General features: G+C 71.2%; 35 protein-coding genes and 2 pseudogenes. 19 read left to right on the forward strand and 18 right to left on the reverse strand.

Annotated features, from left to right (window positions below; genetic code table 11):
* The first annotated feature begins 348 nt into the window (after positions 1 to 348).
* The 4 genes from ABT245_RS08755 (at position 349) to era (ending at position 4,455) form a co-directional block, all read left to right on the forward strand.
* The gene (locus ABT245_RS08755) at positions 349 to 825 is read left to right on the forward strand and encodes a hypothetical protein (protein ID WP_351730527.1); all 477 of its coding nucleotides are present in this window, start codon (positions 349 to 351) and stop codon (positions 823 to 825) included.
* A 155-nt stretch (positions 826 to 980) separates the two neighbouring features.
* Complete coding sequence (locus tag ABT245_RS08760) at positions 981 to 2,309, forward strand: WxL domain-containing protein (protein ID WP_351730529.1); 1,329 nt, start codon at positions 981 to 983, stop codon at positions 2,307 to 2,309.
* A 91-nt stretch (positions 2,310 to 2,400) separates the two neighbouring features.
* Positions 2,401 to 3,411, forward strand: a complete 1,011-nt coding sequence (locus ABT245_RS08765; protein ID WP_351730532.1) for a COG1470 family protein — start codon at positions 2,401 to 2,403, stop codon at positions 3,409 to 3,411.
* A 90-nt stretch (positions 3,412 to 3,501) separates the two neighbouring features.
* Positions 3,502 to 4,455, forward strand: a complete 954-nt coding sequence (gene era, locus ABT245_RS08770) for a GTPase Era (protein WP_351730535.1) — start codon at positions 3,502 to 3,504, stop codon at positions 4,453 to 4,455.
* Positions 4,456 to 4,482: 27 nt separating this feature from the next.
* Here the strand turns inward: era and ABT245_RS08775 are convergent, their stop codons facing one another.
* Together ABT245_RS08775 and ABT245_RS08780 are read right to left on the reverse strand one after the other, a co-directional pair.
* Positions 4,483 to 4,815 (reverse strand): hypothetical protein, encoded by a 333-nt coding sequence (locus tag ABT245_RS08775; RefSeq protein ID WP_351730538.1) that lies wholly within the window; start codon positions 4,813 to 4,815, stop codon positions 4,483 to 4,485.
* Positions 4,816 to 4,853: 38 nt separating this feature from the next.
* The gene (locus ABT245_RS08780) at positions 4,854 to 5,225 is read right to left on the reverse strand and encodes a hypothetical protein (RefSeq protein WP_351730723.1); all 372 of its coding nucleotides are present in this window, start codon (positions 5,223 to 5,225) and stop codon (positions 4,854 to 4,856) included.
* An 18-nt stretch (positions 5,226 to 5,243) separates the two neighbouring features.
* Between ABT245_RS08780 and ABT245_RS08785 the strand changes: the two genes are divergently transcribed.
* Entirely contained in the window at positions 5,244 to 5,378 is a 135-nt protein-coding gene (locus ABT245_RS08785) for a hypothetical protein (RefSeq protein WP_351730726.1), read from the forward strand.
* A gap of 35 nt (positions 5,379 to 5,413) precedes the next feature.
* Here ABT245_RS08785 and ABT245_RS08790 read toward each other — a convergent pair.
* Positions 5,414 to 5,809, reverse strand: a pseudogene (locus tag ABT245_RS08790) (GDSL-type esterase/lipase family protein); the annotation flags it as partial.
* A gap of 57 nt (positions 5,810 to 5,866) precedes the next feature.
* On the opposite strand from ABT245_RS08790, the gene ABT245_RS08795 reads away from it, so the two are divergent.
* A complete protein-coding gene (locus ABT245_RS08795) occupies positions 5,867 to 6,541 on the forward strand; it encodes a TetR/AcrR family transcriptional regulator (RefSeq protein ID WP_351730541.1) in 675 nt (224 codons plus the stop codon).
* A gap of 19 nt (positions 6,542 to 6,560) precedes the next feature.
* On the opposite strand, the gene ABT245_RS08800 is transcribed toward ABT245_RS08795, so the two are convergent.
* The 3 genes from ABT245_RS08800 to ABT245_RS08810 all read right to left on the reverse strand — a co-directional run bounded on the left by ABT245_RS08800 (position 6,561) and on the right by ABT245_RS08810 (position 9,793).
* The gene (locus tag ABT245_RS08800; RefSeq protein WP_351730543.1) at positions 6,561 to 7,874 is read right to left on the reverse strand and encodes a GH1 family beta-glucosidase; all 1,314 of its coding nucleotides are present in this window, start codon (positions 7,872 to 7,874) and stop codon (positions 6,561 to 6,563) included.
* A gap of 561 nt (positions 7,875 to 8,435) precedes the next feature.
* On the reverse strand, positions 8,436 to 8,702 hold the full coding sequence (locus ABT245_RS08805) for a protealysin inhibitor emfourin (RefSeq protein ID WP_351730545.1): 267 nt from the start codon (positions 8,700 to 8,702) through the stop codon (positions 8,436 to 8,438).
* Between the two features lie 20 nt (positions 8,703 to 8,722).
* Positions 8,723 to 9,793 carry a M4 family metallopeptidase gene (locus tag ABT245_RS08810; protein ID WP_351730548.1) on the reverse strand — a complete coding sequence of 357 codons (1,071 nt, stop codon included), beginning with the start codon at positions 9,791 to 9,793 and terminating at the stop codon, positions 8,723 to 8,725.
* A 337-nt stretch (positions 9,794 to 10,130) separates the two neighbouring features.
* On the opposite strand from ABT245_RS08810, the gene leuA reads away from it, so the two are divergent.
* The 3 genes from leuA (at position 10,131) to ABT245_RS08825 (ending at position 14,325) form a co-directional block, all read left to right on the forward strand.
* Entirely contained in the window at positions 10,131 to 11,852 is a 1,722-nt protein-coding gene (gene leuA / locus ABT245_RS08815) for a 2-isopropylmalate synthase (protein WP_351730551.1), read from the forward strand.
* Positions 11,853 to 12,070: 218 nt separating this feature from the next.
* Positions 12,071 to 12,766, forward strand: coding sequence for a tellurite resistance TerB family protein (locus ABT245_RS08820; RefSeq protein WP_351730553.1), 696 nt, complete (start codon positions 12,071 to 12,073; stop codon positions 12,764 to 12,766).
* Positions 12,767 to 13,152: 386 nt separating this feature from the next.
* The gene (locus ABT245_RS08825; RefSeq protein ID WP_351730556.1) at positions 13,153 to 14,325 is read left to right on the forward strand and encodes a sialidase family protein; all 1,173 of its coding nucleotides are present in this window, start codon (positions 13,153 to 13,155) and stop codon (positions 14,323 to 14,325) included.
* A 107-nt stretch (positions 14,326 to 14,432) separates the two neighbouring features.
* On the opposite strand, the gene ABT245_RS08830 is transcribed toward ABT245_RS08825, so the two are convergent.
* The 5 genes from ABT245_RS08830 to ABT245_RS08850 all read right to left on the reverse strand — a co-directional run bounded on the left by ABT245_RS08830 (position 14,433) and on the right by ABT245_RS08850 (position 21,186).
* Positions 14,433 to 15,383 (reverse strand): dihydrodipicolinate synthase family protein, encoded by a 951-nt coding sequence (locus ABT245_RS08830; protein WP_351730559.1) that lies wholly within the window; start codon positions 15,381 to 15,383, stop codon positions 14,433 to 14,435.
* Positions 15,380 to 16,399: an ABC transporter ATP-binding protein gene (locus ABT245_RS08835; RefSeq protein ID WP_351730561.1), complete on the reverse strand. Its 1,020-nt coding sequence runs from the start codon at positions 16,397 to 16,399 to the stop codon at positions 15,380 to 15,382. The genes ABT245_RS08830 and ABT245_RS08835 overlap by 4 nt, the downstream gene beginning before the upstream one ends.
* A 227-nt stretch (positions 16,400 to 16,626) precedes the next feature.
* Entirely contained in the window at positions 16,627 to 18,603 is a 1,977-nt protein-coding gene (locus ABT245_RS08840) for a dipeptide/oligopeptide/nickel ABC transporter permease/ATP-binding protein (RefSeq protein WP_351730564.1), read from the reverse strand.
* Complete coding sequence (locus ABT245_RS08845; RefSeq protein ID WP_351730567.1) at positions 18,603 to 19,562, reverse strand: ABC transporter permease; 960 nt, start codon at positions 19,560 to 19,562, stop codon at positions 18,603 to 18,605. Before ABT245_RS08845 ends, ABT245_RS08840 begins: the two co-directional genes overlap by 1 nt.
* A 4-nt stretch (positions 19,563 to 19,566) precedes the next feature.
* Entirely contained in the window at positions 19,567 to 21,186 is a 1,620-nt protein-coding gene (locus ABT245_RS08850) for an ABC transporter substrate-binding protein (RefSeq protein ID WP_351730718.1), read from the reverse strand.
* 303 nt (positions 21,187 to 21,489) lie between these two features.
* Between ABT245_RS08850 and ABT245_RS08855 the strand changes: the two are divergent.
* The 6 genes and pseudogenes from ABT245_RS08855 to ABT245_RS08890 all read left to right on the forward strand — a co-directional run.
* Positions 21,490 to 21,833 (forward strand): annotated as a pseudogene (locus ABT245_RS08855) (FadR/GntR family transcriptional regulator); the annotation flags it as partial.
* Between the two features lie 67 nt (positions 21,834 to 21,900).
* Positions 21,901 to 23,667 carry an SH3 domain-containing protein gene (locus tag ABT245_RS46010; RefSeq protein ID WP_502982084.1) on the forward strand — a complete coding sequence of 589 codons (1,767 nt, stop codon included), beginning with the start codon at positions 21,901 to 21,903 and terminating at the stop codon, positions 23,665 to 23,667.
* A gap of 752 nt (positions 23,668 to 24,419) precedes the next feature.
* Positions 24,420 to 25,211: an IPT/TIG domain-containing protein gene (locus ABT245_RS08875; protein WP_351730569.1), complete on the forward strand. Its 792-nt coding sequence runs from the start codon at positions 24,420 to 24,422 to the stop codon at positions 25,209 to 25,211.
* Positions 25,212 to 25,361: 150 nt separating this feature from the next.
* Entirely contained in the window at positions 25,362 to 26,354 is a 993-nt protein-coding gene (locus ABT245_RS08880; RefSeq protein WP_351730573.1) for an IPT/TIG domain-containing protein, read from the forward strand.
* A gap of 57 nt (positions 26,355 to 26,411) precedes the next feature.
* Positions 26,412 to 27,161: a DNA repair protein RecO gene (gene recO / locus ABT245_RS08885; protein WP_351730575.1), complete on the forward strand. Its 750-nt coding sequence runs from the start codon at positions 26,412 to 26,414 to the stop codon at positions 27,159 to 27,161.
* 53 nt (positions 27,162 to 27,214) lie between these two features.
* On the forward strand, positions 27,215 to 28,051 hold the full coding sequence (locus ABT245_RS08890; RefSeq protein ID WP_351730577.1) for an isoprenyl transferase: 837 nt from the start codon (positions 27,215 to 27,217) through the stop codon (positions 28,049 to 28,051).
* A gap of 316 nt (positions 28,052 to 28,367) precedes the next feature.
* Here the strand turns inward: ABT245_RS08890 and ABT245_RS08895 are convergent, their stop codons facing one another.
* From ABT245_RS08895 to ABT245_RS08910, 4 genes are read right to left on the reverse strand one after another with little or no spacing between them, the layout of a single operon-like run.
* Entirely contained in the window at positions 28,368 to 28,778 is a 411-nt protein-coding gene (locus ABT245_RS08895; protein ID WP_351730580.1) for a Fur family transcriptional regulator, read from the reverse strand.
* Positions 28,779 to 28,838: 60 nt separating this feature from the next.
* On the reverse strand, positions 28,839 to 29,741 hold the full coding sequence (locus ABT245_RS08900) for a metal ABC transporter permease (RefSeq protein ID WP_351730583.1): 903 nt from the start codon (positions 29,739 to 29,741) through the stop codon (positions 28,839 to 28,841).
* Positions 29,741 to 30,526 (reverse strand): metal ABC transporter ATP-binding protein, encoded by a 786-nt coding sequence (locus tag ABT245_RS08905; protein ID WP_351730585.1) that lies wholly within the window; start codon positions 30,524 to 30,526, stop codon positions 29,741 to 29,743. Before ABT245_RS08905 ends, ABT245_RS08900 begins: the two co-directional genes overlap by 1 nt.
* 26 nt (positions 30,527 to 30,552) lie before the next feature.
* A complete protein-coding gene (locus ABT245_RS08910) occupies positions 30,553 to 31,512 on the reverse strand; it encodes a metal ABC transporter substrate-binding protein (protein WP_351730588.1) in 960 nt (319 codons plus the stop codon).
* Positions 31,513 to 31,672: 160 nt separating this feature from the next.
* Between ABT245_RS08910 and ABT245_RS08915 the strand changes: the two genes are divergently transcribed.
* The gene (locus ABT245_RS08915; RefSeq protein ID WP_351730590.1) at positions 31,673 to 33,055 is read left to right on the forward strand and encodes a glycine--tRNA ligase; all 1,383 of its coding nucleotides are present in this window, start codon (positions 31,673 to 31,675) and stop codon (positions 33,053 to 33,055) included.
* A 590-nt stretch (positions 33,056 to 33,645) separates the two neighbouring features.
* Here ABT245_RS08915 and ABT245_RS08920 read toward each other — a convergent pair.
* Complete coding sequence (locus tag ABT245_RS08920) at positions 33,646 to 35,145, reverse strand: MFS transporter (protein ID WP_351730592.1); 1,500 nt, start codon at positions 35,143 to 35,145, stop codon at positions 33,646 to 33,648.
* Between the two features lie 118 nt (positions 35,146 to 35,263).
* Between ABT245_RS08920 and dusB the strand changes: the two genes are divergently transcribed.
* Entirely contained in the window at positions 35,264 to 36,445 is a 1,182-nt protein-coding gene (gene dusB / locus ABT245_RS08925) for a tRNA dihydrouridine synthase DusB (protein WP_351730594.1), read from the forward strand.
* A gap of 44 nt (positions 36,446 to 36,489) precedes the next feature.
* Positions 36,490 to 37,017 carry a hypothetical protein gene (locus ABT245_RS08930; protein WP_351730596.1) on the forward strand — a complete coding sequence of 176 codons (528 nt, stop codon included), beginning with the start codon at positions 36,490 to 36,492 and terminating at the stop codon, positions 37,015 to 37,017.
* A 57-nt stretch (positions 37,018 to 37,074) separates the two neighbouring features.
* Here the strand turns inward: ABT245_RS08930 and ABT245_RS08935 are convergent, their stop codons facing one another.
* Together ABT245_RS08935 and ABT245_RS08940 are read right to left on the reverse strand one after the other, a co-directional pair.
* Positions 37,075 to 38,733 carry an alkaline phosphatase family protein gene (locus ABT245_RS08935; RefSeq protein ID WP_502982087.1) on the reverse strand — a complete coding sequence of 553 codons (1,659 nt, stop codon included), beginning with the start codon at positions 38,731 to 38,733 and terminating at the stop codon, positions 37,075 to 37,077.
* 1,037 nt (positions 38,734 to 39,770) lie between these two features.
* Positions 39,771 to 40,247 carry a glucosidase family protein gene (locus tag ABT245_RS08940; protein WP_502982085.1) on the reverse strand — a complete coding sequence of 159 codons (477 nt, stop codon included), beginning with the start codon at positions 40,245 to 40,247 and terminating at the stop codon, positions 39,771 to 39,773.
* A gap of 761 nt (positions 40,248 to 41,008) precedes the next feature.
* On the opposite strand from ABT245_RS08940, the gene ppdK reads away from it, so the two are divergent.
* Positions 41,009 to 43,756 carry a pyruvate, phosphate dikinase gene (ppdK, locus tag ABT245_RS08945; protein ID WP_351730601.1) on the forward strand — a complete coding sequence of 916 codons (2,748 nt, stop codon included), beginning with the start codon at positions 41,009 to 41,011 and terminating at the stop codon, positions 43,754 to 43,756.
* Positions 43,757 to 44,065: the final 309 nt, after the last annotated feature.

Consider the following 44,065-nt stretch of genomic DNA (forward strand, 5'->3'; position numbering starts at 1 on the left):
GTCCCCGCGCCCCTTGCGGGCCCAGCCCGACCGGAGCGGAATGCGCACGGCTGGGCCGCCGCTGCCCCGGTTCGTCGTGCGCCCGGCATCCGGTCGTGGGCCCCTGCTGGGGACGTCGTCGTGCAGCCGTCCGGGCGGTGGGCGGCCGTGGTCGGGGGAATAGGCCGGAAATCCACCTTGCCGCTGTCTGTGCCCCGCGTGTCAATGGGAACGCGAGTTCCGACGGACCGTCAGTTCCAGCCCCCGGCAGGGTGTCCGCACCCACCTGGCCCGGGGTGTCCGTCGGGGCGTACCTCCTCTCCATCCCCACATGGCATTCCCAGACAACGGGAAGGGAGCCGGATCCCCATGAGAGGCAAGCGAACAGCAACCGGTGCGGCACTGGCGGTCGGGGCCCTCGCGGTCACCGGGCTGGCCTTCGCGCCCGCCGCCCTGGCCGTCACCCCGCAGTCGGCGACGATCAACGCCGACTGCGGGGCCTTCGGCGGTGGCGCGGCCACGCTCACCGCCACCCAGAACGGCACCTCGGCCACCTTGACCCTCAAGTCCACCGCGGTCACCGCACCGCTGGCGCTGTCGGCGGACTCGATCACGTCCAAGCTCACGATGGTCAAGGCGGGCGGTGGCAGCACCGTTTTCAGCGGCACGAAGAATCCCGCCATGGCCGCCGGTGACCCGGTCACCGTCGGCCCGCTCAGCGGCACCGTGGCCTCCGGCGACAGCCTGGAGGCACACGGCGGCTCGCTGCAGATGAAGATCTTCGGCATCACCGTCACCTGTAAGGCGACCGGCAACCAGTCACCGGGCCCGTTCGTGTTCGACTGACACAGAGAGGGTCCGACGCACGGCCGCGGCAGGGAAGCTGATGCTCCGTCAGTTTTCCTGCCGCGTCTCCATTGACTTCTCACGCGGCCTCCACATCAATGGCCCCCTGTCGGCGCAGCCGAGCCGCTGCGCCCGCGACCCTCAGGAGGGGGCCCATGGGTTCGACACTCCGAAGATCCGCCCGGTGGCGCTGGGCGTCCCTGCTCGGCGCGACCGCGCTCGCGGTCACCGCGGGCGGCGCCCTGGCCTGCCCGGCCGGCGCCACGGGCGGCAACGTGGACTTCGCCACCCACTGCATCCCGCCCGCGATCGCGGGCCTGCCGCCCATCGACGGCACCACCACCGCGAACATCTCGGTGGACAACGCCGGCCCCACGGTCGGCGACACCGTCACCGTGACCTACACCGTGGTCACGGCCGCCGCGGGCAACCCCACCGACCTCGCGCTGCCGGCCGACATCATGACCCCGACCGGGAAGGTCACCCTCGGCGGCGCGCAGAGCGGCAGCATCACGGTGGCGGGGCCGAAGAAGAACCCCCCGGTGCCGGGGAAGGGCGCATTCCCGTCGTTCTCCATGACCGGGACGTTCACCGTCACCACACCCGGTGCGATCACCCTCTCGCCCGGCGACTACAACATCCACACCAGCTACATCCTCGAACTGGACACCCCCTGCACGGTCACCGACCCGCCCGCCCCGGTGTCCCAGACCATCACGGCGACCTCCGGCACTCCCACCAACTCCCGCGCCATCTCGCTTAGTTCGGCATCGGGGGATCCGGGTGACCGGGTCACCGTGAGCGGCAGCGACTTCACGCCGGGCGCGCGTGTCACCCTGGCCGGGCGGTCCGGGGCCGCACAGACCGCGGACACGGCGACCGCGACCGCCGACGCCCGGGGTTCCTTCAGCGGTTCCCTCGTCGTCAACGACCCGGCCACCACCGGGATCGTGGCCTACGAGGGCGACGCGTGGAGCGCCGACCTGGGCGCCGGACCCGCGGCCTACGGCGTCAACGACACCACGCCCGTCCCCGACGGCAGCCAGAAGCTGACCACCACCGTCAAGGCGGGCACCCTGTCCATGTCCCAGGCCGGGGACTCCGTCGCGCTGTCGGCGGTCGACTTCGGCCAGGGCGGCGCCGCCACGGGCGAGCTGCGGACGGTGACCGTCAAGGACTTCCGTGGCGGCCCCGCCGGCTGGTCCCTGACCGGCAAGGTCACCGACTTCACCGGCCCCGGCGGCCGTATCGACGCCGGAAAGCTGAGCTGGCGCCCCACCTGCGCGACGAAGGCGGGCAGCCCGAGCACCTGCGAGGCCGGTTCGGCCGGCCCGGTCGGCGCTTCGGGGGCCACGCTGGCCCAGGCCCCGGACGGGACGCTGACCGGCGGTGAGTTCACCGTCGATGCCGGACTGTCCCTGGACGTACCGGCGTTCACGCCTCCGGGCGGCTACTCCGGCGTCCTCACGCTCACCCTCACCTGACCGTGCCCGACTCCGGCGGCCGGGCGCCCGCCCGCACGGGGGGCCGCACCCGCCCGACCGCCACGACCTACGCCCGTGGGGGTACGCACCCATGCGCAAGCCGTACGTCCTCCTGCTGAGCCTGTGCTGGCTGTTTTCCGGCCTCGCGGTCACGCCCGCGCGGGCCGCCGACAACGGCAGCTGGTCCGTCCACCCCGTCTCCTCACGCGTCGCCGTACGGCCGTACTTCTCTCTCTTCGCCGACCCCGGCCGGCGCATCGCGGACAAGATGGTCATCGCCAACAAGACCGCCGAGCCCCGCACCTTCCGGCTGTACGCGGCCGACGCCTACAACACCGCCCGGGACGGCGGCTTCGCCGTGCGGTCGCCCGGCGAGCGGATGCGGGGGGTCGGCGCGTGGGCGCGGCCCGCGAGGTCCCGGATCACCGTCCCCGGTCACGGCACCGTCACGGTGCCCTTCACGCTGCGGGTGCCCGCCGACGCCGAACCCGGCGACCACCCGGGCGCGCTCGTGGCGATCGACGAGCGGATCGAGTCCGGCGCCGGTTCGGCCGCGCTCGGCGTGCGCCGGGCCGTCGGCGCCCGGGTCTATCTACGGGTGAGCGGGCCCGCGCTGCCCGCGCTGGCCGTCGAACACGTCCGCATCAGCCACCAGCAGCCGCTCGTTCCCGGCCTCGGCGACAGCACCGCGGTCATCTCCTACACCCTGCACAACACCGGCAACGTCACCCTCGATCCGCAGGTGGAACTCGGGGTGCGGGGGATGTTCGGCCGTACACTGCTGGCCCGCGACCTGACCGGGCTCCCCGCGGAGCTGCTGCCCGGACAGCGCGTCCGGCTCACCGCGCCATGGCGTAACCCGCCCCAACTCGACTGGGGGAAGGTCACGTTGACGGCACACGCCACCGGTACGCGGCAGTCGGCGAGCGCCTCGTTCCTGGCGCTTCCATGGCTGGTGGCGGCGGTGGCCGCCGCCGTGGCCGCCACCGGCGTGACCCTGCTGGCCCGGGCACGCCGAAGCCGCACACGCCGCCCGTCCGTGCCCGCAGGCCCGTCACGGCCGTCACGCCCGGCCCCGACCACGCCGGACCGCACAGGGTGACGCTCTGGTGTCCCACCGTTAGGCGGAGCGGCTTCGGGGCCCGTCCTGGGCGGTACGGCGCTGGCTCCGGGATCAGGGACAATGGGCGGCATGAGCGTTCGTACCCAGTCATCCGAGCAGTCGGCCGAGGCCGTACACCGTGCCGGCTTCGCCTGCTTCGTGGGCCGCCCCAACGCGGGCAAGTCCACCCTCACGAACGCGCTGGTCGGGCAGAAGGTGGCGATCACCTCGAACCGGCCGCAGACCACCCGGCACACGGTGCGCGGCATCGTGCACCGCCCCGAAGCCCAGCTGATCCTGGTCGACACCCCCGGCCTGCACAAGCCGCGCACCCTGCTGGGCGAGCGGCTGAACGACGTGGTGCGCACCACCTGGGCCGAGGTGGATGTGATCGGCTTCTGCCTGCCCGCGAACCAGAAGATCGGCCCCGGCGACCGCTTCATCGCGAAGGAGCTGGCCGGGATCAAGAAGACACCGAAGGTCGCCGTCGTCACCAAGACCGACCTGGTGGACTCCAAGGCACTCGCCGAGCAGCTGATCGCCGTCGACGCGCTGGGCAAGGAACTGGGCATCGAGTGGGCTCAGATCGTCCCGGTGTCGGCGGTCGGCGACAAGCAGGTGGAACTCCTCGCCGACCTGCTGATCCCGATGCTGCCCGAGGGCCCCGCGCTGTATCCCGAGGGTGACCTCACGGACGAGCCCGAGCAGGTCATGGTGGCCGAGCTGATCCGGGAGGCCGCGCTGGAGGGCGTCCGGGACGAGCTGCCGCACTCCATCGCCGTGGTCGTCGAGGAGATGCTGCCGCGCGAGGACCGCCCCGCGGACCGGCCGCTGCTGGACATCCACGCCAACCTCTACATCGAACGCTCCAGCCAGAAAGGCATCGTCATCGGCCCGAAGGGCAAACGCCTGAAGGACGTCGGCATCAAGTCCCGCAAGCAGATCGAGGCGCTGCTGGGCACGCCGGTCTTCCTTGACCTGCATGTGAAGGTCGCGAAGGACTGGCAGCGCGACCCCAAGCAGCTACGCAAGCTCGGCTTCTGACCGCGGAATCCGTCGCGGGGCCCGGGTTCATTCCTCAACCGTCCAGAACGGCGAGTCTTTCGCAGGCGCGGGCCGGATCCGAAGACGCGCGAAGTCGAATCCGGCGTCGTCGTCCTCGTCGCCTGTGGGAAGTCGTCCGGACTCGTCCGGGTAGTAGTACAGGCCGTAGGACCAGAACTCCGGGAACTCATGGCACATGAGGTCGGGGTAGGCGGAGATCTCCGCATCGTGGTATCGCTCGTTGATCCTGGCAACGGCCTCCGCACGAGAGATGCCGAAGCGCGACACCGTCTCGTCCGCGATCTCACGGAAGTACTCGGTCATGCCGTCATCAAGGTCCATGAAGAATTCTGCGGTCATGCTGTGGGAGGTCCTACTCGTTTATCCACGGCTGCTCGTCATTGGCTCGACCGGTCCGTCCTGGCCTTGTACGGAGCGGGTTCGGTGGCGATGACGTGCTGTACCTGCCATCGGGTTTCCTCCCAGCGGCCCTTGCGTGCGGCCTGCCGCCGCTCCTCGCCCTCGTCAGGGATCCGCTCGGCGTACCAGCGGCCGATCTCCGTCTGGCTTTCGCGTGCGAGGTCCTGAACGGTGATCAGTGAGCTGCGCAGCATGTGAGGACGCGCCTCCTCCATCATCCGCTGACAGCCGACCCGCACGGCCTGCATCGCCAGTCCGGCTCCCAAGGCCAGAAGGTGCCGGTTGCCCTCCCACCGCTCGGCGGTCTTGTAGAGCCGCTCGTGGGCCTTGAGCAACCGAGGGCTCGCCACGCCGAGATCGATCGCTTCGTGGGCGGCCGCGAGGTATTCACGGTACGCGTCCTGTACGGGTTCCTCGATCCGCTCCTGAAGGGTGCCGAGAACATGCTGCGCGAAGTCCAGCGCCAGATGTTCCGCGCGATTCCGGTCGACCTGATCGAGTAGTTCTGCGGGACGTCCTCGCCGAGCCGCAGGCGTATGTCGCGGATCAGCGACTCGGCGTCCCGGCGGAACGCGCCCGGCCGGCGCAGCCGCAGCGCGTCGTTGGTGCCGGCCACCACCAGGACCAGATGCGGGCGCCAACGGGTCGTCGGGTCGGTCAGACCCGACAGCAGACCGCGCCGCACCGCCGAGAGCGTCGCGCCCGCCTTCGCCGTCACCCGCCAGGACACCGCCCGGCCGGTCAGCGCCGTCAGGGCCTGTGCCGTCTGGCCGGTGAGCGCGTCCCGGTGGTTCGGCGCGCCCACGCCCGCCGCCACCGAGTCCCCGATCACCGCGAGCCGCAGCGCGGGCCCCGCGCCCTCCGTGGTCCCCGTGTCGTCCCCCGCCGCCTCTGGCAGCCGTACCGGTCGCGTTCGCGTACCCGTCCCGCGCATGCGCCGAACCCCCGTCCATAACGCTGTTATGCTCAATAACAGCGTTATGCTCGGCTCGTGTCAACCCAGAACCCCGATCCGGTGGCGCCCGGCCGCGGCGGTCCTGCCCTCCGCCGCCGTCTGCTCGACGAGGCCGCCCGCGTCCTCGCCGAGGAAGGACCCGGCGCGCTCAGCGCACGGCGGCTCGTCCGGGCCGTCGGCGCCTCCACCATGGCCGTGTACACCCACTTCGGGTCCATGCCGGAACTGGTGCGCGAGGTCATGAAGGAGGGCGTCGACCGGTTCCTCGCCCGGGTGCGGGAGGTGCCGCCCGCCGTCGCGCCCGACGCCGATCCCGTCCGTGAACTGGCCGGACTCTGCCGCGCCTACCAGGACTTCGCCCGCGCCGAACCCCACGTGTACGCCGTGCTGTTCGGCGGCTCGGCGCTCGCCGGCTTCGAACTCAGCGAGGCGGACCGGTCCATGGGCGTCGCCCTGCTGCGTTTCCCGCGCGACGCCATCCGCCGGTGCGCCGGCGCCGGCCGGTTCCACGTCGGCGCGGACGCCGATCTCCTTGTCCGCCAGCTGTTCGCGCAGATGCACGGGCTCGCCCAACTCGCCCGCGCCGGTTACATCCTGGGCCGCTACGGCCCGGACGACGTCCTCGCCGGACTGCTGCGGGACTTCGCCGTCGCCGCCGGTGACGAGCCCGCGCGGGCCGCGGCGTCCGTACGGTCGGGGCTCGCCGGGTGACGGCCGGGGCCGCGCCGGGTCATCTCTGGGCCCGCAGTACGTCCCGGAACCAGCCGTACGACGCCTTCGGGGTCCGGCGCTGCGTCGCGTGGTCGACATGGACCAGGCCGAAGCGGCGGGCGTAGCCCTCGGCCCACTCGAAGTTGTCCAGCAGCGACCAGACGAAGTAGCCGCGCACGTCCACGCCCGCCTCGATCGCCCGGTGCAGCGCCCTGATGTGGCCGTCCAGGTAGGCGATCCGCTCCTGGTCGTCGACGCCCTCGTACGAGCAGCCGTTCTCGGTGATCACCACCGGCGGGAGCCGGTCGCCGTACCGGCCTCGGAAGGCGGTCAGCAGCTCGGTCAGGCCCTCCGGGACGACCGGCCAGCCGAAGTCCGTCACCGGGTGTCCCTCGATCTGCCTGAGCGAGAAGGGGAGTTCGGCCGGGATCGGCACCCCGCCGAACTCGGACTCCCTCTGCCGCGGGGCGCCCACCCGGGTGGGGGCGTAGTAGTTGACGCCGTACCAGTCGAGCGGCTCGGCGATGACCTGGAGATCGGCGTCGACGTCGCCCGGCATCAACTCGGCGATGCCCTCCGGGTATTCGCCGAGGAGCAGGGGGTCGGCGAACAGGCGGTTCAGCAGGACGTCGTAGAACTCGGCCGCCGCGGTGTCCTCGGGCGCGGCGGAGGCGGGCCAGGTCGGGCCGTGGGAGTTGGCGATGCCGATGTCGGCGGCGCCGGCCGCGCGCAGCGCCCGTACCGCGAGGCCATGGGCGAGGAGCTGGTGGTGGGCGACCGGCAGGGCGTCGAAGAGGAGACGTCTGCCGGGGGCGTGGGCACCCAACGCATGGCCCAACAGGGTGTGTTCGGCGGGCTCGTTGAGAGTGATCCACTTGGTGACGCGGTCGCCGAGCCGGGCGGCGACCGCCGACACATACGCGGCGAAGCGGTGCGCGGTGTCCCGGTCCAGCCAGTCGAGGCGGACGGGCAGGTCCCAGTGGAAGAGCGTCGGGACGGGGCGTACGCCGGCCGCGCACAGCTCGTCCACGAGGCGGTCGTAGAAGTCAAGGCCGCCGGGGGAGTCGACCCGCGGCCAGGAGACCGAGAAGCGGTACGCGTCCACGCCGAGGCCGGACAGCAGCGCCACGTCCTCGCGGTAGCGGTGGTAGTGGTCGCAGGCCACCGCCGCCGTGGAGCCGTCCTTCACCCTCCCCGGCTCCTGCGTGAACACATCCCAGACGGACCGCTCCCGCGCGTCCACGGCCCCCTCGATCTGATGCGCCGAGGTCGAAACCCCCCACAAGAACCCACCCGGAAACCGAGGCATCGGAGCGCTCACATCACTCACCATGAGCGGGATCATCCTTACCCCCAGTAACAAAAGTCAACGCTCAACAAAACAAAGGACGTCGCAACCAGCGCCCGAAGGAGCGCGGGGAACTGCGCGCCCAGCCACATCCCACCCGCAGCCCACCGCCGACCCGAGCCACCCGCGCCCCCAACCACAACGCACCCGCACCCAACCGACAACCCACAACCCGCGCCCACGCAGTGCTCCCCAGCCACAACGCGCCTGCACCCAACCACAACCCACAACCCGCGCCCACGCAGTGCTCCCCAGCCACAACGCACCCGTACCCAACCACAACCCACAACCCGCGCCCACGCAGTGCTCCCCAGCCACAACGCACCCGTACCCAACCACAACCCACAACCCACGCCCACGCAGTGCTCCCCAGCCACAACGCACCCGTACCCAACCACAACCCACAACCCACGCCCACGCAGTGCTCCCCAGCCACAACGCACCCGCACCCAACCACAACCCACAACCCACGCCCACCCAGCGCCCCCCGGCCGCAACTCCCCGCAGACAACGACGGCCGGTTCTTCGGCTGACCCAGCGGAGCGCTCACGCTCCTTCTTTGAGGACCCGCGCGATCAACACCCGCTGTTCCTCGGTCAGATAAGGATCCGTGGCATAGACCGTCCTCCCGTCCACCGTGATCTCGTAGTGGAAGCCGTCCGGCACGCCGGCCGGCGGCACGGCCCGGCCGGCCGCGACCGCCCGCTCGGCCAGGGACCGCCACTCGGGCGCGTCGGCCCGCCCCGAGGTGTTCACCTCGGCATGCCGCTCGATGCCCGCGAACCCGCCCGTGCGCCTCACCTGAATCCGCATGGTCCCTGTGTAGTACGGACCTAGGCAGTCCGCACCCCGACCTGCTGCCACGCCTTCGTCACGGCCTGGTGCTCCTCGCTCTCGCGGTAGCGGGCCCGGGCCGCCGCGACCGTCAGCTTCGCGAAGTCCTCGAAGCCGGCCTGGGAGGACAGCTCGCCGCCGGTCAGCACGTCGTACCAGATCTGCCCGGCCCGTTCCCAGGCGCGCCCGCCGAGCGCGGTGGCCAGCAGGTAGAACGCGTGGTTGGGGATACCGGAGTTGATGTGCACGCCGCCGTTGTCACGGCCGGTCCTCACATAGCCGGCCATGGTCGCGGGCTGCGGGTCCTTGCCGAGGACGTCGTCGTCGTACGCGGTGCCCGGGGCCTTCATCGAGCGCAGCGCCGTGCCGGTGACCCGCGGCGCGAGCAGCCCGGCGCCGATCAGCCAGTCGGCCTCGGCGGCGGTCTGCCCCAGCGTGTACTGCTTGATCAGCGAGCCGAACACATCGGAGAGGGACTCGTTGAGCGCGCCGGGCTGGCCGAAGTAGGTGAGGTTCGCGGTGTGCTGGGTGACGCCGTGGGTCAACTCGTGGCCGATGACATCCACCGGGATGGTGAAGTCCAGGAAGACCTCGCCGTCCCCGTCGCCGAACACCATCTGCTCGCCGTTCCAGAAGGCGTTGTCGTAGCCCTCGCCGAAGTGCACGGTGGCGTCCAGGGGCAGGCCGGAGCCGTCGATCGAGGTGCGGCCGTACGCCTTCAGATACAGCTCGAAGGTGGCCCCAAGACCCGCGTAGGCGCGGTTGACGGTGGCGTCGGCGCCGGGTTTCGAGCCCTCCTCGCGGACCTTCGTGCCGGGCAGGTCCTGCCGGTGCTCGGCGTCGTAGACGGTGCGCTGCGGACGGTCGGCGGCGGCGCCCATGGGCGGGGCGACGGCCGGCGCCCCGATGACCGTGGTCAGCCGGCGGTGGGTGCGCTCGTAGGCGTCGCGCTCCAGGGTCCGGCGGGCCGGGCCGGACAGCGCGGAGTCCTCGTGCTGGGCCAGCCGGTCGAGGACGTGCGGCGGGACGATGGTGCAGAAGACGGGCTCGAAGCCCCCGTTCGTCGTCATGACCGCACCATTGCACTGAGTGACTGAAATGTCACTACCGGCAACCATGATGGGGGAAATGCCGTGACAAGAGATCCGGGTCACTCGCGCACAGTGGTATGGCGCACGTTTTGTCCCTTTGATTCCCCTGGTCCCGCATACTGATACGGGCCCGCGCATCCGGCGCGGCTCGGCTAGGCTGCGGAGCATCATGCGTTTCGGGCTGCTTCTCCTTAGCTGCCGCGGCGAGGGCCTGTAGTCGAGGCCGACTCCCTCCCCGCGGAGCTTGGCGTTGCGTCGTCGGCCGTCCTTCCGGACACCGGACACGACCGGACATCTTCGAGGAGCCCACGCCACCATGGCCAACCGCCAGCAGCCCAGTTCCATGCCGATCCACAAGTACGGCCGGTACGAGCAGGTAGACATCCCCGACCGGACCTGGCCCGACCAGCGGGTCACCGTCGCCCCGCGCTGGCTCTCCACCGACCTGCGGGACGGCAACCAGGCCCTGATCGACCCGATGTCGCCCGAGCGCAAGCGCCGCATGTTCGACCAGCTGGTCAAGATGGGCTACAAGGAGATCGAGGTCGGCTTCCCCGCCTCCGGCCAGACCGACTTCGACTTCGTCCGCTCGATCATCGAGGAAGAGGGCGCGATCCCGGACGACGTCACGATCTCCGTGCTGACCCAGGCCCGCGAGGACCTGATCGAGCGGACCGTGGAGTCCCTGAAGGGCGCGCGGCGCGCCACCGTCCACCTCTACAACGCCACCGCCCCGGTCTTCCGCCGGGTCGTCTTCCGCGGCTCCAAGGGCGACATCAAGCAGATCGCCGTCGACGGCACCCGGCTGGTGGTGGAGTACGCCGAGAAGTTGCTCGGCCCCGAAACGGAGTTCGGCTACCAGTACAGCCCGGAGATCTTCACCGACACCGAGCTGGACTTCGCGCTGGAGGTCTGCGAGGCGGTCATGGATGTCTGGCAGCCCGGCCCGGGCCGCGAGATCATCCTCAACCTGCCCGCCACGGTGGAGCGTTCGACCCCCTCGACGCACGCGGACCGCTTCGAGTGGATGCACCGCAACCTGTCCCGCCGTGAGTACGTCTGTCTGTCCGTCCACCCGCACAACGACCGCGGCACCGCCGTCGCCGCCGCCGAGCTGGCGCTGATGGCCGGCGCCGACCGCATCGAGGGCTGCCTGTTCGGGCAGGGCGAGCGCACCGGAAACGTCGACCTGGTCACCCTGGGCATGAACCTGTTCTCGCAGGGTGTCGACCCGCAGATCGACTTCTCCGACATCGACGAGATCCGTCGCACGTGGGAGTACTGCAACCAGATGGAGGTCCACCCGCGCCACCCCTACGTGGGCGACCTGGTCTACACGTCCTTCTCCGGCTCCCACCAGGACGCCATCAAGAAGGGCTTCGACGCCATGGAGGCCGACGCGAAGGCCAAGGGCGTCACCGTCGACGACATCGAGTGGGCCGTGCCGTACCTGCCCATCGACCCGAAGGACGTCGGCCGCTCCTACGAGGCGGTCATCCGCGTCAACTCGCAGTCCGGCAAGGGCGGCATCGCCTACGTCCTGAAGAACGACCACAAGCTGGACCTGCCGCGCCGGATGCAGATCGAGTTCTCGAAGATCATCCAGGCGAAGACGGACGCCGAGGGCGGCGAGGTCACCCCGGGTGATATCTGGGCCACCTTCCGCGACGAGTACCTGCCCAACCCGGACAACCCCTGGGGCCGTATCCAGGTCAGGACCGGCCAGTCCACCACCGACACGGACGGCGTGGACACGCTCACCGTGGAGGCCACGGTCGACGGCGAGGACACCGTGCTGACCGGCTCCGGCAACGGTCCGATCTCGGCCTTCTTCGACGCGCTGCACTCCATCGGCGTCGACGTACGCCTGCTCGACTACCAGGAGCACACGATGAGCGAGGGCGCCTCCGCGCAGGCCGCCTCGTACATCGAGTGCGCGATCGACGACAAGGTCCTGTGGGGAATCGGAATCGACGCGAACACGACGCGTGCGTCGCTGAAGGCCGTCGTCTCCGCCGTGAACCGAGCGGCCCGCTGACGCCGCTGACCGGCGATTTTCTGGGCCCGGCCGGTGTGTACAACGGCCGGGCCCAGGTCGTTTACCGGCCACTTTGACGCGCAGATAACGGAAAGGTCTCGTAGGGGGTGCTGACTCCACATCGCCGATGTGGCTAACATCACGCACACGCGGCAATGGGGCCGCGTGGGGGCACCGCCCACGCCCTTGAGGCAGTGGGGGAGTTACGGAGGTGCGACGTGCTGCCAGTACGGGGACGAGACGGCCGTGCCACCAGGCTTGCCCGCATCATGGGCACCCGCACCGCGTGGACACCCGTCGGGGACGGCGAATTCTTCTGCCCCGGGTGCGGGGGCGACCGCAACTACCAGCGGCTCACCGGCCGCCGCCGCTTCATCCTGCTCGGCGTGCCCGTTCTGCCGCGCGGCACCACGGGGCCCGTCGTCGAGTGCGCGGCCTGCCGCCACCACTACGGCACCGATGTCCTGGACCACCCGACCACCTCGCGTTTCTCCGCGATGCTCCGCGACGCCGTGCACACCGTCGCCCTCGCGGTGCTGGCCGCGGGCGGCGCCTGCGCGCGGACGTCCCTGGCCGCCGCCGCCAGCACGGTCCGTGCCGCCGGGTTCGCCGACTGCACCGAGGACCAGCTCGGCGCGCTGGTCGAGGCGCTGGCCGCGGACACCGGGCGGGTCTTCGAGCAGCCGGCCGGCGCGAGCCTGGCGATAGAGCTGCACGAGGCCCTGGACCCGCTCGCCCCGCACCTCGCCCCCGGCGGCCGGGAGTCCATCCTGCTCCAGGCGGCCCGGATCGCCCTCGCGGACGGCCCGTACACGCCCGCCGAGCGCGATGTCCTCGCCACCGTCGGCGCGGCCCTGACCATCTGCGCCGACGACGTGACCCGCCTGCTGGCGGCGGCCCGCATGCCCTCCTGACGACTCCGGAGCACACCCCCGGGTTACTCCCTGGTGAGTAACCCGACCCCGCGGCCACTCGGCGTAGTACGCCCGAACCCGCCCTCCCGCGCGCCGCGCCCCGGCGTCCTACGTCCGAGCCGCTCTCCCGCGCGCCGTCACCCCGCGTAGTACGTCCGAGCCCGCTCTCCCCGCGCGACGCGCCCCGCGCGCCGTCACCCGGCGTGGTACCCCCCGAACCCACTTTCCCGCCGGATGCGCCCCCGCGCGCCGTGACCTGGCGTAGTACGTCCGAGCCCGCTCTCCCGCGCGACGCGCCCCGCGCCCTGCCCGTCGCGCCGGGAGCCTGGGGACCGCATTCGGGCATCCGCTCCGGGGGGAGGGTCCGAATCCCCATAATGAGAGCGATGTCTCTCCTCAGCCGCATTCTCCTCGCCGCCGCGGTGCTCGCCGCCGCGGCCACCCCGCCCGCCGTCGCCAGGCCCGGCTGTGCCTCCTCCGTGCCGTACGCGTCCGGCCGCGGCGGCTACGACAGCTACCGCATCCCGGCCGCCGTCAGGACCCGCGCGGGCACCGTGCTCGCCTTCGCCGAGGGCCGGCACGACGGCGTGGGCGACAGCGGCGCCATAGACGTCGTCGTGCGCCGCTCCACCGACGGCGGCTGCACCTGGGGACCGCTCTCGGTGGTCGCCGCCGGGCACGGCGACACCCGGGGCAACCCGGCCCCGGTGGTCGACCCGGACACCGGTGAGATCGTGCTGGTCACCTCGTACAACAGCGGTGCCGTCACCGAGGCGCAGATCGTACGGGGCGAGGTGACCCCGGAGCAGGGCCGCCGGGTCTTCGTACAGCGCAGCCACGACGACGGCCGGCACTTCTCGCCGCCCCAGGAGATCACGGCTGATGTGAAGCCGGCCGGCTGGCGCTGGTACGCCACCGGGCCCGGCCACGCCGTGGCCCTGACGCGCGGCCCGCACGCGGGCCGGCTGGTCGTCCCCGCCAACCACTCCGCGGCACCGCCGCCCGGATCCACCGACACCGGCCAGGAAGCCAAGTACTACGGCGGCCACGCGTTCTACAGCGACGACGGCGGACACACCTGGCGACTGGGCTTCGTCGACGACTCCTACGACGGCCGGACCAACTCGAACGAGTCGACGGCCGCGCAACTCCCTGACGGGCGCCTCTACTTCAGCTCCCGAGACCAGAAGGGCAGCAGTCCGGGCAACCGCCTGGACAGCTACTCGGGCGACGGCGGCCAAAGCCTCGACCGGCCCTACGCCGTCCAGCCCGCCCTCAACGACGTCCCGGTGGTCGAGGGATCCGTTCTGCAACCGCGCGGCCGGCACGCCCCGCTGCTGTTCTCCGCGCCGTCCGTACCCACCGCCCGCGAGGCGATGACCGTGTGGCGCAGCACGGACGGCGGGGCGACGTTCACCAAGGCCCGGACGCTGTCCCGGGACAAGGCCGCCTACTCCGACCTCGTCCAGCTCGACGCCGGCACGGTGGGTGTCCTCTACGAGACGGGGACCGCTTCCGCCTACGACCGGATCGAGTTCCGTCGGCTGCGGGTGCCCTAGCCGGTTCTGGGGCGTGCGGTGGCTTTTTGTCTGCGGGTGCGTCGTGGTTGCTCGCGCCCGCGCGGCGGAGCCGCACATCGATACAGCCCCGTGCCCCTGTCGGGGCGCTACAGCAGGCCCGCCGCTGCCAAGTACTTGCCCACCTGTTCTGTTTCCGATGGGGACAGGGGGGTCTGCGGTGCCGCCGTCGTCGGGGTCGTGATGATTCCGCGCAGGTGCAGGGCCGCCTTGAACGCGCCGATCGCCGACGAACTGCCGCCCATCCGTGCCGGATCGCCCACTCCGACCATGCCGAACAGGGCGCACAACCGCTCCTGTTCCGCGCGGGCGCCCGCCCAGTCGCCGGCCCGGCACAGCCGGTACAGACGGACGTAGCCGTGCGGGTCGACGTTGGCCAGGCCGGGCACGGCCCCGTCGGCGCCCAGCGCGAGCGCCGCGTCCATGACCACCTCGGAACCGGTGAGCACGGCGAAGCCCGCACGGCCGGCCAGGCCCCGGGCGCCCGTCACGACCTCGCGGAAGCCGCCCAGGTCACCGCTGGAGTCCTTCAGCCCGGCCAGCACCCCGTCCCGGGCCAGCTCCAGCACCAGGCCGGCGGGCAGCTTGGAGTGCACGGCGACCGGGATGTCGTAGGCGATGACCGGCACCGTGCTGTGCCGCGCGACCAGCCGGAAGTGGCGGGCGATCTCCGCGGGGTGGGTGCGGGCGTAGAACGGCGCGGTGACGACGACCGCGTCGGCGCCCGCCGCCGTCACCGCCGCGACATGGTCGAGCACCCGGGGCGTCGTCATGTCGATCACCCCGGCCAGCACCGGCAGCCGGCCCGCCACATGCCCCGTGACCTCCTGCACCACCTGCCGCCGCTGCCGGTCGGTGAGGTACGCGGCCTCCGAGGTCGAGCCGAGCACGAACAGGCCGTGCACGCCCGCCTCCACCAGATGGTCGACGAGCCGGAGAAGCGAAGGGACGTCCACCTCGCCCTGCGGTGTCAGGGGAGTGCACACGGGCGGCACGACACCGGACACCCCGGTCGGGTCGTTCGGGGCGGGGAAGGTCATGGCGGCTCCCTGGGAAGACTCTGGCGCACGAGGTCGCGGGTCGGCTGGTCCTCCTCCACAGGATGATGACAACGGTAGCGATGTGCCGTGTGCGACGCGGCCGAGAAGTCCGGCATGACCGCGGCGCAGCGGTCGTCCGCCCGCCAGCAGCGGGTACGGAACGGGCAGCCGCTCGGCGGCCGGATCGCCGACGGCACCGGGCCGGCCAGCGGAATCGGGTCGATCGGGTCGAGCAGACCGGGCGTCGCGGAGAACAGGGCCCGCGTGTACGGGTGCCGGGCCCGGTCGGTGACCTGGTCCGCCGGGCACTCCTCGACGATCCGGCCGAGATACATGGTGATCACCCGGTCGCTCATCCGCCGCACCGTCTGGATGTCGTGGGAGACGAAGACCAGCGCGAGACCCAGCCGTCCCCGCAGGTCCAGCAGCAGATTGAGGATCTGCGCGCGTACGGACACGTCCAGCGCGCTCGTCGGCTCGTCGGCGACCACCAGATCCGGGTCGAGGGCCAGCGCGCGGGCGATGGCGACGCGCTGCCGCTGGCCGCCGGAGAGCTGGCCGGGCAGGGCGTCGCCGAGGGCCCGGGGGAGACCCACCAGGGCCATCAGCTCGCGCACCCGTTCCTCGCGTCCGGCCCTGGACCCCCGGGCGTGCACATCCAGGGGGTCGCGCAGGATGCGCCGCACCGGCAGCCGCCGGTTCAGGGCGGTCGACGGGTCCTGGAACACCATTCCGGTGCTCGCGCCCACCGTGGCCCGGCGCTCGGCGGCCGGCATGGACCACAGGTCGCGGCCCTTGAAGGACACCGTGCCCGAGGTCGGCCGCGTCACCCCGACGAGGACCTTGGCCAGCGTCGACTTGCCGCAGCCGGATTCGCCGACCACTCCGAGGGTTTCGCCGGGGGTGAGGGTGAGGTCGGCTGCGGTGAGTGCGTGGATTCGGTTGCGGGTGAAGGGGGTGCCGGTGCGGGTTCGGTGGGTGACGTGGGTGTTGCGCAGTTCGACCAGCGCGCTCACGTGACGGCCTCGCTTTGGGTGGTGACGAGATCGGCGGCGGGGTTCGGTGCGGTCGTTCGGCTCTGCTGGGTCGCAGCCAGGAGAAGTCCCTTGCGGTTCGACAGCGCCCCGAAGGGGCTCGGGGCTGTATTGATATGCGGCTCCGCCGCGAGGGCACGACCGGCCACGATGCCGCCGCAGACAACCGGCGGCACAGCGCGGCGCATCCGGCAGAGCGCTTGGCACGCTCACGTGACGGCCTCGCTCTCGGTCGTGACCAGGTTGATCGCGGGGTAGTGGCAGGCGGCGGTGTGTGTGGGGGTGCCCTGCGGGTCCGGTGCCGTCGTCCGGCACCGTCCGCTCGCCCGTGGGCAGCGGTCCGTGAACCGGCAGCCCGCCGGGAATTCGGCCGGTGCCGGGACCACCCCACCGATCTGGGTCAGCCGCTCGGCCGCCGACTCCAGCGACAGCACGCTGCCCAGCAGCCCGCGCGTGTAGTGGTGGGCCGGCGCCGCCACCAGGTCCGCGGTCACGCCGGTCTCCACGATCTGCCCGCCGTACATCACCGCCACCCGGTCGGTGACGTCCGCGACCAGCGCCAGGTCGTGCGAGACCAGGATCAGCGCGAAGCCCAGCTCCGCCCGCAGCCGCAGCAGCAGTTCCATGATCTGCGCCTGCACGGTCACGTCCAGGGCGGTCGTCGGCTCGTCGGCGACGATCAGCTTCGGATCACGGGACAGCGCCATGGCGATCAGGACGCGCTGGCGCTGACCGCCGGAGAGTTCGTGCGGATAGCTGCGCAGGGTGCGCTCCGGGTCGAGGCCGACCAGGGTCAGCAGCTCGGCCGCGCCGCGCCGGCCGCCGCGTCGCACCAGCTGCTTCAGCTGGGCGCGGATGGTCATCGCCGGGTTCAGCGAGGCCAGCGCGTCCTGGTAGACCATCGCCATCTCGTGGCCGAGCAGCCTGCGCCGGACGCGCGTCGGTTCGGCGAGCAGGTCCCGCCGGCCGAACCGGATCCGGCCGGCCACCCGGGCACCCCTGGGCGGCAACCCCATGATCGCGAGCGCGGTCAGCGACTTGCCGCAGCCCGACTCGCCGACCAGGCCCAGCACCTCGCCGGGCCGCACGTCGAAGCTGATCCCGTCGACCACGTCGACACCCCCGTGCCGGTCCGGGAACCCGATGGCCAGGTTCTCCACCGATAGCACCGGCTGCCCGCCCGGGTCGGGCAGCGGACGCGCCCTGGCCCGCAACCGCCGTGCGGCATCGGCCAGCCCGGGCAGCGGCAGCACCTCGCCGCCGGGCTCAGGCGCCGCCGGCCGGTCCTCGTGCCCCCGCACATCCACCTCGCGGGCCGCGGGAGCCGCCCAGGCGTCCGAGACGCCCTCGGCGAGGACGTTCAGGGACAGCACGGTGACCAGCATCAGCAGCCCGGGGAAGACGGTCGCCCACCAGCCGCCGGTCAGCACCATGTTCTTGCCGTCCGCGATGACGCTGCCCCACGACGGGCCCGGCGGCCGCACCCCCGCGCCGATGAACGACAGCGACGCCTCGAAGACGATCGCCTCGGCGACCTGGACGGTGCAGAACACCAGCACCGGGGCGGCGCAGTTGACGGCGACGTGCCGCAGGACGATGTGCGGGGTGCGGGCGCCGATGACCCGTTCCGCCGTCACATAGTCCTCGCCGTACTGGTCGAGGACGTTCGCCCGCACCACCCGGGCCACCGGCGGGGTGAACAGGAACGCGATCGCGCAGATCAGTACGGAGATGCCACCGCCGAACACCGCGACGAGCACCGCGGCCAGCGCGATGCCGGGAAAGGCCATCACCACGTCGAGGCAGCGCATCAGCGTCTCGTCCACCGCCTTGCGGGAGGTGGCCGCGAGCGCCCCGAGCAGCGCGCCCACGACGAGGGCGAGCGCGGTGGCGCCGAGTCCGATGGCGAGGGACCAGCGCGCGCCGTACATCAGCCGGCTCAGGATGTCCCGGCCGAGGCTGTCCTGGCCCATCCAGTGCCCGGCGGAGGGATGCCCGGTGCCGTCGACGGGTGCCTGCTGGTCCAGTGGGTCGTCGGGGGCGAGCAGCGGCGCCAGCAGGGCCGCGAGCACGACGACGGCCAGGAAGCAGACGGCCGCCTTCGACAGGGCGGGCAGCCGGCGCGGGCCGCGCGGCCGGACGCCGGGCCGGGCGAGCCGCTCGGTGAGGCTCTTGCGCGTGAGCATCAGGCCGCATCCCTCAATCGCGGATTGACGAGCAGGTAGAGGACGTCGATGACCAGGTTGACCACCACGAACCCGGCGGCCGTCGTCAGCACCACCCCCTGGACCACCGCTGGGTCGCCGTTCTGCACCGCGTCGATCATCAGCTTGCCCATGCCGGGCAGCGAGAAGATCGTCTCGATGACCACCGCGCCGCCCAGCAGATAGCCGACCCGCAGCCCGAGCACCGTGAGCGGGTTGACCAGCGCGTTGCGCAGCACGTTCCGGCCGACCACCACCCGGGGCGGCAGCCCGCCGCCGATCGCCGTCCGTACGTAGTCCTTGTCCAGTTCCTCCACCACGGCCGTCCGCACGATCCGGGTGAGCTGCGCGGCCACCGGCAGCGACAGCGCGACCGCGGGCAGCGTCATCGTGCGCAGCCAGCCGGTCGGGGAGTCCGCCGGGTTGATGTAGCCGCCGGTCGGGAACCAGCCCCGGTCCACCGCCAGGTACTGGATCATCAGCAGCGCGAGCCAGAACCCGGGCGCCGCGACCCCGGTCAGCGAGAGCACCCGGATGACCTGGTCGGGCAGCCGGTCCCGGTGGATCGCGGCCGTGACCCCGCCGGCCAGCGCCAGCACCACCGCGAGGCCGAGGCCGAGGAAGGTCAGCTGGAGGGTGAGCGGCAGCGCGGTGGTGACCTGGTCGACGACCGGCTGCCGGGTCAGCGCGCTGGTGCCCAGGTCGCCGTGGAGCAGGTCGCCGACGAAGTGGACGTAGCGCACCGGGAGCGGGTCCAGCAACCCGTTGCGTTCCCGGAACTCGTGCAGCTGTCCGGGTGTCGGGTTGGCCCCCTGGAAGAACGCGGACGCCGGGTCGACGTCGGAGAACCGCATCACCAGGAACACGAAGAGCACGATGCCGAGCAGCAGCGGCACCAGTAGCGCGATGCGGTGCAGCAGGATACGGACGACGGCCGTCATGCCGTCAGACCCACCTGGCCTGAAGGAGGTTGATGCCCGGATACGGCTGTGCCCTTATGCCGGTGAGCCGCTTGGGGTCCCAGGCGGTCATCAGCTCGTTGTGCACGACCGGATAGAGCACGGCCTGCTCGGCGACGACGTCGATGCAGTCCTGGACCATCGCCGTCCTGCGGTCCGGGTCCGGCTCCCGGGTCGCCCGGTCCATGTCCTTGAACAGCTGCCTGGCCACCGGGTCGTCGGCCCACCGGGTGTACCGCATCCACAGGTTGGCAGGACCGTAGTTGTAGCGCATGATCAGGTCGGCGTCGAGACCGAACTGGTTCGGGTTCGAGGCGGCGGCGACGACCTGGTAGTCCTGCTTCTGGTCCAGCTTGGTGAACACGGCCGTGGTCTCCTGCGGGGACAGCGTCGTCCGCACGCCGATCGCGTCCCAGGACGCCTTGATGGTCGGCAGACAGTCCACGATCCAGCTGACGTTCACCGCGAGGACGTCGATCGTCAGGTTCTGCACCCCGGCCGCCGTCAGCAGCGCCCTCGCCTTGGCCGGGTCGTGGTCGTACACCGTCTTCGCCCGCCGGTAGGAGGGGTTGCCCTCGTTGAGGAAGGACGACGACGGCTTCCCGTGCCCCTTCAGCGCGACCTCGACCATCTTCCGGGTGTCGATGGCGTAGCGCAGCGCCTGCCGGACCCGTACGTCGTCGAACGGCTTGTGCGCGGTGTTGAACATCAGGAACAGGTTGTTCATCCCGGCCCCGCCCGCGACGCTCAGCCCGCGCCGCGCCAGCCGGGAGAGGGTGGCGTACGGGATGTTGTCGGCGATCTGCGCCCCGGCGTCGACTCCGGAGATCCGTGCCACGCGCGGGGCGGCGTCGACGATGGTCAGCCAGTTCATCGTCTGGAACGCGGGCCTGCGCGGACCGTTGTAGCCGGCGAACGCCTCGAAGGTGGTGTTCGACTTCGGGTGGTGCGCGGTCTGCCGGTACGGCCCCGAGCCGACTGCCTTCCCTCTGATCGCGTCGTCCCACGCCCCGGGCCGCGAGAAGACGTGCTTCGGCATGATCTTGGCGAGGGTGAGCCGGGAGAGCCCGTCCGGGAAGGGGAACTTGAGGACCAGTTCGACGTTGCGCGCGTCGACCCCGCGGACCTCCTTCAGCCAGCTCTCGAAGAAGCCCTTGGCGAGGGTCTGGGTGCCCGGGTCAAGGATCCGGTCGAAGACGAAGACCACGTCGTCGGCCGTCACCGGCTTCCCGTCGTGGAACCGGGCGCCCGGCCGCAGCGTGAACCGCCATGTGGTGGCGTTCGGATCGGCCGGCACCCGGGTGGCCAGTGCGGGGTACGGGTCCCGGGAGATCGGGTCGGTGTCCAGCAGACCTTCGTAGATGTGGTTGTTGGCGGCCATGCAGAACGCGGACGCCGTCTGCGTCGGGTCCCAGCTGCCGTCGTTGCCGTAGCCGATCACCGCGGTCAGCGTGCGATTCCCGTCGCCCCCGCCGCCGGTGTCGTTCGTCGACTCCGGCCCGGACGAACAGGCCGCGAGCGACGGGGGGAGCGCGGCGGCCGCACCCAGCGCGCCGCCGTACTTCAGGAACGCCCGGCGGTGCGGTGCCGGCGCATCGTGGGTCATGTCGTCGCGCACGGTTTCCTCCAGGTGGTCCGGAACGGTGTTCGCACAGAGGGTGGAGGGATACGGCAGAGGAGATACGACGTCCTACGTCCGGCCGGTCAGCGTGACCATAGGAGGGCCCGTGGGACCGGTCAAGGGATCGCACACGAATGGCGTAGCCGCCAGAGGTCGCACCAATGACACAGCGAAATGGCGGGAGTTGGCGCCGGTGGTACTGGGAGACAGGACGTGGGATGTCCGCCTCGGCCCGCTGGTCGACGCCCTCGCCTTCCGCACCGGCCGGAGCCGGGGTCTCCCGGATGCCAGACGGCGGGCCGGGCCGGCCGCCCCTGCCCCGAACTGGACCGCCGTTTCCACGAGTTGCTGTACGTCCGCTCGGCAACGCCCTCGTGCCGCAGCTCCTCGGCACGTTCTGGACGGTGTTCCGCCGGGTCTTGGGCGCCCGCGGCCGGACCGACGGCCCCGCGCCCGAGACCACCGTCCGCCGGCACCGCGACATCGTCACCGCGCTGCGCGCCCGGGACGTGGAGGGCGCGCAGTACGCGATGGCCGTCCACTTCCGCGGTATCGGGGCACGCGCGGCACGGGAGTCGCGCGGGGCGGGAGTCGCGCGGGGCGGGATGAGGGGTCCCGTGAGAGCTTATTAGCAGACTATTTGCGAGCTTCCCGGACCATCCATATGCCGCTTTTGAGTCATTAGAGCCAAGTTCTCTTATGTTCCTGACGAAATGTGACGTTTGCTGTCCGCACCTCATCCCTCACACTTCGTCAGGAAAGGCACGGTGGGTTTTGGTGCATGGGGCTGTCAAGGCCAGGGGCGTCTCGTCGCTGGCACTAGGGGCCGTGAGCCTCGGCCTTACCTGGGGCCTGTGCGGCCCCGTCGCCGCGCAGGCGCAGTCGGCGGAGGGCCGGGCGCAGGCCCGGGCCGCCGACGCGCAGGCGGCGCGGTTCGCCAAGGGAGCGGGGGTGAAAAGACATCAGCAGCGCCTGCGCGCCGCGGTCACGGGGACGGTGACCGCGGCCACGGGTGTGAACGTCCGTCAGCAGCCCTCGACCGACTCCGCGGTCCTGGGCTCGTTCCCGTTCGGGGCGAGCGTCAGCATCCTGTGCTGGGACGTGGGCACTCCGGTGGACGGGAACACCGTCTGGTACCAACTGGCGGACACTCCCGGCTGGTTGACCGCCCGCTGGGTCGCCGCGACCGGCGTCCCGCACTGCAACGGCCCGACGGGTCCGACCGGCCCCACGGGCGCGAACGGCGTGAACGGCGCCACCGGTCCGACCGGTGCTGCTGGTCTGAACGGTGCGACGGGTCCGACGGGCGCCGCCGGTCTGAATGGTGCGACGGGTCCGACGGGCGCTGCTGGTCTGAACGGTGCGACGGGTCCGACCGGTGCGGCTGGTCTCAACGGTGCGACGGGTCCGACGGGCGCTGCTGGTCTGAACGGTGCTACGGGTCCCACCGGTGCGGCTGGTCTCAACGGCGCTACGGGGCCAACCGGTGCGGCTGGCCTGAATGGTGCGACGGGTCCGACGGGCGCTGCTGGTCTGAACGGTGCGACGGGTCCGACCGGTGCGGCCGGTCTCAACGGCGCGACCGGTCCCACGGGTGCGGCCGGTCTGAACGGCGCTACCGGTGCGACTGGCCCGACCGGTGCCGCCGGTCTGAACGGTGCTACGGGCGCGACCGGTCCGACGGGCGCGAACGGTCTGAACGGTGCGACGGGTGCCACCGGTTCCACGGGTCCGACGGGCGCCGCTGGTCTGAATGGTGCGACGGGTCCGACCGGTGCGGCTGGTCTGAACGGTGCGACGGGTCCGACCGGTGCCGCCGGTCTCAACGGCGCGACAGGTGCCACCGGTTCCACGGGTCCGACGGGCGCCGCTGGTCTGAACGGTGCGACGGGTCCCACCGGTGCGGCTGGTTCGGACGGCGTGACGGGACCGACCGGTCCCACGGGTGCCGAGGGCACCGTCGGTGCGACGGGCGCGACGGGTCCGACCGGTGCCGCCGGTCTGAACGGTGCGACGGGTCCGACCGGTGCGGCTGGTCTGAACGGCGTGACGGGTCCCACCGGACCCACGGGCGCTGATGGTGTGACGGGTCCGACCGGCCCGACGGGTGCCGGTGGCGTCGTCGGTGCCACGGGTCCGACCGGGCCCACCGGTTCTGACGGTGTCGCCGGCCCCACCGGTCCCACCGGTCCGACGGGCCCCGGCGGCACCACGCAAACCCAGGCGCTGAACTCGCCCTTGAACCCGCAGACGATCCCCGCCGGCGGCACGATGACGCTCCAGGGAGGTGACTGCAGCACCCTCGGGTCCTTCATCGCCGTCAGCGGCGGGGAGAGCCAGGTATCGGGGTCGGGTCAGGTACAGACGCTCACCAGCACTCCGGGCACCGCCTGGACCATCACCGTCACCAACCCCGGCGTCGACCCCGCGACCGTCAACGTCGTGTCGCTCTGCCAGCCGATCTGATCCCGAACGAAGAACAGAAGAGCAAGCGGTCCGTGCCGCCCCGCCTGTCCGGCGGGCGGCACGGACCGCTTTTTACGCTCGGTCGGACATCGTGAAACGCAGTAATATTTCCAGACTATTTGGCGCCGGAGCGTTTTTCCGGGCCGTTCGCGCAGGTGGTACGCCTGTGGCGGCCGACGGCCGTGCGCTGCTCCGAATGAGCGAATCGGTTGCCACGCCCTTGCGGTGACGGTCACTCAGATGGATTACTGAGATTTGTCAGGTTGACTGAGTCATCCGCCCCGGCGCTCGGGTCATCCCGCTCCCTCTTCGGAGCCGTCAGCGGCGCGATCGACGTCCAGCCAGTGAAGATTCTCTGCCGATGCCCCGTGCACCCCGTATATCGGCACGGAATGGTGATGCCATGGTCATGCTCAGCACTAGCTGAAGCCGATGACACCGCGCCTTCGGCGCCTCCCCTCTTCCCGCTCCGTCACATCCTCACCGTCGAACCCGCTCGGGACGAGCCGCAATTCCGTTGAGGCCGCGGAAGCCACGCTTGGGGGCACTTCCCGCCCCGCTCCGCGTATCCGCCCGCATACGACCCGGCCCGCACGAGCATGCGCCGACGCCGGGCACCGCACCGTGCAACCGCCCAGGACGGGCCGGCCTGCCCTGGCGTGCCCTGTCCGCCTGAACTCCCAAGGCCGGCAAGACCGTTCGGCCAACACCATCACCGCCCGATCACGCGGCCAACCGCGAAAGGAACCATCATGGCAACCATCACCTCGATCAGCACGGGCAACCCCGGCTCCGCCGGGCAGCTCATGACGATCAACGGAACCGCCCTGTCGACGGCGACCAGGGTGAACTTCGGCAACAGGTCGGTCCCCGCCACCGTCGTCAGCAGCACGCAGATCACCGCCACCATCCCGTCGCTGTGCGCCGGGCAGTACAACATCAACGTCACGGCCGGCACGTCGACCACCAACTCCCTGCCGTTCTTCTACGCCGCCACCCCGGCTGTCGCGGCCGTGACACCCAACTCGGGCCCGGCCAGCCCCGGCACCATCACCCTCAGCGGCAGCGGCTTCCTGAACGCCTCGGCGGTGACCTTCGGCGCGGTAGGCGCGGGCACCGCGGTGACCGTGGTCAACGACAGCGAGCTGACCGTCACCGCGCCCGCGCACGGCGCCTTCACCGGCTGCCAGGACACCGTCGACGTCACCGTCACCACCCCTGGCGGAGGCAACACCACGAGCGTCGCCAGCCAGTTCGTCTACTACAACGCTCCCGCCGTGACCAGCCTCAGCCCGGCCACCGGCCCGGCCGGCACGAACGTCACCGTCACCGGCACGTGCTTCGTCAATGTCGTCGACGCGACCTTCACGCCCACCGGCGGAGGCGCCTCGATCTCGGCGGACAGCTTCACCTCCGTCTCCGAAACCCAGCTGATCGTCGTCGTCCCCGCCGGCCTCACCTCGGGCACCACCTATGACCTTCAGGTCATCACCCCCGGCGGGACCAGCGCCATCGTCGCCGGCGACGTGTTCACCGCCGCCTGACCCCCACCCGCCCAGGGCCGCCGATCGCCCCCTTCCTGCGCGACGGCCGCCCTGGGCACGTTCTCGGGAGCGCACCGGACCGCCGTGCCCCGACCCAGCTCCTGGCCGGGGCACGGCGTCCTCGCTCCAGCACGTGGAAAGGAGCACCCCATGGCGCCGACCATCACCGGCCTCAGCCCCACCCAGGGACCGGCCGCGGGCGGTACGCCCCTCACGCTCACCGGCAGCGGCTTCACCGGCGCGACGGCGGTCAGGTTCGGGTCGAACCAGGCACAGTTCAGCACGCTCAGCGACACCACCATCTCCTGCACGACCCCCGCCGGTTCGGGCACGACCGCCGTCACCGTCACCAGCCCCTCCGGCACCAGCAACAGCGTGACCTTCACCTATCTGCCCGCCCCGGTCATCAACTCGATCACCCCGTCCCAGGGCCCTGCCGCCGGCGGGAACAGCGTCACCCTCACGGGCAGCGCACTCTCCGGCGCCACCGTCATGTTCGGCAGCCACAGCGCCACCGTCACCGGCAACACCGGTACCCAGATGACCGTCCAGGCACCCGCCGGCCCGGCGGGTGCCGTCAGCCTCACCGTCACCACGAACGGAGGCAGCAGCACCCCGGTGTCCTACTTCTACGTCGCCCTGCCGACCGTGGGCAGCGTCTTCCCGGCTCTGGGGTCGACCCTGGGCGGCACCACGGTGACCATCACGGGCAGCAATCTGACCCTCGCCAGCGCCGTACGCTTCGGCTCCCGCACGGCCTCCGGTGTCACCGTCGTCTCGGACGGGCAGATCACCGCCCCGGCCCCGTTCGGTTCCGGAACCGTCACCGTGACCGTCACCACGCCGGGCGGCACCAGCCTTCCCGGGGTCGGCGATCCCTTCTTCACCTACGTCGCACAGCCGGTCGTCTCCGCGCTCAGCCCCAACCAGGGGCCGGCCGCCGGCGGGAACAGCATCACCATCACCGGCAGCAACCTGACGTACACCGACGGCGTCACGGTCGGCGGCACTCCCACCGAGTTCGTCACCGTCTCCGACACCAATGTGGTGGCCGTAGCGCCCGGCGGCACCCCCGGCACCGTCGCCCTCACCGTCCACACCCCGGGCGGCTCCAGCAGCGCCGGCTACCAGTACACGCCGTGATGTGTCGTCATGGTCACCCCGACCGCCCGCACCGGCCGCGTGCGGGAGAATGGGCGCATGACTCTGTTCCGCGACGACGGCATCGTGCTGCGCACCCAGAAGCTGGGCGAGGCGGACCGGATCATCTCGCTGCTCACGCGCGGCCACGGACGGGTGCGGGCCGTGGCCCGGGGCGTACGGCGGACGAAATCCAAGTTCGGCGCCAGGCTGGAGCCGTTCTCCCATGTCGATGTGCAGTTCTTCGCGCGCGGCGGCGAACTCGTCGGCCGCGGGCTCCCGCTGTGCACACAGAGTGAGACCATCGCACCCTACGGTGGCGGGATCGTCACCGACTACGCCCGTTACACCGCCGGGACGGCGATGCTGGAGACCGCCGAGCGGTTCACCGACCACGAGGGCGAGCCGGCCGTGCAGCAGTATCTGCTGCTCGTCGGCGCGCTGCGCACGCTCGCCCGCGGTGAGCACGCGCCCCACCTGGTCCTCGACGCCTTCCTGCTGCGCTCCCTCGCCGTCAACGGCTACGCCCCCAGCTTCGGTGACTGCGCGAAGTGCGGCATGCCCGGGCCGAACCGGTTCTTCTCGGTCGGGTCCGGCGGTTCCCTGTGCGCCGACTGCCGGGTGCCCGGCAGCGTCGTACCCTCGCCGCAGGCCCTCGTCCTCCTCGGCGCGCTGCTTACGGGAGACTGGGGGACCGCGGACGCGTGCGAGCCGCGGTACGTCCGGGAGGGGAACGGGCTGGTGTCGGCCTACCTGCACTGGCACCTGGAGCGCGGGCTGCGCTCACTGCGGTACGTGGAAAAGTCATAGGCACGGCGTCGGCGCCGACGGCGCGGACACCGTAGTAGGGAGACGAGAAGCACATGGTCGTACGCGGGATCCTGGGGCGCCGGCGGCGCGAGTACAAGGCGCCGGAGCCGCACCCGTCCGGTGCCCGCGCGCCGAAGCTTCCCGGCGAACTGGTCCCCGAGCACGTGGCCATCGTCATGGACGGCAACGGGCGCTGGGCCAAGGAGCGCGGGCTGCCCCGGACCGAGGGGCACAAGATCGGTGCGGAGCGGGTGCTGGATGTGCTCCAGGGCGCGGTCGAGATCGGCGTCCGCAACATCTCCCTGTACGCCTTCTCCACCGAGAACTGGAAGCGCTCGCCGGACGAGGTCCGCTTCCTGATGAACTTCAACCGCGACTTCATCCGCAAGACCCGCGATGAACTCGACGCCCTCGGCATCCGGGTGCGCTGGGTGGGCCGCATGCCCCGGCTGTGGAAGTCGGTCGCCAAGGAACTCCAGGTCGCCCAGGAACAGACCAAGGGCAACGACCGGCTCACCCTGTACTTCTGCATGAACTACGGCGGCCGGGCCGAACTGGCCGATGCGGCGCGGGCGATGGCCGAGGATGTGCGGGCCGGCCGGCTCGACCCCGCCAAGGTCAGCGAGAAGACCATCCAGAAGTACCTCTACTACCCGGACATGCCGGACGTCGACCTGTTTCTGCGGCCGAGCGGCGAGCAGCGCACCTCCAACTACCTGATCTGGCAGAGCGCCTACGCCGAGATGGTCTTCCAGGATGTGCTGTGGCCCGACTTCGACCGCCGTGACCTGTGGCGCGCCTGCATCGAGTTCGCCTCCCGCGACCGACGCTTCGGCGGCGCGATCCCGAACGAACAACTGCTGACCACGGAAGGAAAACCAGAAGAATAAAGAAAAGAAGAAACCACCCCACCAATCAGGCGCGGCTGAGCGCAACCCCCCAGGGGCGCCCAAATTGGCCCCGCTAATCAGGCGCGGCGAGGCGCAATCCCCTGGGGGGCGCGGGGAACGGCGCGCCAAGCCACAACGAACCGGCACCCGGCAACCGAATCCGCACACGAAACGGCGTTCAGCCGCGCCAATTTCGCCCCGCTAATCAGGCGCGGCGAGGCGCAATCCCCTGGGGGGCGCGGGGAACGGCGCGCCAAGCCACAGCGAACCGGCACCCGGCAACCGAATCCGCACCCAAAACGGCGCGCCCCCCGGCTCAACCTGCGGCGCACTCCGCACAGGTCCCAAAAACCTCCACCGTATGCGCCACATTCACAAACCCGTGCTCCGCCGCGATCGCCTCCGCCCACTTCTCCACCGCGGGCCCTTCCACCTCGACCGCCTTGCCGCAGCTACGGCACACGAGGTGGTGGTGGTGTTCGCCGCTGGAGCAGCGGCGGTAGACCGACTCGCCGTCGGAGGTGCGCAGGACATCGACCTCACCGGCGTCGGCGAGGGACTGGAGGGTGCGGTAGACCGTGGTCAGGCCCACTGAGTCGCCCTTGTGCTTCAACATGTCGTGGAGTTCCTGGGCGCTGCGGAACTCGTCGACCTCGTTCAGGGCCGCCGCGACGGCGGCCCGCTGACGGGTCGCGCGGCCCTTCACGGGCGTTCCTGCGGTCGTCACGGGATGCCTCCTCACAGTCTGCGTCTGCCGGGCCATTGTGCCAGTCCGGCCCGTGCGCAGTCAGACGCCGACTTCGTCGTCGGCCCCCCGGGTGACCGGAATCGAGCACTCCGCGGGGTCTCCGGCCGGCTGCGCGGCGGCGAGCGCCCGGGCGCGGCGCCGGGCCAGCGGCGTGGCCAGCGCCGTCAGCAGCACGAACGCGGCGATCGTCAGCAGCACGATGGTCGCGCCCGGCGGCACGTCCTGGTAGTACGACGTGATCGTGCCGCCGATCGTCACGGAGACACCGAGGGCGACGGCGATCGCGAAGGTGGCCGCGAAGCTCCGGCTGAGCTGCTGGGCGGCGGCCACCGGGACCACCATCAGCGCGCTCACCAGCAGCAGGCCGACCACGCGCATGGCGACGGTCACGGTGACCGCCGCGGTGACCGCCGTCAGCAGGTTCAGCGCCCGCACCGGCAGCCCCGTGACCCGGGCGAACTCCTCGTCCTGGCTGACCGCGAACAGCTGGCGGCGCAGCCCCAGGGTGACCAGGACCACGAACGCGGCCAGCACACAGATCGCGGTGACGTCGGACTGCGACACGGTCGACAGCGAGCCGAACAGGTACGAGGTCAGGTTCGCCGTGGAGCCGGTCGGCGCGAGGTTGATGAACATGACACCGCCGGCCATGCCGCCGTAGAAGAGCATGGCGAGGGCGATGTCGCCGCGGGTGCGGCCGTACCAGCGGATCAGCTCCATGAGGATCGCGCCGAGTATGGAGACGGCGGTGGCCATCCACACCGGCGAGGTGGACAGCAGGAAGCCGAGGCCGACGCCCGTCATCGCGACGTGGCCGATGCCGTCGCCCATCAGGGCCTGGCGGCGCTGGACGAGGTAGATGCCGATGGCGGGGGCGGTGATGCCGACCAGGACGGCGGCGAGCAGGGCCCGCTGCATGAAGGCGTAGTCGAGGAAGTCCATCAGCTCAGCAGTCCCGTGCGGATCGGATCGGCGCCCGCGGGTGCGTGCGGGTGCACATGGTCGTGGCCGGGCAGGGCGTGCTGGCCGACGGCCCGGGGCGGTGGGCCGTCGTGCAGTACGCAGCCGTCGCGCAGGACGACCGCCCGGTCGATCAGGGGCTCCAGCGGGCCGAGTTCGTGGAGCACCAGCAGGACCGTGGTGCCCTGTGCGACCTGCTCGCGCAGCGTTCGGGCGAGTACTTCCTGGCTGGCCAGGTCGACGCCCGCCATCGGCTCGTCCATGATCAGCAGTTCGGGTTCGGCGACCAGGGCGCGGGCGATCAGGACCCGCTGGTGCTGGCCGCCGGACAGGGCGTTGACGGAGTCCTTCGCCCGGTCGGCCATGCCGACGAGGTCCAGGGCGCGGTGCACGGCCGCGCGGTCGGCCCGGCCGAACAGCCCGAACCGGGTGCGGGAGAGCCGGCCGGAGGCGACGATCTCGGTGACCGTCGCGGGCACCCCGCCGGCCGCGGTGGTCCGCTGCGGTACGTAGCCCACGCGCCGCCAGTCCCGGAACCGCTCCCGGTCCGTGCCGAACAGTTCGATCTGCCCGGCGCCGAGCGGTACTTGCCCGATGACGGCGCGGATCGCGGTGGACTTGCCGGACCCGTTCGCGCCGAGCAGCGCGACGACCTCACCGCGGTGCACGGTGAGGTCGATGCCGCGCAGGACGGGGCGCGAGCCCAGCTCGGCGTGTACGCCGCGCATCGATATGACGGGCTCGCCCTTGACGTCGTCGACGCCCATGCCGTCCTCCGTAACGATCGGAACGATCACTTGCCGCCCAAGGCGGTCTGCAGCGCCTTGAGGTTCGCCTCCTGGACCGAGAAGTAGTCCTTGCCCCGGGACTGGTCCGTGATGCCCTCGATCGGGTCGAGGACATCGGTCTTCAGCTGTGCGTCCCGGGCGATGGTCTTCGCGGTCTTGTCGCTGACGAGCGTCTCGTAGAACACGGTGGTGACGCCGTCGGCCTTGGCCATCTTCTCAAGGTCCTTGACCCGGGCCGCGCTGGGCTCCGACTCGGGGTCGAGGCCGTTGATGGCCTCCTCGGTCAGGCCGTAGCGCTCGGCGAGGTAGCCGAAGGCGGCGTGCGTGGTGATGAAGACCTTGGTCTTCGTGTTCGTCAGGCCGTCCTTGAACTGCTTGTCGAGGTCGTCGAGCTTCTTGACCAGGGCCGCGGTGTTCTTCTTGTAGTCGGCCGCGTGGTCGGGGTCGGCCTTCTCGAATGCCGTGCCGACGCCCTGGGCGACCTCGGCGTAGCGCACCGGGTCGAGCCAGATGTGCGGGTCCTTGCCGCCGGACTCCTCGCCCTCGTGGGAGTCGTGCTCGGCCGCGTGCCCGCCGACCTCGTTGCCGTGCTCCTCCAGGGTGGTCAGGGAGGCGGCGTCGATCTTCGTCTTGATCTCGGACTGGGCGACGGCGTCGTCGACGGAGGGCTGGAGGCTCTTGAGGTAGAGCACCGCGTCGGACTCCTGGAGCTGCGCGGTCTGCTTGGCGCTGATCTCCAGGTCGTGCGGTTCCTGGCCGGGCTGGGTGAGACTGGTGACGTGGACGTGGTCGCCGCCGATCTGCTCGGCGAGGAAGGCCATGGGGTAGAACGACGCGACGACGTCGAACTTGCCGGTGTCACCCGCCGCGGAGCTGTCGCCGGAGCAGGCGGAGAGGGTGGCTATGCCGAGGGCGGTGGCCGCGGTCGCCGCGGCGGTGGGTATCAGGCGTCGTCGTACGTTCATGACAGTCATTTTCAGCAAATATGGAAACGGTTGTCAACAAACTCCCTCGGGGTCCTGAGGGGCCCACCGATTTGGTCGAGGGGGAGCCTGCGCCGGTAACCTGAGGCATTCGCTGGAAGCACCTCGCTTCGTCGCCCGTCGTCGTAATGAAGAGAGCACCGTGGCCGCCGACAAGATCGACACCATCGTCAGCCTGAGCAAGCGCCGTGGCTTCGTATTCCCCTGCAGTGAGATCTACGGCGGCCAGCGTGCCGCCTGGGACTACGGGCCCCTGGGTGTCGAGCTCAAGGAGAACATCAAGCGCCAGTGGTGGCGCTACATGGTGACGTCGCGCGAGGACGTGGTCGGTCTCGACTCGTCCGTCATCCTGGCCCCCGAGGTCTGGGTGGCCTCCGGCCACGTCGCGACCTTCACGGACCCGCTGACCGAGTGCACCGCCTGTCACAAGCGGTTCCGCGCGGACCATCTGGAGGAGGCGTACGAGGCCAAGCACGGCCGCATGCCGGAGAACGGCCTCGCGGACGTCAACTGCCCCAACTGCGGCAACAAGGGCCAGTTCACCGAGCCCAAGCAGTTCTCGGGCCTGCTGTCCACCCACCTCGGCCCGACGCAGGACTCCGGCTCGGTCGCCTATCTGCGCCCGGAGACCGCCCAGGGCATCTTCACCAACTTCGCCCAGGTGCAGACCACTTCGCGCCGCAAGCCGCCGTTCGGCATCGCCCAGATGGGCAAGTCGTTCCGCAACGAGATCACGCCGGGCAACTTCATCTTCCGCACCCGCGAGTTCGAGCAGATGGAGATGGAGTTCTTCGTCAAGCCGGGCGAGGACGAGAAGTGGCAGGAGTACTGGATGGAGCAGCGCTGGAGCTGGTACACGGGCCTCGGCCTGCGTGAGGAGAACATGCGCTGGTACGAGCACCCGAAGGAGAAGCTCTCCCACTACTCCAAGCGCACGGCCGACATCGAGTACCGCTTCAACTTCGGCGGCAACGAGTGGGGCGAGCTGGAGGGTGTCGCCAACCGCACCGACTACGACCTGGGCGCCCACTCCAAGGCCTCCGGCCAGGACCTGTCCTACTTCGACCAGGAGGCCGGCGAGCGCTGGACGCCGTACGTCATCGAGCCGGCGGCCGGTGTCGGCCGTGCGATGCTCGCCTTCCTGCTCGACGCGTACGTCGAGGACGAGGCGCCCAACGCCAAGGGCAAGATGGAGAAGCGCACGGTGCTGCGGCTCGACCACCGGCTCGCCCCGGTGAAGGTCGCCGTGCTCCCGCTGTCCCGCAACCCGCAGCTGTCCCCGAAGGCCAAGGGCCTCGCCCAGACGCTGCGCCAGCACTGGAACATCGAGTTCGACGACGCCGGCGCCATCGGCCGCCGCTACCGCCGCCAGGACGAGATCGGTACGCCGTACTGCGTGACGGTCGACTTCGACACGCTGGACGACGACGCGGTCACGGTCCGCGAGCGTGACTCGATGAAGCAGGAACGCGTGTCGCTGGACCAGATCGAAACCTACCTGTCCACCCGCCTCCTGGGCAGCTAGCCCCCACCGGAAACCCCGCCCCGCCCAGGGCGCACCTGCGCCCTGGACACCACCCCGGGGCCTGCCGCCCCCGCCCCACCCCCGGCCCAGCCCCCTCGGCCCTCGTTCATGGGGGCTGGGCATCCCGCATCCGTCCGCACGTGGGCCGAGAAAGGTCCACGGAGAACAACGCAACCAACCACGACGGCGGGCCAGCCAAGGGATGTCAGTCGCCCTCGAAGGGGCGCGGGGAACTGCGCGCCCAGCCACGACGGTGGGTCAGTCAACGGACGGTGGTTGCCCCCGGAGGGGGCGCGGGGAACTGCGCGCCCAGCCACGACGGTGGGTCAGTCAACGGACGGTGGTTGCCCCCGGAGGGGGCGCGGGGAACTGCGCGATCAACCACGACGGCGGGCCAGCCAAGGGACGTCAGTCGCCCTCGAAGTTCGAAGGGGCGCGGGGAACTGTGCGCCCAGCCACGACGGTGCCGCAGTCAACGGTCGGCTGATGTCCCCGGAGGCGCGCGCGCGATCAACCATGACGCTGGGTCAGTCAACGGTCGGCTGATGTCCCCGAAGGGGCGCGCGCGATCAACCACGACGGTGCCGCGGTCAGCGGTCGGCTGATGTCCCCGAAGGGGGCCGCCCCGGCAGCCGACCGACGGCCACAGAAGCCCCGCGCGCCAAGCGGAGCGTTTCCGTCGACGCCAGCCGCGAGGCGACCCGCTCCGCGGTCCCCCGCGCCCAGCGCCCACTGGTCAGCGCGCCGAGGACAAGCACCGCGCCCCCGCACGCGGTGAGGATCCACCAGCCCGGCCGCGCCGCGTCGACGAAGGCCGGTGCGAAAGCGGACGCGCCGACGCCGGCCGCGAGCACGGATCCGATCACCGCGACCCCGAGCGTCTGCCCGAGCTGCCGGCTGGTGGAGGCGACGGCCGCCGCGACCCCGGCCTGGGCCCGCGGCATGCCGGAGACCGCGGTGTTGGTGATCGGCGCGTTCACAAAGCCGAAGCCGATGCCGAACAGGACGTAACCGGCGAGCCGGCTGAGGTCCGAGGTCTCCGCGTCGAACGCGGCGAACAGCACGCCGCCCGCGGTCATCGCGACGCCCGCGATCAGCAGCGGCAGCCGCGGCCCACGGCTGCCGACGAGCCGCCCGGAGAGCGGCGCGCACAGGAATGTGGGCGCGGCCATGGGCAGCATCCACAGGCCGGCGTGCAGGGCGTCAAGGCCGCGCACGCTCTGTAGGTACAGGGTGGACAAGAACAGGAAGCCGCCCAGCGTGGCGAATGCGCTGATGGCGATGACCGTGGCACCGCTGAACGGCGCGGAACGGAAGAACCGCAGGTCGATGAGGGGTTCCGGGCGTCGGGGCTCGTACCGCAGCAGACCCAGCAGGGCGATCAGGGCGATGGCGGCGAAGGGCAGCACCGTGCCGGCGCCGGAGTGGGGCGCCTCGATGATGGCGTAGGTCAGCGCGCCGAACAGGGTGATCACCAGCAGCTGGCCGACCGGGTCGGGCCGACGGGCGTGCGGGGCGCGGGACTCGGGGATGTAGCGCAGGGTGAGCAGCAGGGCGGCGAGGCCGATCGGGATGTTGATCCAGAAGATCGCGCGCCAGTCGACGGCCTCCACCAGCAGGCCGCCGACGAGGGGGCCCGCGGCCATGGATATGCCGACCACGGCCCCCCAGGCGCCGATGGCGCGGGCGCGTTCACGCGAGTCGGTGAAGGTGTTGGTGATGATCGACATGGCGACCGGGTTGAGCATCGAACCGCCGACGGCCTGGACCATGCGGAAGGCGACCAGCGACTCCAGGTTCGGCGCGAGGGAGCACAGCAGTGAGCCGGCGGTGAACACCACGAGGCCCGCCATGAAGACCCGTTTGCGGCCGATCCGGTCGGCCGTGGAGCCGGCCAGCATCAGCAGCGAGGCCAGCACCAGCGTGTACGCGTCGATGGTCCACTGGAGCCCTGAGGTGGTGGTGTGCAGTTCGCGCTGCATCGACGGCAGGGCCACGTTCAGGACCGTGTTGTCCAGGCTCACGATCAGCAGACTCATACAGCAGATCGCCAGGACAAGCGACCGTCGGCGGGGGCTGAGCTGGTGCATGGGTTCCAGCGTACGCCCATATCGATAGTGCGTCTAACTAATGGCTTATGCAGGGGTCGTGGCCCGGGTTGTCCACAGGCACGGACGAGCACCCGCCGGAATACGGGACAATGGGGCCATGCCCACGCCGTCGACCACCCTCGTGTCCCCTCTGCGGATCGGCCCGCACACGGTGCAGCCGCCCGTCGTGCTCGCCCCCATGGCCGGGATCACCAACGCGCCCTTCCGTACGTTGTGCCGGTCCTTCGCCGAAGGCGGCTCGACGGCGGGAGCGGGCGGCCTCAGAGGACTGTTCGTGAGCGAGATGATCACGACACGGGCGCTGGTCGAACGCAACGAGAAGACCATGCAGCTGATCCACTTCGACGCCACGGAGAAGCCGCGCTCGATCCAGCTGTACGGCGTCGACCCGGCCATCGTCGGCAAGGCCGTCCGCATGATCGCGGAGGAGGGCCTGGCCGACCACATCGACCTGAACTTCGGCTGCCCGGTGCCCAAGGTGACGCGCAAGGGCGGCGGCTCGGCCCTGCCGTACAAGCGCAACCTGCTGCGGGCGATCCTGCGCGAGGCGGTCGCCGGCGCGGGCGACCTGCCGGTGACCATGAAGATGCGCAAGGGCATCGACGACGACCACCTCACCTACCTCGACGCGGGGCGGATCGCGGTCGAGGAGGGCGTCACCGCCATAGCGCTGCACGGCCGCACCGCCGCCCAGCACTACGGCGGCACGGCGGACTGGGCGGCCATCGCCCGGCTCAAGGAGCATGTGCCGGAGATACCGGTACTCGGCAACGGCGACATCTGGTCGGCCGAGGACGCGCTGCGGATGGTGCGCGAGACCGGCTGCGACGGGGTGGTCGTGGGGCGCGGCTGCCTCGGCCGGCCATGGCTGTTCGCGGACCTGGTCGCGGCCTTCGAGGGGCGTGCGCAGGACATCATGCGGCCGACCCTGCGCGAGGTCGCCGACGTCATGGTCCGGCATGCGGGCCTGCTCGGCGAGTGGATCGGCGACGAGGCGCGGGGCGTGATCGACTTCCGTAAGCATGTCGCCTGGTACCTCAAGGGCTTCGCGGTCGGCTCGGAGATGCGCAAGCGCCTGGCGATCACCTCGTCCCTCGCCGAACTCCGGGCCGGCCTGGACGAGTTGGACCTCGACCAGCCCTGGCCCGCCGGCGCCGACGGCCCCCGCGGCCGTACCTCGGGCAACAACCGGGTGGTCCTGCCGGACGGCTGGCTGACGGACCCGTACGACTGCGCGGGCGTCACCGGCGACGCCGAACTGGACACCTCGGGCGGCTGACGCCCTCTCGACAGCCCCACGCCGCCCGTCCGAGACTGGGCGGCGTGGGGGACAGCGCGGTGTGGGTCGCGGCACTCACCGGCGCCACGGCCGTGGTGGCGAGCTGGGTGACCAACCTCGGCAACGTCCGGGCGGCCAGGGCACAGGCGGAGGCATCGGCGGCGGCCGAACGGGCGGGACGGGTACGGGAGTCACGGCGGGCCGCCTATCTGGAGCTGATGGCGCGGGCCCACGACATGAGCGAGCTGTACCGCAAGGTGGTGGACGCCGGGTTCCAACTCGGCGACGGCGACGCCTACCTGGCCCGGATCCAGGAACTGCGGCGGTCCGTGCGGGAGGCGTACGCCCCGCTGATGCGCTGCGTGCGGACCATTGCCCTGGAGGGCCCCGCCGGGGCGGCCTCGGCGGCGCGGACATTGCTCGGCGCGGCGACCGAGGTCAGCAGGTCCCTGTGGCAGGTGGCGCGGGGCGAGCCCGAGGCCCGGTCCCGCTTCGAGACGGCCCGGGAGTCCTACGCGGTCTGCCTGGAGCGGTTCGTCGACGCGGCGCGCGCGGCGATGGAGGCGCCCTGAGGCAGGCCGGCCCGGCGGGGCACCCCGCCGGGCCGGCCCTTGTTCGGTATGGGGCGGTCAGTTCTCCTTCGGGTGGGGTGTCGAGCCGTACGCCGTCAGGAAGCGGTCGCGGAAGGCGCTCATCTTCCAGACCGGTGCGTCGTGCGCCGGGCGCAGTCCATCGGTCCAGCCCCAACTCGCGATCTTGTCAAGGACCTTGGGGTCCTTGGCGACGACGGAGATCGGCACGTCGCGGCTGGCGTGGTTGCCGCTGACCCGGGCGATGGGCTGGTGGTCGCCGAGGAAGACCAGCACCGTGTCGTCGGTGCCGTAGCGCTCCAGCCACTGGGCCAGGGCGGTCACCGAGTACTGGATCGACTTGCCGTACTCCGCACGGGACTTCGTGGTGTCGGCGATGACATCGGCCGGCCTGCTGCCCGCCGCCTCGATGTCCCGGAAGACCGAGCCGTCCCCGATCCGGTCCCAGTCGACCAGCTTCGGGACCGGCGCCCAGGGCTGGTGGCTGGAGGTCAGGATGATCTCCGACATCAGCGGCTTGTCGCGGTGCTTGCCGTGCACCCGTTGCTGGAACTGTTCGAGCGCGTACTGGTCGGGCATCGTCGACCAGCTGAACTTGGGTCCCTGGTAGCCCAGTTGGAAGGCGTTGTAGACCTTGTCGAGGCCGAACCAGCGCTGCTCGGGCCAGCCTTTCTGCACCCCCGGCATGACGCCGACCGTGTCCCAGGCGCCGCTCTTCTGGAACGCCTTGGTGAGACTGAGGTGGTCGCTGGCCATGACGGTGCGGTAGCGCTGCTGGTTGTTGATCCACAGGCCCGACATGGTGCTGGAGTGGCCGAGCCAGCTGTTGCCTCCGTACGTCGCCGAGGTCAGCCAGCCGCTCTTCGCGTGGAAGCCGGCCTTGGCCAGGGCCGCGGTGTTCGCGGTGAGGGACTTGTCGACGCCGGGCGCCATGATCGGGTCCTCGATCGCGCTGCGGCCGTAGCTCTCGACGAAGGTGAAGATCACGTCCTTGCCGCGCAGATCGGTCAGCAACTGGTCGGGAGGCGTGTTCCCGAAGGCGTCCACCTTGGCCACCTTCTGGAACTCCGCCTCGTCCCTGAGCGTGTCCGCCACCCGGTGGGCCTGGATCTGCACGGCCGTGGCGGTACGGTCGGCGGCGATCGGCACGCCGGAGATCTGCAGGCCGAAGGCGGTACAGGTGATCCAGGCGACGGCGGCGATCAGGGCGCCCCTGGTGGCCCGGCCGCCGTGCCGGGCCACCAGGTTGGCCAGGCGGATCGTGGCCAGGCTGAGCAGCACGAACAGCAGGAGGACCAGGACGGCGACGCCGGCCATGGCGGCGAGGGTGGCGGTGCGGCCGAGGGAGTCCTCCAGATACGACTCGGCGTCGGTGAGCAGGCTCCAGTCGAGGACGAGGTTGAAGCTGCGGCCGAGGTATTGGTTGAAGCCCATGTCGAGGAGGTTCAGCACGGTCAGCGCGGCGAGCGCGGCCCCGGCGAGACCGGCGAGCGCCATGCGCGGCCTGCGCGGCAGCGCCAGGGCCAAGGCGGCGCCGATGACCGCCTCGCCCGGTATCCGCAGAAACTTCATGGGCCCGAGCCCGACGACGCTGTTCGGCAACACCAGCGCCCCGACCACCAGCCCCGCGCAGACCAGGGTGACCCCGACGGACACCCCCCGCTCCGCGCGGGGATGCGTCCCCCGCCACCTTCGTATCCCGCGCCCCCAACGTGAAAAGGCACCCCCGGCCCTACGCTTCTCGGCCTCGCCCCCACTCGCCGACCCTTCCCCGGCTCCGCCTTGCCCGTCCCGGCCTTCGGTCTCGGGCTGGCTCGCGACGGGGCTCTCGCCGACGTCCCCGCCCCCCGACTCGTCCCCGGCCTCGGTTTCGGGCTTGGTCCGGCGCTCGGTTCGGGACTCGCCCCCGCCTGTCGATGCGCCCGTGGCCTCGGGCTGCCCGTCCTCGTCTTTGCTCGCGGGCCGGTCTTCGGCTGCGGGCCTGGGCTTGTCCCCGGTCCCTGCCTCGGGCTCGGTCCCGACCTGCCCGCCCTGGGCTTCGACCTCGGGCCGGTTTCCGGCAGAGGCCTCGCCCGCGTCCCCGCCCCCCGACTCGTCCCCGGCCTTGCCTTCGGACTCGGTTCGGGTTTCGGGCCTGGTTCCGGGGCTTGGCTTGGGCTTGGCTCCGGCCTGGTCGGGCTCGGCCCCGTCCTCAACTTGGCGCTGGGTTCGGGGGGCCTCGCCGTTCCCGGTCCTTGGCCCGGAGACGGTTGCGGGGTCGGTTTCGGCGCTGGGGTTGGTCCGGGGCTCGGCCTCGGGGGGCGTCGGCCCCGCGTCCTCCGGACCGCCTCCGGGTGTGCCCTTGGCCGACTGCGCCGGTTCAGTGGCCGTGGGTGGGGCTGTCGTCGGCGTACCGTCCTCGGCATCCGCCGGTTCAGGGGTGGCCGGTTCCGGGGTTTCCTGCGAGGCCGCTGTCTCCTTCGTACCGGCCTCGGTTTGCGGCGGCTCCGGTGGGGTGTTGGGCTCGGGCTCCGGGTTTCCGGAGGTTGCCGGTGCCTGGCGTGTGGTCATGTGCTGGGGCAACCCGGGGGTCCTTTCGCGCGCGGCCCGTGCTGGGCGGCGGGCCACGCTGGGGAGGCTGGGCTTGGCCGGGAGTTCCCGGCCCGCCTGGCCCGCCGCCATCCCGTACGGCTCCCCGCCCGCTCCCGTTCACAGCACTCGGCAAACACCGGGCAAACGCCCGGTCAACCCGTCGACTACGCCCCGCCCACCGCGGTGAGCAGGGCCGACGGGGCCGCCGCCGACCGTGATTCCCGTACGCAGGCGTACGGATGGGGTACCGGCTCCACGTGGCGGCCTTGGCCGTACCCCGCGAGCGCTTCCGGCAGCCGGTGACCGGTCGCGGTGGCCGCGTCGACCAGGGCGTGGGCGACCGTGCGTGCCCCGTCGTGCAGGCCATGGCGGACCAGGCCCCGGGCGATCAGCGCGTTGTCGTACGGCCGGACCGACTCGCGATGGTGGGACAGCGGATGGCGGGCGGGCTGGCCGGAGGCCGGCGTGCGGACGCCCCAGCCGGAGAAGAAGTCCGGTTCCAGGCGCCAGCGCCCCACCTGCTCGCCGTACTCCTCGTCCAGCGGCCCGGACCACGGCAGACGCCCGGCGTCCGAGGCCGGCACGTCCACCGGCCGGCCCTCGTCGGCTGGCGCGAGGGCCGGGAAGGAGCGCTCCCGCATCCAGAGGTCCCGTCGGAAGCGGTCCCGCAGATCGGCCGCCGTCTGTCCGGGCAGCGCCGCGTACGTCCGGCCCGAGCGGCGTGCGCACGACGCAGTCCCGCCACACCGTGCGTGCGACCCACGCCGTGCGGCCCAGCACGTCGTGCGCGTGGCCTGGGCCCCGGCCGCCATGACCGGCCCGCTCGGGCGGGTGCCGTCGGCCGAGCAGCCGGCGCCGGGGGAGTCCTTGTCGCTGGCCGCGCAGTCCCCGCGCCCCCTTCGGGGCACCTGTCGTCCGTCGGCTGCCGCGCCGGCATGGCTGGTCGCGCGATTCCCCGCGCAGCTTTGTCGCACGGTTCCTCGCGCCCCTTCGGGCGCCGTCGGCCCCGGCTGTGCTGGGCGTCCGCATGGTGAAATCTGGCTGGGTGTGGCAGCGTGATTCTCGCCACCCTTGATATGGGTTGCGCTCAGATGAGCGGATCATGGACGGCTGCACTTCTCCAAGGGGTGGCACTCGGTGCCACCCCTTGATCGTTCATCGGACGAAATCAGACGTGCCTCGACCCGCTCGTATGAGCAGGGTGTGAGGCGCGAAGGCCCTCCATCCGTTCGAGAAGTGAAAACATCGGCTGCCAGATGCTTGCCCGTCCTTGACTTTCGATCCCGTGGCGGACGGCTGGTTACGGGCGTATGACGCGCGAGTGGACGTACCCAGGTGCCTTCGATCTGGGTATGTTCCTCGCCGTCAGGGCAGCCACCGCGGCCTCAAGGAGTCGAGTCCCGTGTCGGAAAACAAAGATCCTCAGGCACCCGCGTCGGGCGAAAGCGTTGAGAGCGTGAAGTTCGTCTATGACTTCACCGAGGGCAACAAGGACCTCAAGGACCTCCTGGGCGGAAAGGGTGCGAACCTCGCCGAGATGACCAATCTCGGTCTCCCGGTCCCCCCGGGCTTCACCATCACCACCGAGGCCTGCAAGGTCTACCTCGACAGCGGTGAGGAGCCGGCGGCACTGCGTGACGAGGTGAGTGCGCACCTCGAAGCCCTCGAAGCGGCCATGGGCAAGAAGCTCGGACAGGCCGACAGCCCCCTCCTCGTATCGGTCCGTTCCGGGGCGAAGTTCTCGATGCCCGGCATGATGGACACCGTCCTGAACATCGGCCTGTCCGACGAATCCGTGCGCGGCCTCGCGGAGCAGGCCGGCGACGAGCGGTTCGCCTGGGACTCCTACCGGCGGCTCATCCAGATGTTCGGCAAGACCGTCCTCGGCATCGACGGCGACCACTTCGAGGACGCCCTCGACAAGGCCAAGGAGGCCAAGCAGGTCACGGTCGACACCGAGCTTGCCGCGGCGGACCTGAAGAAGGTCGTCGGCACCTTCAAGAAGATCGTCAAGAAGGAGACGGGCCGCGACTTCCCGCAGGACCCGCGCGAGCAGATGGACCTCGCTATCAAGGCGGTCTTCGACTCCTGGAACGGCGACCGGGCCAGGCTCTACCGCCGTCAGGAGCGCATCCCGCACGACCTCGGCACCGCCGTCAACATCTGCTCCATGGTCTTCGGCAACCTCGGCCCCGACTCCGGCACCGGAGTCGCCTTCACCCGCGACCCGGCCAGCGGCCACCAGGGCGTCTACGGCGACTACCTGCAGAACGCGCAGGGCGAGGACGTCGTCGCGGGCATCCGCAACACCGTGGCCCTGGCCGAGCTGGAGAACATCGACAAGCCGTCGTACGACCGGCTCCTGCAGATCATGGAGATCCTGGAGAACCACTACAAGGATCTCTGCGACATCGAGTTCACCATCGAACGAGGCCAGCTGTGGATGCTGCAGACCCGCGTCGGCAAACGCACCGCCGGCGCCGCCTTCCGTATCGCCACCCAGCTGGTGGACCAGGGCCTGATCGACGAGACCGAGGCGCTGCAGCGGGTCACCGGCGCCCAGCTCGCCCAGCTGATGTTCCCGCGGTTCGACGAGCACGCCAAGACCGAGCAGGTCGGCCGGGGCATCGCGGCCTCGCCGGGCGCCGCGGTCGGCAAGGCGGTCTTCGACTCCTACACCGCCGTCAAGTGGTCCCGCTCGGGTGAGAAGGTCATCCTCGTCCGCCGCGAGACCAACCCCGACGACCTGGACGGGATGATCGCGGCCGAGGGCATCCTGACCTCCCGCGGCGGCAAGACCTCGCACGCGGCCGTGGTCGCGCGCGGCATGGGCAAGACCTGTGTCTGCGGCGCGGAGGACCTGGAGGTCGACACCAAGCGGCGCCGGATGACGGTGCCGGGCGGGCATGTCGTCGAGGAGGGCGATGTGATCTCCATCGACGGCTCCAGCGGCAAGGTGTACCTCGGCGAGGTCCCGGTGGTCCCGTCCCCGGTCGTGGAGTACTTCGAGGGCCGGATGCACGCGGGCGCCGACGACGCCGACGAACTGGTCGAGGCCGTGCACCGGATCATGGCGTTCGCCGACCGCAAGCGCCGGCTGCGGGTGCGCGCCAACGCCGACAACGCGGAGGACGCGCTGCGGGCCCGGCGCTTCGGCGCCCAGGGCATCGGCCTGTGCCGCACCGAGCACATGTTCCTCGGCGACCGGCGTGAGCTGGTGGAGCGGCTGATCCTGGCCGATACGGAGGCGGAGCGCGAGGAGTCGCTGAAGCAGCTCCTGCCGCTCCAGAAGCGGGACTTCGTCGAGCTGTTCGAGGCGATGGACGGGCTGCCGGTGACGGTCCGGCTGCTCGACCCGCCGCTGCACGAGTTCCTGCCCGACATCACCGAACTGTCGGTGCGCGTGGCGCTCGCGGAGTCCCGGCAGGAGCCGCACGAGAACGAACTGCGGCTGCTCCAGGCGGTGCACCGGCTGCACGAGCAGAACCCCATGCTGGGCCTGCGCGGTGTCCGCCTCGGCCTGGTCATCCCCGGCCTGTTCAGCATGCAGGTCCGGGCGATCGCGGAGGCCGCGGCCGAACGCAGGAACGCCAAGGGCGACCCGCGCGCCGAGATCATGATCCCGCTCGTCGGCACCGTCCAGGAGCTGGAGATCGTCCGCGAGGAGGCCGACCGGGTCATCGCCGAGGTGGAGCAGGCGACCGGCACCGGGCTGAGGCTGGCGATCGGCACCATGATCGAACTGCCCCGTGCCGCGCTGACCGCGGGCCAGATCGCCGAGGCCGCCGAGTTCTTCTCCTTCGGCACCAACGACCTCACCCAGACGGTGTGGGGCTTCAGCCGCGACGACGTCGAGGCGTCCTTCTTCACCGCCTACCTGGAGAAGGGCATCTTCGGCGTCAGCCCGTTCGAGACCATCGACAAGGACGGCGTCGGCTCTCTGGTGCAGGCGGCGGCGAAGGCGGGCCGCGCCACCCGCGAGGACCTGAAGCTCGGCGTGTGCGGCGAGCACGGCGGCGACCCGGAGTCGGTCCACTTCTTCCACGAGGTGGGCCTGGACTACGTCTCCTGCTCCCCGTTCCGCATCCCGGTCGCCCGGCTGGAGGCCGGCCGTGCCGCCACCCAGTCGGCGGGCAGCGACCACCGCTGACCGCAGGCCCGCGGGACGGCGGCCCTCGCCGCCCCGCCCAGGCCCCGGAGCCGCCGACGGTCCCCGACCCTCACCGATCGACGGCGGCTCCGGCCCACCAGAAGGAGGGGCGGCACCCTGTGTGCGGGGGTGCCGCCCCTCCGGCTGCGCGCCGGACGCCCCGTGGGGAACCTGGGGTCTGGCCGTTGCGCGGTGTGTACCTCGTACGTCACGCCCCGTGGGGAACCTGGGGTCTGGCCGTTGCGCGGTGTGTACCTCGTACGTCACGCCCCGTGGGGAACCTGGGGTCTGGCCGTTGCGCGGTGTCGT

The organism is Streptomyces sp. NPDC001508, assembly GCF_040298665.1.
GTDB lineage: Bacteria > Actinomycetota > Actinomycetes > Streptomycetales > Streptomycetaceae > Streptomyces.

Coding starts and splice junctions, on each gene's coding strand:
- ABT245_RS08755 (WP_351730527.1), top strand. CDS start 349: ATGAGAGGCAAGCGAACAGCAACCGGTGCGGCACTGGCGGTCGGGGCC.
- ABT245_RS08825 (WP_351730556.1), top strand. CDS start 13,153: ATGTCTCTCCTCAGCCGCATTCTCCTCGCCGCCGCGGTGCTCGCCGCC.
- ABT245_RS08775 (WP_351730538.1), bottom strand. CDS start 4,815: ATGACCGCAGAATTCTTCATGGACCTTGATGACGGCATGACCGAGTAC.
- ABT245_RS08900 (WP_351730583.1), bottom strand. CDS start 29,741: ATGGACTTCCTCGACTACGCCTTCATGCAGCGGGCCCTGCTCGCCGCC.
- ABT245_RS08805 (WP_351730545.1), bottom strand. CDS start 8,702: ATGCGGATTCAGGTGAGGCGCACGGGCGGGTTCGCGGGCATCGAGCGG.
- ABT245_RS08830 (WP_351730559.1), bottom strand. CDS start 15,383: ATGACCTTCCCCGCCCCGAACGACCCGACCGGGGTGTCCGGTGTCGTG.
- ABT245_RS08810 (WP_351730548.1), bottom strand. CDS start 9,793: ATGACGACGAACGGGGGCTTCGAGCCCGTCTTCTGCACCATCGTCCCG.
- ABT245_RS08760 (WP_351730529.1), top strand. CDS start 981: ATGGGTTCGACACTCCGAAGATCCGCCCGGTGGCGCTGGGCGTCCCTG.
- era (WP_351730535.1), top strand. CDS start 3,502: ATGAGCGTTCGTACCCAGTCATCCGAGCAGTCGGCCGAGGCCGTACAC.
- ABT245_RS08890 (WP_351730577.1), top strand. CDS start 27,215: ATGGTCGTACGCGGGATCCTGGGGCGCCGGCGGCGCGAGTACAAGGCG.
- ABT245_RS08850 (WP_351730718.1), bottom strand. CDS start 21,186: ATGACCCACGATGCGCCGGCACCGCACCGCCGGGCGTTCCTGAAGTAC.
- ABT245_RS46010 (WP_502982084.1), top strand. CDS start 21,901: ATGTTCCTGACGAAATGTGACGTTTGCTGTCCGCACCTCATCCCTCAC.
- ABT245_RS08910 (WP_351730588.1), bottom strand. CDS start 31,512: ATGAACGTACGACGACGCCTGATACCCACCGCCGCGGCGACCGCGGCC.
- recO (WP_351730575.1), top strand. CDS start 26,412: ATGACTCTGTTCCGCGACGACGGCATCGTGCTGCGCACCCAGAAGCTG.
- ABT245_RS08845 (WP_351730567.1), bottom strand. CDS start 19,562: ATGACGGCCGTCGTCCGTATCCTGCTGCACCGCATCGCGCTACTGGTG.
- ABT245_RS08940 (WP_502982085.1), bottom strand. CDS start 40,247: ATGCGGGAGCGCTCCTTCCCGGCCCTCGCGCCAGCCGACGAGGGCCGG.
- ABT245_RS08920 (WP_351730592.1), bottom strand. CDS start 35,145: ATGCACCAGCTCAGCCCCCGCCGACGGTCGCTTGTCCTGGCGATCTGC.
- ABT245_RS08800 (WP_351730543.1), bottom strand. CDS start 7,874: ATGGTGAGTGATGTGAGCGCTCCGATGCCTCGGTTTCCGGGTGGGTTC.
- ABT245_RS08875 (WP_351730569.1), top strand. CDS start 24,420: ATGGCAACCATCACCTCGATCAGCACGGGCAACCCCGGCTCCGCCGGG.
- ABT245_RS08840 (WP_351730564.1), bottom strand. CDS start 18,603: ATGCTCACGCGCAAGAGCCTCACCGAGCGGCTCGCCCGGCCCGGCGTC.
- ABT245_RS08905 (WP_351730585.1), bottom strand. CDS start 30,526: ATGGGCGTCGACGACGTCAAGGGCGAGCCCGTCATATCGATGCGCGGC.
- ABT245_RS08765 (WP_351730532.1), top strand. CDS start 2,401: ATGCGCAAGCCGTACGTCCTCCTGCTGAGCCTGTGCTGGCTGTTTTCC.
- leuA (WP_351730551.1), top strand. CDS start 10,131: ATGGCCAACCGCCAGCAGCCCAGTTCCATGCCGATCCACAAGTACGGC.
- dusB (WP_351730594.1), top strand. CDS start 35,264: ATGCCCACGCCGTCGACCACCCTCGTGTCCCCTCTGCGGATCGGCCCG.
- ABT245_RS08880 (WP_351730573.1), top strand. CDS start 25,362: ATGGCGCCGACCATCACCGGCCTCAGCCCCACCCAGGGACCGGCCGCG.